Source organism: Paenibacillus sp. GM2, from assembly GCF_900069005.2.
GTDB lineage: Bacteria > Bacillota > Bacilli > Paenibacillales > Paenibacillaceae > Fontibacillus.
Window position 1 is genome coordinate 1,130,477 of record NZ_LN831279.1, and the last position, 57,671, is coordinate 1,188,147.

Annotated in this window: 47 protein-coding genes (1 of these 47 cut by a window edge); 41 read left to right on the top strand and 6 right to left on the bottom strand. The window is 48.5% G+C overall.

Annotated features, from left to right (window positions below; all coding sequences use genetic code 11):
* From BN1360_RS14890 to BN1360_RS14910, 5 genes are all read left to right on the top strand, one after another.
* A protein-coding gene (locus tag BN1360_RS14890) for a hypothetical protein (protein ID WP_068780639.1) crosses the window boundary here: on the top strand, positions 1-772 show its 3' portion. Its footprint begins 179 nt before the window's first position; 772 of the gene's 951 nt are visible here — the last part of the coding sequence; its start codon lies off the left edge, out of view; it ends in the stop codon at positions 770-772.
* Positions 773-866: 94 nt separating this feature from the next.
* Positions 867-7,691, top strand: coding sequence for a putative Ig domain-containing protein (locus BN1360_RS14895; RefSeq protein ID WP_068780640.1), 6,825 nt, complete (start codon positions 867-869; stop codon positions 7,689-7,691).
* Between the two features lie 368 nt (positions 7,692-8,059).
* Positions 8,060-10,402, top strand: coding sequence for an RNA polymerase recycling motor HelD (gene helD, locus BN1360_RS14900; protein WP_068780641.1), 2,343 nt, complete (start codon positions 8,060-8,062; stop codon positions 10,400-10,402).
* Between the two features lie 88 nt (positions 10,403-10,490).
* Entirely contained in the window at positions 10,491-11,729 is a 1,239-nt protein-coding gene (locus tag BN1360_RS14905) for a bacillibactin exporter BcbE (RefSeq protein WP_068780642.1), read from the top strand.
* A gap of 123 nt (positions 11,730-11,852) precedes the next feature.
* Entirely contained in the window at positions 11,853-12,530 is a 678-nt protein-coding gene (locus BN1360_RS14910) for a DsbA family protein (protein WP_068780643.1), read from the top strand.
* A gap of 197 nt (positions 12,531-12,727) precedes the next feature.
* Here BN1360_RS14910 and BN1360_RS14915 read toward each other — a convergent pair whose 3' ends face one another.
* Positions 12,728-12,925 (bottom strand): hypothetical protein, encoded by a 198-nt coding sequence (locus BN1360_RS14915; RefSeq protein ID WP_068780644.1) that lies wholly within the window; start codon positions 12,923-12,925, stop codon positions 12,728-12,730.
* A 147-nt stretch (positions 12,926-13,072) separates the two neighbouring features.
* Between BN1360_RS14915 and rpiA the strand changes: the two genes are divergently transcribed.
* From rpiA to BN1360_RS14935, 4 genes are all read left to right on the top strand, one after another.
* Complete coding sequence (gene rpiA, locus BN1360_RS14920; protein WP_068780645.1) at positions 13,073-13,747, top strand: ribose-5-phosphate isomerase RpiA; 675 nt, start codon at positions 13,073-13,075, stop codon at positions 13,745-13,747.
* Positions 13,748-13,763: 16 nt separating this feature from the next.
* Positions 13,764-14,201, top strand: coding sequence for a GNAT family N-acetyltransferase (locus BN1360_RS14925; RefSeq protein WP_068780646.1), 438 nt, complete (start codon positions 13,764-13,766; stop codon positions 14,199-14,201).
* A gap of 239 nt (positions 14,202-14,440) precedes the next feature.
* A complete protein-coding gene (locus BN1360_RS14930; protein ID WP_068780647.1) occupies positions 14,441-14,899 on the top strand; it encodes a MarR family winged helix-turn-helix transcriptional regulator in 459 nt (152 codons plus the stop codon).
* Entirely contained in the window at positions 14,896-18,051 is a 3,156-nt protein-coding gene (locus BN1360_RS14935) for an MMPL family transporter (protein ID WP_068780648.1), read from the top strand. Before BN1360_RS14930 ends, BN1360_RS14935 begins: the two co-directional genes overlap by 4 nt.
* Positions 18,052-18,337: 286 nt before the next feature.
* Here BN1360_RS14935 and BN1360_RS14940 read toward each other — a convergent pair whose 3' ends face one another.
* Positions 18,338-19,018 (bottom strand): tetratricopeptide repeat protein, encoded by a 681-nt coding sequence (locus tag BN1360_RS14940; RefSeq protein ID WP_068780649.1) that lies wholly within the window; start codon positions 19,016-19,018, stop codon positions 18,338-18,340.
* Positions 19,019-19,117: 99 nt separating this feature from the next.
* Between BN1360_RS14940 and BN1360_RS14945 the strand changes: the two genes are divergently transcribed.
* The 5 genes from BN1360_RS14945 to coaD all read left to right on the top strand — a co-directional run bounded on the left by BN1360_RS14945 (position 19,118) and on the right by coaD (position 24,684).
* Positions 19,118-19,711 carry an HD domain-containing protein gene (locus BN1360_RS14945; RefSeq protein ID WP_068780650.1) on the top strand — a complete coding sequence of 198 codons (594 nt, stop codon included), beginning with the start codon at positions 19,118-19,120 and terminating at the stop codon, positions 19,709-19,711.
* A gap of 61 nt (positions 19,712-19,772) precedes the next feature.
* Positions 19,773-20,522: a 2,3-diphosphoglycerate-dependent phosphoglycerate mutase gene (gpmA, locus tag BN1360_RS14950; protein WP_068780651.1), complete on the top strand. Its 750-nt coding sequence runs from the start codon at positions 19,773-19,775 to the stop codon at positions 20,520-20,522.
* A gap of 247 nt (positions 20,523-20,769) precedes the next feature.
* Positions 20,770-22,941: a 1,3-beta-galactosyl-N-acetylhexosamine phosphorylase gene (gnpA, locus tag BN1360_RS14955; protein WP_068780652.1), complete on the top strand. Its 2,172-nt coding sequence runs from the start codon at positions 20,770-20,772 to the stop codon at positions 22,939-22,941.
* Positions 22,942-23,569: 628 nt separating this feature from the next.
* The gene (gene rsmD / locus BN1360_RS14960; RefSeq protein WP_068780653.1) at positions 23,570-24,124 is read left to right on the top strand and encodes a 16S rRNA (guanine(966)-N(2))-methyltransferase RsmD; all 555 of its coding nucleotides are present in this window, start codon (positions 23,570-23,572) and stop codon (positions 24,122-24,124) included.
* 47 nt (positions 24,125-24,171) lie between these two features.
* Positions 24,172-24,684: a pantetheine-phosphate adenylyltransferase gene (gene coaD, locus BN1360_RS14965; protein ID WP_068780654.1), complete on the top strand. Its 513-nt coding sequence runs from the start codon at positions 24,172-24,174 to the stop codon at positions 24,682-24,684.
* 12 nt (positions 24,685-24,696) lie between these two features.
* Here the strand turns inward: coaD and BN1360_RS14970 are convergent, their stop codons facing one another.
* Positions 24,697-25,932, bottom strand: a complete 1,236-nt coding sequence (locus BN1360_RS14970; protein ID WP_068780655.1) for a nucleoside recognition domain-containing protein — start codon at positions 25,930-25,932, stop codon at positions 24,697-24,699.
* Positions 25,933-26,046: 114 nt separating this feature from the next.
* Here BN1360_RS14970 and BN1360_RS14975 point away from each other — a divergent pair, with 114 nt between their 5' ends.
* Positions 26,047-27,072, top strand: coding sequence for a SepM family pheromone-processing serine protease (locus tag BN1360_RS14975; protein ID WP_068780656.1), 1,026 nt, complete (start codon positions 26,047-26,049; stop codon positions 27,070-27,072).
* A gap of 276 nt (positions 27,073-27,348) precedes the next feature.
* Here the strand turns inward: BN1360_RS14975 and BN1360_RS14980 are convergent, their stop codons facing one another.
* On the bottom strand, positions 27,349-28,011 hold the full coding sequence (locus BN1360_RS14980) for a nucleotidyltransferase family protein (RefSeq protein ID WP_068780657.1): 663 nt from the start codon (positions 28,009-28,011) through the stop codon (positions 27,349-27,351).
* Between the two features lie 268 nt (positions 28,012-28,279).
* On the opposite strand from BN1360_RS14980, the gene BN1360_RS14985 reads away from it, so the two are divergent.
* The 10 genes from BN1360_RS14985 to rnc all read left to right on the top strand — a co-directional run bounded on the left by BN1360_RS14985 (position 28,280) and on the right by rnc (position 36,956).
* The gene (locus tag BN1360_RS14985; RefSeq protein WP_068780658.1) at positions 28,280-28,795 is read left to right on the top strand and encodes a YceD family protein; all 516 of its coding nucleotides are present in this window, start codon (positions 28,280-28,282) and stop codon (positions 28,793-28,795) included.
* Positions 28,796-28,937: 142 nt separating this feature from the next.
* A complete protein-coding gene (gene rpmF / locus BN1360_RS14990; RefSeq protein ID WP_018750828.1) occupies positions 28,938-29,111 on the top strand; it encodes a 50S ribosomal protein L32 in 174 nt (57 codons plus the stop codon).
* An 812-nt stretch (positions 29,112-29,923) separates the two neighbouring features.
* A complete protein-coding gene (gene fapR / locus BN1360_RS14995; protein WP_068780659.1) occupies positions 29,924-30,520 on the top strand; it encodes a transcription factor FapR in 597 nt (198 codons plus the stop codon).
* Positions 30,504-31,505 carry a phosphate acyltransferase PlsX gene (gene plsX / locus BN1360_RS15000; protein WP_068780660.1) on the top strand — a complete coding sequence of 334 codons (1,002 nt, stop codon included), beginning with the start codon at positions 30,504-30,506 and terminating at the stop codon, positions 31,503-31,505. Before fapR ends, plsX begins: the two co-directional genes overlap by 17 nt.
* Positions 31,502-32,488, top strand: a complete 987-nt coding sequence (locus BN1360_RS15005) for a beta-ketoacyl-ACP synthase III (RefSeq protein ID WP_068780661.1) — start codon at positions 31,502-31,504, stop codon at positions 32,486-32,488. The genes plsX and BN1360_RS15005 overlap by 4 nt, the downstream gene beginning before the upstream one ends.
* A 243-nt stretch (positions 32,489-32,731) precedes the next feature.
* Entirely contained in the window at positions 32,732-33,667 is a 936-nt protein-coding gene (gene fabD / locus BN1360_RS15010) for an ACP S-malonyltransferase (RefSeq protein WP_068780662.1), read from the top strand.
* Between the two features lie 169 nt (positions 33,668-33,836).
* Positions 33,837-34,586 carry a 3-oxoacyl-[acyl-carrier-protein] reductase gene (fabG, locus tag BN1360_RS15015; protein ID WP_068780663.1) on the top strand — a complete coding sequence of 250 codons (750 nt, stop codon included), beginning with the start codon at positions 33,837-33,839 and terminating at the stop codon, positions 34,584-34,586.
* Between the two features lie 67 nt (positions 34,587-34,653).
* The gene (gene acpP, locus BN1360_RS15020; protein ID WP_068780664.1) at positions 34,654-34,887 is read left to right on the top strand and encodes an acyl carrier protein; all 234 of its coding nucleotides are present in this window, start codon (positions 34,654-34,656) and stop codon (positions 34,885-34,887) included.
* A gap of 125 nt (positions 34,888-35,012) precedes the next feature.
* On the top strand, positions 35,013-36,251 hold the full coding sequence (gene fabF / locus BN1360_RS15025; RefSeq protein WP_082790078.1) for a beta-ketoacyl-ACP synthase II: 1,239 nt from the start codon (positions 35,013-35,015) through the stop codon (positions 36,249-36,251).
* Positions 36,252-36,263: 12 nt separating this feature from the next.
* A complete protein-coding gene (gene rnc, locus BN1360_RS15030; protein ID WP_068780666.1) occupies positions 36,264-36,956 on the top strand; it encodes a ribonuclease III in 693 nt (230 codons plus the stop codon).
* Positions 36,957-37,194: 238 nt separating this feature from the next.
* Here the strand turns inward: rnc and BN1360_RS15035 are convergent, their stop codons facing one another.
* Positions 37,195-38,616 carry a serine hydrolase domain-containing protein gene (locus BN1360_RS15035; protein ID WP_068780667.1) on the bottom strand — a complete coding sequence of 474 codons (1,422 nt, stop codon included), beginning with the start codon at positions 38,614-38,616 and terminating at the stop codon, positions 37,195-37,197.
* 331 nt (positions 38,617-38,947) lie between these two features.
* Between BN1360_RS15035 and smc the strand changes: the two genes are divergently transcribed.
* From smc to trmD, 9 genes are all read left to right on the top strand, one after another.
* On the top strand, positions 38,948-42,520 hold the full coding sequence (gene smc / locus BN1360_RS15040) for a chromosome segregation protein SMC (RefSeq protein WP_068780668.1): 3,573 nt from the start codon (positions 38,948-38,950) through the stop codon (positions 42,518-42,520).
* A gap of 82 nt (positions 42,521-42,602) precedes the next feature.
* Positions 42,603-43,604 carry a signal recognition particle-docking protein FtsY gene (gene ftsY, locus BN1360_RS15045; protein WP_068780669.1) on the top strand — a complete coding sequence of 334 codons (1,002 nt, stop codon included), beginning with the start codon at positions 42,603-42,605 and terminating at the stop codon, positions 43,602-43,604.
* A gap of 87 nt (positions 43,605-43,691) precedes the next feature.
* Positions 43,692-44,339, top strand: coding sequence for a PAQR family membrane homeostasis protein TrhA (gene trhA / locus BN1360_RS15050; protein ID WP_068780670.1), 648 nt, complete (start codon positions 43,692-43,694; stop codon positions 44,337-44,339).
* Between the two features lie 328 nt (positions 44,340-44,667).
* Positions 44,668-45,021 carry a putative DNA-binding protein gene (locus BN1360_RS15055; RefSeq protein WP_068780671.1) on the top strand — a complete coding sequence of 118 codons (354 nt, stop codon included), beginning with the start codon at positions 44,668-44,670 and terminating at the stop codon, positions 45,019-45,021.
* Between the two features lie 93 nt (positions 45,022-45,114).
* The gene (ffh, locus tag BN1360_RS15060) at positions 45,115-46,491 is read left to right on the top strand and encodes a signal recognition particle protein (RefSeq protein ID WP_068780672.1); all 1,377 of its coding nucleotides are present in this window, start codon (positions 45,115-45,117) and stop codon (positions 46,489-46,491) included.
* 240 nt (positions 46,492-46,731) lie between these two features.
* The gene (rpsP, locus tag BN1360_RS15065) at positions 46,732-47,004 is read left to right on the top strand and encodes a 30S ribosomal protein S16 (RefSeq protein ID WP_068780673.1); all 273 of its coding nucleotides are present in this window, start codon (positions 46,732-46,734) and stop codon (positions 47,002-47,004) included.
* Positions 47,005-47,026: 22 nt separating this feature from the next.
* The gene (locus BN1360_RS15070; RefSeq protein WP_068780674.1) at positions 47,027-47,257 is read left to right on the top strand and encodes a KH domain-containing protein; all 231 of its coding nucleotides are present in this window, start codon (positions 47,027-47,029) and stop codon (positions 47,255-47,257) included.
* A gap of 151 nt (positions 47,258-47,408) precedes the next feature.
* Positions 47,409-47,927 (top strand): ribosome maturation factor RimM, encoded by a 519-nt coding sequence (gene rimM, locus BN1360_RS15075; protein ID WP_068780675.1) that lies wholly within the window; start codon positions 47,409-47,411, stop codon positions 47,925-47,927.
* 3 nt (positions 47,928-47,930) lie between these two features.
* On the top strand, positions 47,931-48,686 hold the full coding sequence (trmD, locus tag BN1360_RS15080; protein WP_068780695.1) for a tRNA (guanosine(37)-N1)-methyltransferase TrmD: 756 nt from the start codon (positions 47,931-47,933) through the stop codon (positions 48,684-48,686).
* Positions 48,687-48,745: 59 nt separating this feature from the next.
* Here trmD and BN1360_RS15085 read toward each other — a convergent pair whose 3' ends face one another.
* Positions 48,746-49,699 (bottom strand): polysaccharide deacetylase family protein, encoded by a 954-nt coding sequence (locus BN1360_RS15085; protein ID WP_068780676.1) that lies wholly within the window; start codon positions 49,697-49,699, stop codon positions 48,746-48,748.
* Between the two features lie 851 nt (positions 49,700-50,550).
* Here BN1360_RS15085 and BN1360_RS15090 point away from each other — a divergent pair.
* The 7 genes from BN1360_RS15090 to lepB all read left to right on the top strand — a co-directional run bounded on the left by BN1360_RS15090 (position 50,551) and on the right by lepB (position 57,660).
* Complete coding sequence (locus BN1360_RS15090; RefSeq protein WP_068780678.1) at positions 50,551-52,305, top strand: cache domain-containing sensor histidine kinase; 1,755 nt, start codon at positions 50,551-50,553, stop codon at positions 52,303-52,305.
* Positions 52,302-53,087 carry a response regulator transcription factor gene (locus BN1360_RS15095; protein WP_068780679.1) on the top strand — a complete coding sequence of 262 codons (786 nt, stop codon included), beginning with the start codon at positions 52,302-52,304 and terminating at the stop codon, positions 53,085-53,087. Before BN1360_RS15090 ends, BN1360_RS15095 begins: the two co-directional genes overlap by 4 nt.
* Positions 53,088-53,245: 158 nt before the next feature.
* Positions 53,246-54,511: an ABC transporter substrate-binding protein gene (locus BN1360_RS15100; RefSeq protein WP_068780680.1), complete on the top strand. Its 1,266-nt coding sequence runs from the start codon at positions 53,246-53,248 to the stop codon at positions 54,509-54,511.
* 70 nt (positions 54,512-54,581) lie between these two features.
* Positions 54,582-55,466 carry a carbohydrate ABC transporter permease gene (locus tag BN1360_RS15105; RefSeq protein ID WP_068780681.1) on the top strand — a complete coding sequence of 295 codons (885 nt, stop codon included), beginning with the start codon at positions 54,582-54,584 and terminating at the stop codon, positions 55,464-55,466.
* 10 nt (positions 55,467-55,476) lie between these two features.
* The gene (locus BN1360_RS15110) at positions 55,477-56,289 is read left to right on the top strand and encodes a carbohydrate ABC transporter permease (RefSeq protein WP_068780682.1); all 813 of its coding nucleotides are present in this window, start codon (positions 55,477-55,479) and stop codon (positions 56,287-56,289) included.
* 310 nt (positions 56,290-56,599) lie between these two features.
* Positions 56,600-56,944, top strand: a complete 345-nt coding sequence (gene rplS, locus BN1360_RS15115; protein ID WP_068780683.1) for a 50S ribosomal protein L19 — start codon at positions 56,600-56,602, stop codon at positions 56,942-56,944.
* A gap of 110 nt (positions 56,945-57,054) precedes the next feature.
* Complete coding sequence (gene lepB, locus BN1360_RS15120) at positions 57,055-57,660, top strand: signal peptidase I (RefSeq protein ID WP_068780684.1); 606 nt, start codon at positions 57,055-57,057, stop codon at positions 57,658-57,660.
* The last annotated feature ends 11 nt before the right edge of the window (positions 57,661-57,671 follow it).

Consider the following 57,671-nt stretch of genomic DNA (forward strand, 5'->3'; position numbering starts at 1 on the left):
ACAGCGGGCAGTCACTGTGGATTATTTCTACAGAACCTATGGGGCCGAAGTAGACCAGGGCTTCTGGGAACGTCGGTACGGCGATAATAACGAAACGCCATCCGAGTATGCCAAAAAAGCTGCAATGACCGCTTTGCTAAGGGCCAAAGAGGAGCAGATTATAGCCGACGAACGGAAGATTGCCCAGTACAAAAGCTTCGCTGAGCTGAAATCTGCCATGGAAGACGAAAACAAGAAGCGGGCTGGCCTGGAAGACACAGGGGAGACCTACTACGGATTGCCTGCATTTGATCAATACCAATACATGCAATATGTAAGCAGCGCCCGCTGGCCGGATTTGGTCGAAACCCAGGTCAAAAAAACTAAAATGAGCGCTGCTGAGTTGCAAGCTGAATATGCTTCAAGGAGCGAAGAATACGTTCGCATAGCAGATGAATTAGCGGTCATGTTTGCAACGAATGGACAGGCTATGGAGCAGAAAATATTAAATCGCTGGGACATCTCCAAAGAGGATACGGAATCTCTTGATTTCTGGGAGTCATTAGCAGCGATTTCTGTCGGCGAGACGGTCACCGGCAAATATATGGGCGAGGATGCGATTGCCACTTTGCTGACCAAGCCGGAAATAACCAGGCTTACCCCAGAGGAAGTGAAAGATTCGATCATTTACGGACGGGCAGAATCCGATTTGCGAACGTTCATTGCAACCAGGGCTGAGAAAGCGAAGATCGTGTATAACGGCAATGATTTCGGAGAATTAGCGATGAGATAAAATCCTTATGTCCTTATCTTTATATAATTCTGTGTCTATTTCATAGATGCAGATTGATTATATAAATATTAATTTAAGAAAGGGAGATTGCCAAATGAGACGATCAAAATGGATGCAAAAAGCTCTATCCATCGTCACTGCAGCAGCTTTGACATTCTCTGGTCTGCCTGGCTTGGTGTCTACAGCTGAAGTTTCAGCTGCAGGGGGATCAGTAGAATCATTTGACTCTGTTGTACTGGAATTGACGCAAGCTTCAGAGCTTGCAGGCCGAGTGAACCTTACTTATAAAGGCTCGCCAGTAAGCAGTCTTGTCAAAGGACCGGTGATCGATGAGTTTAGCTATGATTCGAGCAACCCAAGCCTGCTGACCGTCGATGATAACGGAAACGTGACATTGGCTAACGGTTATACCTTTGCTGCCCCGGGGGATCCAGGCATTCCTGTAACACTCACAGCCACAGCGAGTTATTATCATGATGCTGACGTGTTATTTATGGAGGACTTCGAGAACAACAATGGTCCGCTAACGTCAACGAGCAAGCTAGGAACATCATTTTCCCTATCCGATGCTCAATCCCGCTCCGGATTGAAAGCGATTACACCGGCGAGCACAACCAATACTGAAAATGTAAACCAAGACGTAGCTTTACCGGCTGGAAGCAATTATAAAATGACGGCTTGGTATTACGACCCTTATCCGGATGAGGAACAGACAGCGACTGCCAGAACCCAATTTGGCATTCTTGATGGCAAAAATGCCACCTATGCCGGGACCTTCTATCAAAGTTCACAGGCTGATGTTATCCATAACCCAACCAAATATACTTGGGCGTATGCGCCATCATCCGCAGGATCAGCGGCGAAACGCTGGAAAGACAGCGGAGTTGAACGTTCCACAGGCTGGCATAAATTTGAGTGGCTTATTACACCCAATGGTGCGACCTTGGAAATTGACGGAAATCGAGTATCCGAATTGGCCCAGCATGATATTTATAAAGCGATGAAGAGCGGTACCACTATTCAACCTAAAATAGCTGGAGGATGGAATAACCAATCAGGCAACAATGCTTATGTTAATAACAAGCATCTAATAGATGACTTTTATGTTGTTAAAGATACTCCCACCGTTACAGGCACAAGAACGCTCACATTGAACTTAGTGCCTCCGGGCGGATTATCGGATTTGGAGATTCTGACTGGGCCCACAGCGGCAAAAGTGAACCAAGGCGAAACAGCTGTATTTAGCGTTGCGGCATCGGCGGCTGCCGCAGCATTCCAATGGTATGTATCTGATGATGAGACCGGTTTGAATGCGACGCAGGTCGCCGGAGGAAATGCTGCAGTATTAACGCTGCCAAGCGTGGACTCGGCTGCACAACAAGGCAAGTTTTATTATTGCCTGGTGTCTTCGGCCGAGGGGGTCGTGATGAAATCGCAAGCGGCACCGTTGTTAATTCATACAAATACACAGGTGAATGCGCCAATTCATCCGATACTTGACCCGAACACGGGTATTTATACCGGTGGCTCCAATTACGGTGATACCCTTGTCACGTTGTTCAAAGACGGGGAACCCGTTGGTTATTATTTATCCAAAAATGGAGGACTCGATCAGATTAACAATCATGAAAGGCATCATGTTCTGCCATATGCGAGGGCAATGGGGGCAGGCGACTACACCGTGACAGCCATTGTCATTAATGCGGAAGGAAATATCAGTGAAGAAGCTGCGGCAGCCGGCATATTGACGATCGAGAGCTTATCTGCACCGGTGAATGTCAGATGGAACGGTACCTATGCTACCTGGGATCGCGTCGCTAATGCTTCGGCGTATTCGGTTCAGCTTGTCAGTGGCGGAGCGGCTAATGGAAGCCCTGTTGCTGTAACAGGAACTGATGCGGCTCTGTCTCCAAGCCTGAATGATACGTTTAAAGTCAAGGCGATTGGCAGCGCAACGACGCGCTTCCTGGATTCTGAGGAATCAGGGGAGAGTGCGGCTTATTCAGCCAATGTTGCGTTAGTACGTCAGAATGAAACCTTGCGGGCAGGAGAGAGTGCGCGACTCATCGTCGACACGGCGGATGTTTTCGTTGCAGATCACATCAGCTTCAGTCCAGCGGATCAAGACAAAGATAAAATTGAAATTGATGATGCCGGATTTGTAACGGTTAAGGAAGGTTATGTTCCGACAGAAAACGAAGAGGTCACCGTAAATGTCAGGGTCGATTACTTCCAGAAGTCTGACATGATGTTTTACGATGGGTTTGAAGGGGATAAGAAATTTACAACCGGTGTGGGCGGATACGCTCAAAGCAGCGTGATGTCCCGTACCGGAACGCAGGCGGCGACAACGAGTGGGGCTGGCGAGGCGGCTACTGTCCCAGGCACCTATAATTATGCTCCTGCTGATGGGAAGACCACGATTGTTACCGCCTGGTACTACGATGATGGAGGAGTGGCCTCCGGTGACCACGCGGTATTTGGCTTCACTCCGTCGTCCAATGAGCATATCGTAATTAATTATGGCAATGCGGATGGCAATTGGGTGGAAAATATGACGAATTATTCCGTCAGGTTCGGGTCCAGCGGAAGATTCTATCCCGTAGACGCCAAGCGCAGCAAAGGCTGGCATAAATTCCAGTGGTTCGTCACCTCAGCGGGAACAACCTATAAAATTGATGGAAAAGAAATATACAGACAAACCGTAGAAGGCGGCCCATTCGACACAGCTGTAGTGAGCAGCATCAAAAATATTAATGGGTTGCAGCTTGCTACGAACTGGGGCAATAAAGCCGGAACGATCAAGGATATGCAGAACAAGCATTTTATCGATGATGTGTATGTCATGGATAGTGAGGTGACAGCCCGGGCAGCAACCGCATCGGTAACATTAAAGCTCTTGCCTAAAGTCTATACTCACTCAGAGGACAGCACTTATGTTATTGGTCTGGATGATTATAAAGTTACTGTAAACCCTGATTTAGCAGATCTAGCGGGCGTAAAAATCGGAGATGTGGATCTTGAACATGCCGTGGATTATACGGTCAATGGCAATGTGCTGACGATCAAAAAAGATGCATTTGCCAGAAACAACATTGTGCCTGGAAAATATATCATCCGACTTGACCTTAACCCTGCCGAAATCACATTCGAATTGACTATTACGCCTCGTGAAGTCCGTGACTTTTATATCTCCAATAACGGTGATGATCATGCCGATGGACGCACACCGGAGACAGCCTGGAAATCAATCTCCAAAATAAATGAATATGTGTTTTTACCGGGTTCTACCATTTATTTGGATGCAAACAGTATATGGAATGAACCAATCAGGCTGCGTGGCAACGGCGAAGAAGGAAATCCGATAACGCTTACTAAATATAATACGACCGACCCTAACCAACGGCCGATTATTAATGGCGGAGGAACAGCGTCAAGCTCATCAGGAATTTCTGTCAACGGAGCGATTGAGTTGTATGACGTCAATTATTGGGTGGTCAGCGGTATTGAAGTAACGAACATCGGCAATACAGCGGGTGACGGCCGTTCCGGCATCGCTGTAATGTCGCGCATTTCCAAGCTGGGACAAGGCCAGTTTAATATTCAGGATTATGCCGATGCCCGTATGCAAGGCATCGTCATTCGCGATAACTATGTCCATGATGTCAATGGCCTGCACCAAGCAAACGGAGCAAGCAAGGTATCCGGCGGCATTATTATTAATGGTTATGTCGATGTATTGGTTGAAGGCAACAAGACCCTTCGCTGCGATAATGAAGGGATTCGCAACAATGCCTATGGGCCTAGTAATCCAGGGACTAATCATACAGGCATCACTTGGAGCAACTCTAGCTATCCTTGGGCATCAAAAGCTGTGTTTAGAAACAACTGGGTTTCAAGCTCGGTTGGAGATGGCATAGTTATATCCGGCGGGAATAACTCCCTGGTGGAACGAAATGTGGTCACAGACAGCGGATACAGCTATTTGAGCGATAAGAGCGGTAATCTGGTATCGAACTGGGGACCCAATAATCATACACCAATCTACCTTGGCTCGCAGAATTATGCCGCAGCGTGGATTATGGCAAGTAAAGGAACAATCTTCCGCTATAACGAATCGGTAGATAATCCTTATCATGCAAGTAATGATGGTATGGCTTGGGATATTGATAATTACTGCCAAGATAATGTCTACGAATACAACTATAGCCGAAATAACTATGGCGGCTGGTATTTGCAGATGAATGCCGCCAAGGGCAACGTCATTCGTTATAATGTCAGCGTGAACGACGGACGCAGCCCGGATTTTAACAAAAGCTACAACAGTCTTCTATTACTTGCGGGGGGTTCTTCCACTAGCGAAGAGTCCAGCGGATTATTCTATAACAATGTCATCGTGTCCCCCTTGAAAAATAGCAGCTCGTTAGTATTTGATCCAACGGCGACGAATTTGCATATTTATTTCCAAAATAATATTTTTGCCTATACGGGGGCTAACAGCAATGTTGGCCTAAAGGGCGGAGGAACCTCTGCTCCATTTATTGCCGGACGGTTTACGAATAACATAGTTTATCCAGCAAATCTGTTTGGCAGCCTGAATGCAGGTGGCGGCGGGTATCTGGGCGCAGGTGTAACAGCAGCCGACAACCGCTATGTCACGGAAGAGGAATTAAATTCAATATTAAATGACTATAAGTCAGCACCGGAGCATTGGATTGCCAACAGCGGAACCGCTGCTGCGACGCTTGATTACAGCGCAATGAGCGGATTCCGTCTTGCTGATGGCAATAACCTGGCCTATGGTGCGGGTGTGGAAGTGGTAAGCCCCTTTGTTGATCGCGTGAATGCTTTGCCTCATATGACAGAGAGAACAGACTTCTTCGGCAATCCACTAGGCGGCAGAAGCCCGTCGATCGGTGTGCACAACCCTTATGCCGTAGCTTTTGATTCGGGCGGAGGCAGTGAAGTGGCGATGATGTTCGCTGACAGGGGCGGTACCATTACCGAGCCGAAAGCCCCGACAAAAGGTGACGCCGTGTTCGGCGGCTGGTACCGGGATGCAGAGTTAAACAACGCGTGGGATTTCGCTACTGATCTTGTAACAAGCGATACCGAATTATATGCAAAATGGATTGAAGATGAACAAGGTACTGCGCCAACGATTATGACGGATTCACTTGAAAATGGCCAAGTTGGACAAACCTATTCAGCAGCTCTGAGCGCAGCAGGTGACGCGCCAATCAAATGGACGATTACAGATGGTGAATTGCCAAAGGGCATAAGCCTGGATGAGGAGACAGGCATTATCTCTGGCTTACCGGAACAGAGGGGACAATTTACTTTCAAAGTTCAAGCGAACAATGATGCAGGCAGCGACTCAAAGACATTAAGCCTAGTAATCACTCAAGATGTACCAGAGGGCACCGCTCCAGAGATTATAACCAAGAATCTGCCAAATGGTAAAGTTGGCCAAGAGTATACGGTCACGCTGGCAGTATATGGAAGCGATCCGATGACCTGGGAGGCCCGTGGAGGTGACTTGCCACTAGGTTTGAACCTGGATAAAGCCACCGGCATGATCGCGGGTACGCCTCAAGTGGCGGGAGATTACGAGTTCACTGTTGCGGCAACGAATGATTATGGCAGCGGTGAGCAATGGCTAAGGATTGAGATTGCAGAAGAAGAGCCGGTTGGTACTGCGCCAACGATTACAACCATCACTTTGAAAAACGGCAAAATAAATCAGAATTATCAAGAGGCGCTTACAGCCAGTGGGGATGCTCCAGTTACTTGGACGGTGACCGAGGGGAGTTTACCATGGGGGCTGAATTTAGCAGAAGCTACGGGGGTTATTTCCGGTTCTCCAACGCAAGCGGGGACTTACAAATTCACTGTTACAGCCTCCAATAATATCGGCAGGGATATGAGAGATTTGACTATCGTTATTGCAGCCAACGACAATGGTGGAAATAATGGCAATGAAAACAATAACGGCAATAACAACAATAACGGTAATCATGGAAATGGCGGGAATTCAGGGAACAACGGCAGCACCACACCGGTCGTGGATCCTATTGATAACGCCATCAAAGAGCAATTGAAGCAAGGGGATTCCCTGCTGCTCACAATGTCACCTGAAACGGATGAGCTTGAGCTTCACAACGGCACGCTGGATTCGATTATAAAAGCGGATAAACCGCTAACCGTGTCAAATGGCACCATTTCAATTGAATTGTCTTCTGATTTATTGAAGCAACTGAATACAGGCAAGACGATGAAGATTGCCATTAGGCCAGTAGACGAGGGAAATGGAAGCCTGGGACGGGGATACGAGATCAAAATCTTGGTCGATGACCAGGTAATAACGGATTATACAGGACTTATTCCAGTAACCTTTGACCTGTCGCAGGAGCAGCTGCAAGCTAGCGATATCAGCAAGCTTTGCGGCATCAAACTTCTCGCAGACGACAACAAGGAACGTTTAGGCGGCAACTATGATCGCAAGTCCGGTAAATTCACTTTTCTAGCAACAGGGACAGGTTATTTCTTCGTCACAACCAAGCGCGAACCTGTTGCATTGCAACTTACCCTTGGTAAGGCGGAATATATGCTGAACGGAGTCAAATCAAGTATGAACGTGGCACCGCTCGTAGTGAAAGGCAGAACCATGGTGCCGCTGCGTTTTATCGCCGAGAGTTTAGGCGCTAATGTTGGCTGGGATAACATTACCAAAACTGTAACCATTGCTTTAGACGATCAAAGCCTATCCTTTAAAATCGGAGAACTTGCACCGGAAATGGATACAGCAGCTATGCTTGTTAACGGACGCACTATGCTTCCGCTCCGTTTCATTGCCGAGTATTTTGGTGCAGATGTAACCTTTGATAATACTACTAAAACCATTACCATCATGAAATAGTATCGGTCTGACCAATATCATTACCAGCTGCACAAGAAGCTTTCTGACATACACTGTAGTCAAGTGTTATGTTAGAAGGCTTCTTGTTTTGGATGGGGAAGAAGAGAGTCGAACAAACTAAAAAGGTCCTGTCCCTTTGCTGAACCGGCAGACGGTCAGCAAAGGGACAGGACTCCTAATTGAAAAAGAACATAAGATTGAATTTGCTACATATCAGTGTTACAATAAAGAGCGGTCCCAATCTATATTAATAGACCAAGGATTAAGCAATTTAATTTTATCACATTGAATTGTGTTTGTCAATAGATTTTTTGGGGTGTCTGGAGGAAGTTATTTTTTGGGATTAATTCACAAAAGGGGCGACTATTTTGAGTAATCATGACAAGGAGCGGCAGGCGGAACAGCGTCGGGTAGAGTATGTCGAGGATCAGATCGAAACGCGCATAACCCGCCTGGAATCAGAAGTTGGAACAATCCGTGGTGATGTCGTATCTATGCGAAAGGATTTCTGGGATGAGGTTACGGTTAACTTCAGTGAGGCGGATGATGTAGGGGAAACTTCAACCAGTTTAAGACAACAATCCGAAGTGTTGTCCGAGCGGGAGAAGCGCCACCAACTGGCTTACAATTCGCTTGTGAAGCTGAAACGGCTGCAGCAATCCCCTTATTTTGGCCGCATCGACTTTGCCGAGCAAGGAGAGCAAGGCGAAGCGATTTATCTGGGGATAGCTTCATTGCTGGAAGAAGATGATGAGACATTTCTGATTTATGACTGGCGTGCACCGATTTCGAATTTATATTATGATAGCGTCCCTGGCCCGGCCTCTTATGAGACGCCTTCCGGCACGATTGAAGGGGAGATGACGCTCAAACGGCAGTTTGTCATCCGCGGGCGCGACTTGAAGGTAATGTTCGATACCGGGGTAACAATTGGCGATGAATTGTTGCAGCAAGTGCTCGGCAGAAGCTCGGATGCGCAGATGAAGAGTATTGTGGCGACGATCCAGAAGGAGCAGAACCGCATCATCCGTAATGATACTTCACGCATGCTGATTGTTCAGGGAGCAGCAGGCAGCGGTAAAACTTCAGCTGCGCTGCAGCGTGTGGCCTATTTGCTATACAAGCATCGCGACACGCTTCGTGCTGATCAGATGATCCTGTTCTCTCCGAACCCGATGTTCAATAGCTATGTATCCACGGTATTGCCGGAGCTCGGGGAAGAGAATATGCTGCAGACGACATTCCAGGAGTATCTGGAGCGGCGTCTTGGCCGGGAATTCCAGTTGGAGGACCCGTTCGTCCAGATTGAATATGTATTATCCGGTGAAGAGGATGATGCTTATCAGGCCCGTATGAACGGGATTCGCTACAAATCCTCACTGCTGTTCTTCGAGGCGATCGGCAGATATAAAGCGCTGCTTGAGCAAAAGGGCATGAGATTCAAACCGCTGCGCTTTATGGGCCGGGAGATCGTTGGGGCCGAAGCTATCTCGCAACGCTTCTATGCTTATGACCCGGCGATTACCCTGGCCAATCGTTGTGAACTGCTCAAGGAATGGCTGCTTAAGGAGATTGCCGCCTTCGGCAAGGAGGAGGTTAACCAGCCGTGGGTGGATGAGCAAATTCAGCTTCTTGATACCGAGGACTATCAGCGTGCTTACCAGCGGATGCGCCGTCAGCAGCAGAAAAGCAATGGTCAAATCAGCGAGTATGAAGAGGAGAGAACCATCCTGGGCAGAATGGTGGTCAGCGAGCGCCTGAAGCCGCTGCGTAAATGGATCAAATCGCTGCGCTTTGTGGACGTAACGAAGCTGTATTGTCAATTATTTGAACCGTCGGAGATCGCAGAGGAGGTTCATATGGATGCTTTGCCGGAGGATTGGCCGCTCATTTGCGGACGCACCCTTTCTAAGATCAAGGCCGGAGAATTATTCTATGAGGATATTACGCCATTCCTTTATCTGAAAGAAATGATCCTGGGCTTTCACTCCAATCACGCGATCCGTCATGTCATTATTGACGAGGCTCAGGATTATTCACCATTCCAATTGTTCTTCCTGAAGCGTTTATTCCCGCGTGCGCGGATGACAGCTCTCGGTGATCTCAATCAGGCGATTTATGCGCATTCCTCTGTACTGCAGCAGTCGTCTGTGCTGACCGATTTATACGGATCGGATAACAGCGAGCAGATCGTATTGCGGCAGAGCTATCGGTCGACCCGGGAGATCGTTGAGTTTACGCGCGGTATGCTGCCGGGAGGAGAGGCGATCATTCCGTTTAATCGTGCAGGCGAGAAACCGGAAGTGGTGGTTGTACAAGGTCAGGATGATTTGTATGCACAGATCAGACAGGATGTTACGGCATTGCGGAATGAGGGTTATGAATCGATTGCTGTCATTTGCAAGACGGCGGAGGAGAGCAAAGAGGTTCACGATCATCTCGCCAAGGATCTGGAGGCCAGATTAATTAAAAAAACGACGCTTTCCTTCGAGAAGGGGGTTCACATCATCCCAGCTTATCTCGCTAAGGGAGTGGAATTTGACGCCGTGCTTATCTTCGATGGCTCGAACGATAAATATACCCGCGAGTCGGAGCGCAAGCTGTTCTATACAGCTTGTACAAGGGCTATGCATTTGCTGCATGTTTATTCGGCAGGAGAGCCAAGCCGATTTATGGCAGAGACGGATTCGCAATCTTTTGTAAGAAAATAAGGTAACAAATGCATTCGGAATATTTTACGGAATATTCTCCACACTAACCATGATTGTTGTTTACATGAATGGAAAGGGTGTCCGAATGATGGGTAACAAGAAGGGGGATCTGGCGGCGTTAGCATCCATTCCGCTGATCATGACTTTGGGCAACTCCATGCTGATCCCGATATTGCCACAGATTTCGCGAGAACTGCACATTTCTTCACTTCAGGTGAGTATGTTGATCACGGTCTATGCGGTTGTTGCCATCTTATTGATTCCGATTGCAGGTTACTTGTCGGATAAGGTCGGGCGTAAGGCCGTAATTATTCCAAGCCTCATCATAGCGGGGATTGGCGGGGGAATCTGCGGCGCAGCCCCCTGGTTTTCTAATGGAATGATGCTGTACTGGATTATTATTGGCGGCAGATTTCTGCAGGGGATCGGGGCAGCGGGGGCATTTCCGACCGTACTGCCACTTGTTGGGGATATGTTTGATGATGACAAGGAGATCAGCAAGAGCCTTGGCATTATCGAGACCTCCAACACCTTTGGCAAGGTGCTTAGCCCGATTCTGGGGGCACTGCTCGGAGCATGGATATGGTATATGCCATTCCTGGCTATCCCTGTGTTATGCTTATGCTCCTTACTCCTTGTGATCTTCCTGGTCAAGGAGCCTGAGCACAAGAGTAAACCAAAGCCATTTAAGCAGTTCTGGAAGTCGGTGAAGGGCGTATTCGCTTCGCAGGGAAGATGGTTGTACGCCATATTCATCATTGGCGGGATTTCGATGTTTCTGCTCTTTGCCGTACTTTTTTATTTGTCCGAGCAATTAGAGAAGAGGCATGGTCTGGACGGCGTCCTCAAGGGCTTTGTGCTGGCGATCCCGCTTGCATCCTTATGCCTCGCGTCTTACTTCACAGGCAAGAAGATCGGCAAGAACAAAGTGCTGATGAAATGGTGCGGTGTAGTTGGACTGCTCCTGTCTACAGGGGCGTTATTCGGGATTGGTTTTTTCAACAATATCTATTTTGTGCTCGCCTGTCTCATCGTTTGCGGCGCGGGAATCGGCATGGTCCTGCCTAGCTCGGATGCGCTTATTACCGAAGGGATCGAGAAGGAACTGCGTGGCACGATTACTTCCATTTACAGCAGTATGCGATTTATCGGGGTGTCGCTGGGGCCACCGGTGGTGTCCTTGCTCGTCAAGTCAGGTCATATGACCTTGTTCTTCGTAATTGCCGGCATTTCTCTGGTGGCCATGATTCTGCTCTTAGTCATGGTCAAACCGGAATCGAAGGAGGGCAAGGGCGGTCTGTCTGAAGCCCTGCGCCCACAGCATTAGAATACGCTTTCAAAATAATGGTAATCTGCGCCGATGAAATGTGACATTTCTCCTAGTTATTTACCTCCAAAACTCATACAATCAGCACAAAATATTACTATTTTGTGTCCTGGGAGGAAGAATATGAGAAGTAAGAAATGGGGATTGTGGGCATTAATCGGTGTAGCAGTGCTGCTAGTAGCTGTACTCGTGTTTATTCGCATCCATGAGAAGAACTCACAACAAGCCGAATTCCCGGATCTGGAGCAGGTGGAGGCGGGACAAGTCCCCGATGGCTTTGACGAAGCTAATCAGCCCTATGTGGGGAATCCAGAAGCAGCTGTGAAGATCGTGGAATTCGCGGATTACAAATGCCCGGCTTGCAAGCAATGGACACAAGAGATCTTCCCTAAGCTTAAGAGCGAATACTTGGACACAGGCAATGCCGTATATTATTATGTCGATTTCCCATTCCTGGCTCCTGATTCGAACCTGGCTGCTCTCGCTGGAGAAACTTTATTCCAACAGGATCAGCAATATTTCTGGACCTATTACGATCTCATGATGGAGAATCAGGGGAGTAAGGGGACGGCCTGGGCCAACAAAAAGTTTATTATGAATTTGGTTAAGGAGAATATCCCTGGGGTTGATCTGAAGCGATTTGAACGGGATTTGGATGATCGGACATATATCGCCAACATTAAGCGCGACCTTCTCATTGGAGAGAAGCAGGGCGTCGATGGAACGCCATTTGTATTTATCAACGGACAAGCTGTCGATGATACCTCCTGGGAAGGAATACAGGCGGCGATTGGGCAATAACGACATACGGAGAATGAGAACGGTTGGCCTATGGCTTGCAGAACGCAAAGCAAAGGCTGCCCGTTCTTTGTTTTTACAGATGTTTTGTAAGTTGTAGTAAAAGGCCGTCTTTGATTAGAAAATCGGTATCGCGGACTTAGTGTTTTTCTTATCGTTTTTTTGTTATGATATAAGCTGATTCGCCAGACAGGACAAGGTTACATATGATATTTGCCGCTCGGTTCGTTCAACACCCATTCCAGCATCATAATCCTGTCGTTCAACTGGTTAATCGTTAGCGACAATGCACTGGCTCCAGGGTCATCCGGGTTCATTGCAGAGGATATGGATTCGAATGTTTTTTTCTGTTGGGACAGTTCAATGATCTTGGCTTTGACTTGGTCTGCGGTTCTCATTACCGTCACCTCGTTTTCCGTATGAGTTTACTTCGAAGGTCAGATTTTGATTATAACATGGATAGGGATAAGGGAAGAAACCGAGTTTGGGGATGTACGTGAAAATATTGATCCAGGGCTTTATACCATTTAGGAGGGATTTACGCAATGAATGCGAAGCAAGCAGCAGGGTACCGTGCAGCAGAATGGGTGGAAGATGGAATGATCGTTGGACTGGGAACCGGATCAACGGCGTATTATGCGATAGAGAAGATCGGGCAGCGCGTAGCTCAAGGTTTGAAAATAAAGGCGATTGCCACTTCGAATGCTTCAGAGGAATTGGCGAAGAAATACAATATTCCGCTGATTCGCGCAGCGGAAGTTGAGCGCCTTGATCTGGCGATCGATGGGGCGGATGAGGTGGACAGCAACATGGCGCTGACTAAGGGCGGCGGCGGCGCTTTGCTGCGTGAGAAGCTGGTTGCTATCAACAGTGAGCGCTTCATCGTTATTGCTGATCACAGTAAAATAGTAACGCATCTTGGCAGCTTCAAGCTGCCGATTGAGATTGTCCCGTTCTGCTATGAGTGGACCTTCGGACAGCTGAAGCGGATCTACAATGTGCCGATTGAAATGCGCACCCGTGACGGAGAGCTCTACGTCACGGATAATGGCAATTACATTGCCGATGCTTCGTTTGGCGTAATCTCCGATCCAGGTCAACTCAACCGCGAGTTGAAGGCCATGACCGGGGTTATCGAGCATGGTTTGTTCGTTGATATTGCCCATACGGTTGTGGTCGGATATGAGGATGGACGCACCGAGGTCATCGAGAAGAAGTAGTGAGGGAGGACTAAGGATGCTTATTAAATTGGCAGATAGCCAATGGGATCATGAAGTTCGCGAGCTGCTGGAAGATGCGTTCTACTATGAACCTTCCGAGGTGGACAAGGTGATGGATCGGTATCGAACCTCAGGCTCACAAGAGTTGTACGTGTTTGAAGACCAGGAGGAATTCATCGGGATCATCGGCTTTACGATGGATGAGCAGAATCAACTGGTCATTACAGAGCTGGTCATTCATCCTCAGGAACGCCTGAAGGGATATGGACGCGGAATTATTTTGGAGACGATTTTGCTGAAAAATCCTCGCCTCATTATCACCGTTACAGATGAGGATGGTGCCGATTTCTTCCGCAATATCGGCTTCCGGATTACGGGCCTGCCTGCAAACGAAGAGGGTATGGAGCAATTCCGCTGTACCTATGAAGTGGAAATCGATGCCGGAGAGGAATAATTGAAATCATAGCGGGAATAAGCATAGACGACAGCAGGATCTGTCGGCTGTGCTTTTTTTGTATTCTGGTGGAGATATAGGCAGATAACGAAAATGAAGAAATATCGGAAGTTGATCTTCAAATAATTATGCGATATAGTTCTTATATCGAACAGTTTGATTATAGAACTATTAGATTTTATAATAGTTCTGATGTAGAACAGTTTTGGATATTTAGTACGTTATTTTTGGAGGATGAAATGAACGAATCGGACTATCAATTGCGGCAATTGGTTGAACGCTACATGGCAGCATACTTCGTACTGTTCAAAAAGTTGAATGTACAAATCGGAGAGGTGATTCAGGATGACGCGACGCTTGATCAATATCAAATCATCGATTACATTGCAACGCATGAGAACGGAACGTCGACAGAGCTTGCCGAGGCTTTCTCGGTCGGCAAAAGCTCGATTACAGCCATCATTACCAGGCTGGTAGACAAGGGGATTGTCGAGCGGACGAGAGACGTCCAAGATCGGCGCGTCGTCTATTTATCCCTAACGGAGCACGGCAGAATGATATATTCCAAGATGCAAGGATCGATTATGGATATGTTATCGGCTTATGTGGCTCATTTTTCGGCAGAGGAAATTGACGGCTTTATCCGACCTTTTGAGAAATTGGCTAAGCTGGTTGAGGAGGGGAAACCGACGATATGAAGTACATCTTAAAGGCGAAATGGGGGTTCCTGTTATTATGGATAGCTGTAGCAGTACTGCTCGTGATTACAGCGCCATCTATGACAGAACTTGTGCGGGAAAAAGGTGAAATAACCGTACCCAAGGGGTACTCTTCGGAAGTAGCCGCCCGCATATTAAATACGGCAGCTGAACAGGAGGGGGAAGGGGAATCAAGCAGTGTAGCCCTTGTCTTCCATCAGGATAGCGGGATTGCTGCTGATGATAAGAAAGAGATTGAGCAAGCCTTATCCAGACTGCGTTCATCCATGGATCAGCTCGGAATTAGTTCGATGATTGATCCGTTTGATACGCCAGAGGCCCAGGATAAAATGATTTCCGCTGACGGTAAGACGATTCTTGCTTCATTAAGCCTGCAAATGGATCAGCGTCCATTGGAGGAAATAGAACAGGATATTCGTAATGAGCTCTCGTCGCTTAAGGTGGATCATTACATGACCGGCGCTCAGCAAATTAATCAAGATGTAATTTTGAGCTCGGAGCAAGGTTTGAAGAAATCAGAGTATTTTACGGTGATCTTTATTCTGGTGATTCTCTTCATCGTCTTCCGTTCAGCCGTGGCTCCATTTATACCGCTGCTTACTGTCGGAATTAGTTATTTGATCTCCCAATCGATCGTAGCATTTCTTGTCGCTCATTATAACTTCCCTGTCTCTACATACACACAGATCTTTATGGTTGCGGTCATGTTCGGCATCGGTACAGACTATTGTATTCTTCTGATCAGCCGCTTTAAGGAAGAGCTTCAGTTAACAGATAAAATCCCGGAGGCGATTATCCAGACCTATCGTAAAGCAGGAAAAACCGTGTTCTTCTCGGGGCTTGCGGTATTGGTTGGGTTCACAACAATCGGCCTCTCCCAATTTGTACTCTATCGTTCGGCCGTAGCAGTTGCCGTTGGCATCGCTGTTATGCTGCTTGCACTTGTTACGATTGTACCGTTCTTTATGGCCGTGCTTGGCAAATGGCTATTCTGGCCGATGAAGGGAGCTATTGAGCATAAGGATAACAGATTCTGGGGAGCAATCGGCACTTTCTCTGTAAAGAAACCCTGGGCCTCTGCCTTGCTCGTGGCAGTCATCACAGTTCCCCTGGTCATCTCCTACAGCAACAACGTTTCTTTCAACAGTATGGAGGAGATTGGAGAGCAGTACGAATCCGTGAAGGCGTACAATTTAATTGCAGATAGCTTCGAACCCGGAGAATCCTTGCCAACGACGATCGTCATCAAGAGTGATCAGACGATGGATCATTCGGAGGATATTGTACTGGCTGAGAAAATCAGTCGCGCTGTGATGGAGGTGGACGGAGTTGCCAGTGTACGCAGCCTCAGCCGCCCAACGGGGGAGATCCAGAAGGATTTTGAAATCGCAAATCAAGTAAAGACCGTTGGCGCAGGTCTTGGAGAGGGCAATGAAGGCCTGTCTCAAATCAAAAACGGGCTGGCGGAAGCAAGCCAGGCGCTGAATGAAAATGAACCTAAGCTGGCGGAAGCGGCGGAAAGCACGGGCAAGCTTGTTGAGGGGACCGGGGAATTGAAGGAAGGAATCTCCGCTCTGTCGAACGGTCTGTCGCAGATCCAGAAGGGGATCACGGATAGCTCCAAGGGAGCTGGCAGCTTGAAGCAGGGCTTGAAGCAGCTTAAACAGAGCGCAGAAGAGCTGGCGGGGGCGAACGATAAGCTGCTGCAATCCTATCAATCAATCGCTGGAGGAATTGCTTCGCTGGGCGATGGATATCAGCAAATTCAGCAGCAATTGAGCGGGATTGCAAAGGGCTTCTCACAACTGGATGCCTCCTTCGCCAGTCTGGAGCAGAAATATCCTGAGCTGGTTGGAGATCAGGACTATTTGACCATACGCGGAACGGTTACAGCCTCCGGTCAAGGTCTGGAACAGATCGCCGGTGGTCTTGGAACGGCTACAGGTCAGCTTGAACAGGTGAAGGCAGGATTGGAACAAGCGAATTCAGGTTATGCCGAAGCCGCCAAAGGAAGTCATCAGCTGGCAGGCGGACTGGAGCAATTTATCTCCGGACTGTCGCAGCTGGAGCAGGGTCTTGATCAAGCGGGTAATGGTCAGGGGCAAATTGTGAAGAAGCTGCCTGAGATTGTAAATGGTCTGACCCAAATCCAGCAAGGTCAGGAGCAGATCCAAACCGGCTTCTCGCAATTTTCCGGACAAATCAGTCAGCTTACAGACGGGCTGGATCAGAGTGTCGAGGGATTGGGCCAAGTGTCCGGCGGGCTTGCTACTGCCAAGCAATATTTGAACGAGGTTGGCGGCAGTGATAACGGCCTGGGCGGTTATTATGTGCCGCAGGAGGCGATGAATAATCAGGCGATTGATCAGCTCTTGGATACTTATCTATCGGCAGACCGCAAGGTGATGACATTGGACGTCGTCTTCTCCAGCAACCCTTATGGGCGCGAGGCGATCGATCAGATCGGCCAGGTGCAGGCTGCAGTAGACAAGGTTGTTGCAGGTACAAAGCTTGCGAATGCGGAAATTGCGATCGGCGGCGTATCCAGTACATTTAATGACCTGAAGACGATCTCTGACGCAGACTACACGCGGACGGTTATTTTCATGCTTGCGGGCATCTTCATCGTATTGCTTCTGTTGCTTCGCTCTGTTGTGATGCCGATCTATATTATCGCTTCATTAGTATTAACCTTCTTCGCATCGGTGGGCTTAACCGAGCTCATCTTCGTTCATATTCTCGGGTACTCCGGCGTGAGCTGGGCGACGCCATTCTTTGGCTTTGTTATTCTGGTCGCTCTCGGCGTAGACTACAGCATCTTCCTGATGGACCGCTTCAATGAGCATGGCGAACTGGATGTCCGAGAGGCGATCGTGCATTCGATGCGGAAGATGGGGACTGTGATTCTGTCGGCAGCCGTTATTCTGGGCGGTACAATGGCGTCGATGTATCCGTCAGGGGTACTGTCGATGCTGCAGATTTCAACGCTCGTGCTGACAGGACTGTTCCTGTATGCGGTTGTTGTACTGCCATTCCTGATCCCGGTGTTCGTAAGAATATTCGGCCAGGCGAATTGGTGGCCTTTTATGCGGAGACGCGAGAATTCCAGCGATCATGGGATTGATGCTTAGCTACTCAATTTGCGCAGTTTCTAACGAAACTCCGGATCGCTATTTCCCGCAAAACAGCAGTAATTTAAAACTAACGAAACAACATATCGTTATAAGGGTGAAATGCAGGCATTTAGCCTCTGCTTCACATCAATAGCGATACCCCGTTCGTTACAGTTTTTAGCAGTCTTTTTAGATGCGAATAGTGATATCCAGTATCGTTAGAGGGTTGTATTTTATAAAAAAAGGACGGCCAATCCCGTGTTTTAGCGGGAAGAGGTCGTCCTTTTGCTTAGGCTAAATGAATTTAAAGGAAGTTCCGTTTTATTGCGCTTCGCAAGGCCCATCCACGTTCATGCCGCTTCTTATATTTCGGGAGCGAACGGTAAATGGAGATGGATTCCCCGAGTGCTTGTCTGGCTTCATCCTTGCGGCCCAGCGATTGGTACAGGGAACCGAGCAAATAATAAGCCTCACTGGAGGAAGATTGAATTTCACCAAATTTTGAGGCATAGTCCAGCGCTTTTTGCGGGTCCTTATCCTTGAAGGCGGTAGCCAGTTGTAGATAAGGCTGCCCGTACTTAACGCGTTCATTCAGACGAAGTGCTTGCAGCATCTGCTGTTCTCCGTCCTGGAGCTGCTGTAATCCGATGGATGCGGCGCCTAGATCACTCCAGTACTCGGCGGAATCCCCGGAAGCTTCCCTGGCCTCTTCAAGCAGTTTATGAGCCTCGGCATATTTCTTCGATTCAATCAGAAGTCTGGCTAGCTCGCGTTTGGAAGAGACATCAAACGGACTGGAGGCGAGTTGTGTCCGCAGCTTCCTAATTTTGCTGGAGCGCCGAAAAGGCTTGGCAATGCTGGGCATAACGCCGACATAACGCCGATCCAGAAAGTAAACAACAGCGAGAATAATAATGATGGCAATTAGAGGGTTTCCGGTAACCCAAGATAATAATAGGAACAGCAATATGGACAATTTACTCATTTTGTAGGCCCACCATCCGTTAATAATGATTACCAATTATATCATATTCATGATATTAATGTAGATAGGCAGAAATATAGAACGAAGAGGGGAGAACCTATGAATCAAAGTGAAAGACTTCTGAAGCAAATTGAATTTATTAAAGAAATCGATAAGCTGAAGCATATACTGCGGCGGACGGTGCTGATGGATGGATCGCGACAAGAGAATGATGCGGAGCATACCTGGCATTTGGCTATGATGGCGATGGTGCTGCTGGAGCATACGCCAGAGCCGCCGAATTTGGCAAAGGTACTGAACATGCTGCTTATTCACGATATTGTAGAAATTGATGCAGGCGACACATTTGCTTATGATGCGGCAGGGCATGAGGATAAACAGGAGCGGGAGATGAAAGCAGCTGAGCGGATATTCGGTTTACTGCCGGAGGATCAGAAGCAGGAGCTTATAGCTTTATGGCTTGAGTTTGAGCAGCGTCAAAGCCAGGAGGCAAAGTATGCCGTGGCAATTGATCGTATTCAACCGTTGTTGCATAATTATTATACAGGCGGTTTATCCTGGAGGAAGCATGGCGTTAGGAGCTCACAGGTGTTGGAGCGTATTTCCGATGTGGCAGATATTGCGCCTTCTCTATATGAGCTGGTAACCGGGCTGATCCGGGATGCGGTTCAGAAAGGTTATTTACAGGAATAGATGGTAGAACCGGACGGATCGGCGGTATCGCTGTAAGATAAGATTGGAAGGAGTGTTAACGATGTATCAACTAGTATTGGTCAGACACGGAGAAAGTGAATGGAACAAGTTCAACCTGTTTACCGGGTGGACAGATGTGGAGCTGTCTGAGAAGGGCGTACAGGAAGCGGAGGAAGCCGGAAAATTGCTCAAAGCGGCAAATTTCAAGTTTGATATCGCCTATACTTCTTACCTGAAGCGGGCGATTAAGACGCTTTATCATATTTTGGATGAGATGGAGCTGTTGTGGATTCCGGTTCATAAGACCTGGCAGTTGAATGAACGTCATTATGGGGCGCTGCAAGGCTTAAGCAAGTCGGATACGGCGGAAAAATACGGGGATGAACAGGTGCTGCTCTGGAGGAGAAGCTATGATGTGCTGCCGCCTGCGCTGACTAAGGAAGATGATCGTTATCCTCGCCATGACCCTAAATATAATGAGCTCACCGATGAGGAGCTTCCGTTAACAGAGAGTCTCAAAGAGACGGTCATTCGCGTTGAGGACTATTGGGAGCGGGAGATCAAGCCGCAGATCATTCAAGGCAAGCAAGTCGTTATAGCAGCGCACGGCAACAGTCTGCGTGCCTTGATCAAATATCTGGAACAGCTCAGCAGTGAGCAAATTGTGGATGTGAATATTCCGACGGGGACACCGCTCGTGTACACGCTGGACGAGCAATTCAAACCGATAGAGAAATATTATCTGGGCAGCCAAGGGAAGATTGAGCAAAAGATCGAAACCGTCGCTAATCCAGATACGATTATGGAGTAATTGCTTAAATAATTCGTTCAAAAGCCAAGGTCTGATGTTTAGGATCTTGGCTTTTGAGATTGAAGTTTAAATATTGCACATTTCTCGCAGCGCTGACCAACCAGCACAAAGGTAACAGCATTTATCTTCATTCGCTTGAAAGGTCAAAATTTTACTCGTGGAAGGTCATAATTCATCCTTGGTTCTCTATGGCTTGCTAAGTATGATGAAAGCAACCATCAGTTATTTTGGAAGGAGCATGTCTCATATGCACAAGCAGAATCAGAGCAAACAAAATCGAGGGCGCCTCACAATCCCTACCGACCTTGATGTCGTAGGAGAAACACTGAAAACGATGGAGCTATGGGGCGCTGATGCAGTACGCGATGCAGACGGCACAACATTCCCGCAAGAGCTAGTAGATTGTGGAGCGAAAATATACGCTACTTATTATACGACCCGTAAAGACAACCATTGGGCAAAAGCAAACCCTGATGAAGTACAGCAATGCTATATTTCTACGAGATTTGTAGCTGCTACAGATGCGACTCTCTCTATTCGGTTGTTGGAAGGGATTAGCGAAGACTTATTGCTGGTAAACAACCGTGATGATATCTACCGTTGGTGGGAAGTCATCGATCGTACCACTGGCGAGGTCGTACTGACAAATCACTGGAGCTATGATGAAGCAAGCGGCTGTGTAGTTATTAATCACACGACACCTTATCATGAGTATAGCGTTAGCTTCTTGACCTATCTGATCTGGGATCCTGTCCATATGTACAATGCGGTCGTTAATGATTGGAAGGATTTCGAACGACAAATTACGTTTGATGTACGTCAGCCTAAGACACGGGAATACTCTAAAGGCAGACTGCGTGAATTTTTGCGCGAAAAGTCCTATGTTAATGTAGTCCGCTTCACAACCTTCTTCCATCAGTTCACGCTTATCTTCGATGAGCTGCGCCGGGAGAAATACGTGGACTGGTACGGCTATTCCGCTAGCGTCAGCCCTTATATCCTCGACCAGTTCGAGCGTGAAGTAGGCTATAAGTTCCGTCCGGAATATATTATCGACGAAGGTTACTATAACAATCAGTATCGGATTCCCTCTAAACAATACTTGGACTTTATGGCCTTCCAACGTCGCGAGGTGGCGGCGCTGGCGAAAGAACTCGTGGATATTACCCATGAAGAAGGCCGCGAAGCGATGATGTTCTTAGGCGACCATTTTATTGGTACAGAGCCTTATATGGACGAGTTTAAAACGATCGGACTGGATGCAGTCGTGGGTAGCGTGGGCAATGGTTCGACACTGCGCTTAATTAGCGATATTCCTGGCGTGAAATACACAGAAGGGCGCTTTTTGCCTTACTTCTTCCCTGATACGTTCCATCCTGGCGGCAATCCGACAGCAGAAGCTCAAGACAACTGGTTAACAGCAAGACGAGCTATTTTGCGTAAGCCTGTGGATCGCATCGGTTATGGCGGCTACTTGAAGCTGGCGCTGGACTTCCCGGATTTTGTGGAATATGTAACGCAAGTGGCCGATGAATTCCGTGATTTATATGAAAAAGCTCGCACGAAGCCGCTATGCCTTGCTAAGGTTGCTGTTCTGAACTGCTGGGGGAAAATGCGCTCTTGGGGTTGCCATATGGTGCATCATGCCCTGTATCAGAAGCAGAACTACAGCTATGCGGGGATTATTGAAATTTTGAGTGGTGCTCCGTTCGATGTATCTTTCATTAGCTTTGATGATATTCGTGACCAGCCGCAGCTGTTAAATGATATCGACGTCATTATTAATATCGGTGACGCAGATACGGCACATACTGGCGGCGATAACTGGAAGGACCCGTATATCGCTGAGCAGATTCGCGGATTTATTGCTCGCGGAGGCGGTTTTATCGGGGTAGGCGAACCTTCTGCGGTTCAGCACCAAGGCCGCTTCTTCCAACTGGGCGATGCTCTTGGCGTAGAACTGGAGCGCGGCTTCACCCTCGGCTACGATAAATATAATTGGGACGTATTGTCTTCTCACTTTATTACCGCCGATATGGATGGTGATATTAATTTTGGAGAAGGCAAGAAGAACGTATATGCGACGAGCGCTGAGATTTTAGCTTGCAATGATAAAGAAGTGCAGTTTGCAGTTAACAATTACTTTGACGGTCGTTCGGTCTATATCGGCGGGCTGCCATACAGTGCGGAGAATGCTCGCTTGCTGCACCGCGCTATTTTATGGTCATGCAGTAAAGATAACGAATTGCACAATTGGTTTAGTTCAGATGCGCATACGGAGATCCATGTCTATCCGGAGACAGGCACGTATTGCGTTGTCAATAATACCGCGGAGCCACGCAACACGACAGTATATGCGAACGGCAAGAGCTTCGATTTAGAACTCAAGGGCGGCGAACTGCGTTGGTTCAACATGTAAGTTAGCCGCTGAAGCGATGACCAAGCATTAAATAGAATCCCCCTGATGTGGCAGTAAGGAGTCACTTCTCAGGGGGATTTTTAGTGTGCAAGCTTGGGGATGGAATGGATTTTTTCCTTTGAAAGGGACATGGCAGCATGGAAGAGATTCTAATTGCGTGTAAGGAGCGGAAGGCCGTCGTGGAGAGAACATTTAACATAAAAAAGTCAGGGCCCCCTTTACGAGGGCCCCAATCATGGGAGAGGAGAAACCGGACGAAGAGCTTATGGGGAAACGTAAGTCTTCTCCGCGGTTGTCTACGACATTTGGTGATGTCGATAGTTCAAGTTTGCCCGGGCCTGGGCGATTTATACATGTATATCCTTAAAAAGTAATTCGAAATTACATTTTTCATTCTATGCGGGAGTATGGTACGATATCGACAGGCATTTTGGAGCCTGAAAATTATATTATTGCTCTATTTTGATTGTGTTCAAACCGTCCAGTTTTAGTATCGAAACTTATGAAAACCTGCCATCAAGCCGCGATTGCTTATTCTTAAATGGCCTTGTTAAGGTTTTCTTATCAAAAGCGGACTTTTGAATTGACTTTTAATAGAGCGGCATTGTGCAAGGGTGTGTGAACTAGCATGAGAGTCATATCGGGCAGTGCCCGGGGCAGGACACTGAAGGCGGTTCCCGGGATGGGAACAAGGCCGACAACAGACAAAGTGAAGGAAGCTGTGTTTAGCATGATCGGGCCGTATTTTGACGGCGGTGCCGTGCTTGATCTGTTCGCGGGGACGGGCGGACTAGGCATCGAAGCGCTCAGCCGCGGTATGGACAAGGCGGTATTCGTGGACCTCGATTACAAGAGCGTCGAAGTGGTGCGTGCCAATTTGCAGACCGCCGGTTTGGCGGAACGTGCAGAGGTTTATAAGAATGATGCGGAAAGAGCACTGAAGGTGCTGGCCAAGCGCGAAGCAGCATTCGAGCTGGTGTTCCTTGATCCGCCGTATCGGCTTAAGTTTGGGGAAAAGCTGATGCAAGCGATGGACGAGCTTAAACTGCTTGAAGATCGCGCGACGGTTGTGTTGGAGTATGAATCTTCCTATGTCTATCCGAGCTGCTTCGGCAATTTTACAGAGCTGCGCAAAGCGGAGTACGGAGAAACTGCCGTATCCATATACAGGTATGAGCCGTAGAAGTTCAGACTAGGACACCCCGTCATATAAGGAGGAAAACAGTACTTATGGAACAGCAAAAAGCACCGCGAATCGCCGTATATCCGGGCAGTTTTGATCCTATTACCAATGGACATATGGACATCATCCAGCGGGCTTCCCGTCAGTTTGACAAGCTCATCGTGGCTGTGTTGAACAATCTGAGCAAGAAACCGCTCTTTACGGTTGAGGAGCGCAAAGAGCTAATCTCTACAGTAACGGGCCATTTGCCTAATGTTGAGGTAGACAGCTTCCGTGATCTGCTCGTTAATTATGTGGATTATCGCAAAGCGGACGTCATCGTTAGAGGGATCCGCTCGGTTACGGATTTTGAATATGAATTACAGCTCGCGTCCTTGAATCACCAGCTTAATCATAATGTCGAGACGATCTTTATGATGACGAACCCTAAATATTCATACCTTAGCTCAAGCGTAGTCAAGGAAATCGCCTATTTCAAAGGTGATCTTGGGGACCTGGTTCCGAATGAAATTGAACAAGCCCTAAGAAAAAAATACGAAGATATGCCAAAGCCACAATGAGCCGAGCAATGCTTACTGGCGGGTGCTTCTTCTCCATGTAAGCGAGATAGCGGCGAAGAGGATAACGAGCAAGACCAATAACCACATAGACTTATGTAACGAGCCAGCCGCTAGCTGCCAGTTCGGAAGCGCTGCTTCCATCCGGCCTGTTAGCGGGTGGTTCATTTCCTTATAGGCGGGAAGGGCGCCTGGCAGTAGAGTAACAAGGGGGCGCCAAAGTATTAAAGTCAACACAAAGGCATAGGCCCCGTGAAGAATACGCTGGAGAATAAATCTGCGACCGCCGATTCCGACAGGCTTCAATACGGCCTGGACTTGAAGGAAAGAGCATATTCCGCTCCATCCTAACGCAGCGCCAAGCAAGGCGGCCAGCATGGGTTGTGAAAGGGTAAGCTTCGTAATCGCGTGCGTCCCCAGATGGATTTCCGCTGCTCCGGCAATGAGATAGGACAGGGCGGATGTCGGGAGAAACGAGTTGACGACGTGAATAATGACGGCAAAGATCAACATATAACCGCCAATGGTCATCAAGGTCTGAACTCCATTAGCGACGGAATCTCCCAGCAGCTTGCCGAAGCTGCGGCCATCCTCTTGCCTCGCCTGCTCCATTTTCCGCAGTGCCAGTTTTAGTCCGGTCTGCGGCCTGGATGGAGCTGTTTTGTTCAAAGGGTTCTGCTGCCCGATCCGGCGTTTCTCATGGTTGCTGGGCGCGGTATTACGCCAGAATTGGTTTAGCGTAAAAGCTGCTGCCAGGCCGGAGATCCAGTGAATACAGAGCAGCAACAAGCCAAGGTCCGGGTTATTCAGATAACCGGCTCCGATGACGACCATGATGAGCATCGGGCTGGCGAAATGAGCGGTAGCGGCCATTCTTTCGGCTTCGTCTGCTGTGATTCTCCTCTGTTTATATAGGGTTGCTGCTGCGGCAGCAGACGCTGGAAAACCGGCCGTCATCCCGAGCGGGAGAATCCAGCCGAAGGAGCCCGGAAGCTTGAGGATTCTGCGTGTGAAGGGCTCCAGAATAACGCCGAGTCCCTGCGGGAATCCGCCGGCAATGAGCATTTCAGATAGAACGAGAAAAGGCAAAATTGCCGGGAATACAACTCGCCACCAGAGAGACAGACCTTGCCCGGAGGCTTGAAAGGCCGGGCCGGGGGCAGCGACAATACAGATTACAAGTAGTATAGCAATAGCAGCAAACAGTATGGTTGAAGACATCTTGCCTGCGCTTCCCTGTTCGCGTTGCATAAGCGTTCACCTTCTTCATATGTATATGGAAATGGACGGCTAGTACTATGCATATGCTGGACAAGGGAACGGAAGACCAATGAGATATCAACCATGCTTGGAGGGGGATTACAAATGCGATCCAATAAATCGGTAGTCATCAAAGTAACTCTATACTTGATAACCCTGGTCGTTCTCGTATATGTAATGGTATATATGCCGACGCCCTATATGATTAATCAGCCCGGACTTGCAGAGGAGATCAAGCCGATGGTGAGTATTCCTGCCGCTGATCCGGAAGAAAAAGGCACATTCATGCTTACGACCGTGTCTGTCAGTTATGCGAATCTGGCGATGCTGGCGACCGCGCAATTTAATCGCAACGCCGAGGTTGTACGCAAGGAGCCGGATCGTAATGAAGAGGAATATGAGACGCAGCAGAAGTATTATATGAGCAGTTCGCAATCCAGTGCTATTATGGCGGCTTATCATCTAGCAAATATCGATTATGAGATTGTTCCGGAGTATGTATTTATTGTTGGTCTTTACAAGGCAGTTGCCCCTAAGGGCGATTTCCATCCTGGGGACATTATTCGCAAGGTTGAAGGCCAGCCGATTGGCAAGTTTGAGGATTTATCGGTATTGATGGCCGGGAAGAAACCTGGCGACCGGGTGAGCATCCAGTTGGAGCGCAAGAATAAGACTTTGGACGAACAGGTAGAGCTGATTGACATATCCGAGAACAAGGATGGGAGCAAAGCGGGGCTTGGCATCTCCATCGGCGAGGTGCGCAAGGTTGACCCTGCTGTAGAGGACCAGGAGGTCAAATTCATCGATACCCGCATTGGCGGCCCTTCTGCAGGTTTAATGTTCACCTTGGAGATATATAACCAGCTTACGCCAGGAGACCTGTCCAAAGGCTATCGGGTTGCCGGTACAGGGACGATTGCCGAGGACGGCACGGTTGGGGAAATCGGGGGAGTACAGTTCAAGATCGTTGCCGCCGAGAGGCAGCATGCCGACATCTTTTTTGTGCCGGTGAACAATTACGAAGTTGCCAAAGCGAAGGTCGATCAGATCGGCAGCAAGATGAAGCTGGTCAAGGTACAGACCGCGCAAGAAGCGCTGGAGTATTTGCAGCAGCTTGATCCAAAGGCTTGATTCTGGAAGGCCCGGTTGAATTCAAGATTCGAAGTCGAGCCTTCTTCATGAAGTTGCCTCGTGATCAAAAGTGGCTTTTTTGAATTACCAAGTAAAACGAAGGTTCAATAAAGCCGGTTTTCAGCACCGAGAAGGTTGGATGAAGCCAGGGAGTGAGGAGCGGAGCGTACGTCTTTTGTACGAGAGCCCCGGAAGGCCCGGTTGAATTCAAGATTCGAAGTCGAGCCTTCTTCATGAAGTCGCCTCGTGATCAAAAGTGGCTTTTTTGAATTACCTTTAAAGTTTGATCGGGGGTTGGCGGTAGTCGCGGAACAAATCAACCCCCGTCCGCTCCGGCATAGCATTAGCATAGACGGCTGAAGCTCTAATATCGGCATCGAGCTGCGGATGAGACAGATCGGCAGCTCGAGTGATGATCGGGAGCTTGGCCGTCTTTTTCATCTTCTTCAACAGCTGCCGACCACGCTCGTTGAAGCCGAGAACTCGCAAGTAATGCGGTCCGGCGGATAAGACCTCGCGCGAACCCATTGGCCGTGTATGTCCAAGAAGTGTATGCATGAGTGTGCGCTGAAGCTTGGTATGGGTGTAGCGTTTGGTCTTTAATTGCTCTATCAGTTCGGTTACGGTTGCTTGCTCCAGCTTGGGCAAGATTTTGTGGATGCGGTGCTCCAGCCCTTCGTTCATCTCCGGATGACCGGCCAGCACCTCTGGCGTAGCCGAGAGGAGGCGGCTGAACAAGGGCTGTGAGAAGCGGTCCCAATCCATCGGACCGCGGCCTGCCGCGAATTCACGCTGCAGAATCTCCAGCGTGAAGGGCGGCAGGTAGGCGGCGGCAGCGGCGAGCGAGCCGCCGCCAGAGATGAGCNCGCGAAAATGATAGGCATGTCCGTTATGTAGTGGATTATATTCAACAATTAGTCCTACGGTATTCAAAGCCATCACCTTTTAGGTTAGAATAAGTGTTAGTCTTCTTAACTTTAAGTTTTTATTGGTTTAAATGTTATTCAATTAATAAAGAATATAACATATAGCCCCCGCAGTGTGCCTCCTTAGAGAAAGCGATGGTGAGCATTCTGTTTTTTTGCCAGTCAGAAGGTGACTCCAAGAGGGCAAGCCGCGTGAATTGAAGTTAAGGGAATACCGATTACAGTTGACAAAACTTAGCCTGGATCGGTATAATTATTTTTGTTTGTTTGGAGTGATACTCATGATTATTAATTTTCGTCAGATCTCTTCATCCGAAGCTCCGGTGGAGTTCCACCAGACATTGGATGTCGGTCATGTAGTTCAGGGACGGAAGGACATTACGGGGATTTCCCCATTGCAAGCTGAACTGCAGGCTGAGCCGGCAGGGGGCGGTGTTGTTCGCGTTACCGGGCGCTTATCGACGGAATTGGACATGTCCTGTTCCAGATGCTTGAAGCCACTCAAGCGTCGCGTGGATGTTCGATTTGAAGAAGCCTTCAAACAAAGTGACGAGGATAACGCTGAGCTGGATGAAGGAGAAGAGGATTTGGTGCTTGTATCCGTAGAACGTCTGGACCTAACACCTTATCTGGAGGAAGCGCTGCTGCTGGAACTTCCTTTTTCCGCCGTTTGTAAGGATACCTGCAAGGGATTATGTCCATCCTGCGGAAGTGATCTGAATGAACGGCAATGCGATTGCAATACGGAGCGGATTGATCCGCGGCTGGCTGCACTAGGCGACTTTTTCAAGAAGTAAGCAGGTAGAAAGTACGTCGTTAGACGTTTTTCTTATAATTTCCAGGAGAGATGATAGCCATCTCACAGGTTACCGTTTCTACTTGAAAGTGACATTATGAAAACACCGATGCAGGGTTTATTTGATAAGGAGGTGGAGAACCATGGCAGTACCTCAACGGAGAACGTCCAAGACGCGTCGCGACAAACGCCGTACGCATTTCAAATTGGCTGTGCCGGGCATGGTAAAATGTGAACAATGCGGAGAATTGAAGCTTGCTCACCACGTATGCAAAGTATGCGGAACATACAAATCGAGAGAAATTATTAACCAATAAAACTTGATTTCGTTAACGCAAAGTAGTACTTCATTTTGATGAAGTGCTACTTTTTTTGTTATTATAGAATAAACTCATGATCTGCTGAAGATCCGTTTTTAATTCTAACGAAACCTGGGATCGTTATTTGCCCGAAAATGGAGTCATAAAAATTCTAACGAAACAGGGTAACGCTATTTGCTATAAACAGTGCGTTTGGGGAAGGATTTTGCTTGAATAACGCTCCTGAGTTTCGTTAGAATCTGAAGGCTTGTATTTTCGCCATAATAAGGCTTCTGAGTTTCGTTAGAAGTTCAAGCTAAAAGAACACAAGCATTGCACAACATTACATATTTAATCCAACCTGGCAAGTGGCGGTGAAAACAACGGCTGGACCGGGCGAAATTGCCTCAGCTTGGAATTCTGCTTTCTTTTTGCGGTAAGTTGATTTATACTATTTTAGTACCAGGTTCTAAAATGGAGCGGATATTAATCTATAAGTAAGTGTTCGAAAAGACCCGGCTGAATTCAAGCTTCAAGGTTTCGAAGTTGGATCATTTCCTGTAACTTCGCTGTAGATATAGAATTTACTCGCGTAGATATAGAATTTACTCGCATAGTATTACTCGCATAGTATTTACTCGCAACAACTATTACTTATAAATTGTTATATCGCAGGAAGAACTACCGGCGAATTGCGGTTGCTCAACCTTGTATGACTTCGAACGGTTTTCTTATCAAAGGCGGGCTTTTTGAACAATCTCTATAAGTGCAAGTTTACGTACTTTATATAATTGTAGCCATTCTGCAGGGGGGGATATCCAATCGAACGTTTGCCGAAAAAAGCGAGACAGCAGCAGCTTGTTAAATTAATTGAAGAGAATCCTTTCGTTACGGATCAGGAATTGACTCGGAAGTTGAAGGTCAGCATTCAGACGATTCGCTTGGATCGGATGGAGCTGGGCATTCCTGAGCTTAGGGAACGGATGAAGCAGATGGCAGAACGCTCTTACGACCAGGTTCGTTCTTTGCCGCTGCATGAGGTGATCGGGGAAATCGTTGATTTGCAGCTGGATAAGAGCGGGATCTCCATCTTCGAGATCCGTGATGAACATGTATTCTCAAGAACCGGCATTGCGCGCGGACACCATGTGTTTGCACAAGCAAATTCTCTAGCTGTCGCGGTCATCAATGATGAGATTGCCCTGACCTTCTCGGCGGACATCCGATTTATCAGATCGGTTCATTTAGGAGAGAAATGCATTGCCAAGGCTTACGTCCGTCCCTCTTCCGGGAATAAGGCCAAAGCCAAGGTTGAAGTGTTTACCTATGTCGGTGAGGAAATGGTATTTCAAGGAAACTTCGTCATTTACCGCTCGACCGGGGATGACAATCATGAAGGGGGAAACATACATGCGGATCGCCATTGATGCTATGGGCGGCGACTTTGCACCGGATAGTACTGTGAAGGGGGCAATGGACGCGGCCCGCGAATGGAGCGACACCGAGATTATACTTGTCGGGCATCAGGATCGTCTCAGACCGTTAATGTCGGAGGCCCCGGCCAATCTTATTCTTCATCATGCGGAAGATGTTATTGAAGCGGAGGACGAGCCGGTAAGAGCGGTTCGACGTAAAAAGGATGCTTCCATGGTCGTAGCGGGACGTCTTGTGCATGATAAAGAAGCTGATGCGATGATCTCTGCGGGAAATACGGGCGCGTTGATGACGACGGGTCTGCTCGTTGTCGGCAGAATGGAAGGAATCGAGCGTCCGGCCCTTGCTCCGATTATACCAACGATGGACGGCCGCGGTGTCCTGGCGCTGGATCTGGGCGCGAATATGGATGCCAAGCCAGAGCATTTGGCCCAGTATGCTTTGATGGGCAGTATTTATCGTGAGAAGGTGGCTGGAATCGCCAAGCCGCGCGTAGGCTTGCTTAATGTTGGGACCGAAGCGAAGAAGGGCAACGAGTTAACCAAAGCAGCTTATCCGCTTTTACAAGAATTGCCGATCCACTTTATCGGTAACGTAGAGGCTCGCGATGTGTTAACTGGCGCTTGCGACGTACTGGTCTGCGACGGGTTTGCCGGAAATATCCTGCTGAAATCCCTTGAAGGAACAGCTGGAGCGATGTTCTCTGTCTTGAAGCAAGAATTCACGAAGTCCCTGAAGAACAAGCTGGCAGCCGCTGTGCTGATGCCTTCCTTGCGTGGAATGAAGCAGATGATGGACTATAAGCAGCATGGCGGTGCGCCGTTGCTTGGGTTAAGCGGACTGGTTGTAAAAAGCCATGGCTCCTCGGATAGCGAAGCGATCAAGAATGGGGTCCGGCAAGCACGGCTGGCGATTGAGAGTCGGTTAACGGAGAGCATATCACAAGAAATTAGCGGGAAGAGAGTGGAGAGTATATGAAAATGCGTTCCGTAGGCATTATTGGAACCGGCAAATATGTTCCAGAGCGAGTGTTAACGAATGCGGATTTGGAGAAAATGGTGGATACCAACGACGAATGGATCGTATCCCGTACCGGAATTCGCGAGCGCCATATTGCGGCACCGGAGCAAGCGACTTCTGATTTGGCTTATGAAGCGGCGGTACGTGCGCTGAAGTCGGCGGGAATGACCGCGGATCAGCTTGAATTGATCATCGTTGCTACTATCACGCCGGATACTTCATTTCCGTCGACAGCTTGCATTTTGCAAGACAAACTGGGTGCCAAGCATGCGGCTGCTTTTGACTTATCTGCGGCTTGTTCTGGATTCGTATACAGTATGGCGACCGCTAATGGCTTTATTCAAACGGGAATGTACAAAAATGCACTCATTATCGGGGCGGATACCCTGTCCCGGATTACGGATTATACAGACCGCAACACCTGCGTCTTGTTTGGAGACGGAGCGGGTGCGGTTATCGTCGGAGAGGTGCCTGAAGGACGTGGCTTCCTGTCGTTTGATCTTGGCGCCGAAGGGGCTGGGGGCGACCTGCTGAAGCTGGCTGCCGGGGGATCTCGCCTGCCTGCCTCCGAAGCTACCGTTGAGGGGAAGCAGCACTATATCTATATGAACGGTCGCGAAGTATTCAAATTTGCCGTTCGGGTAATGGGGACGGCAACCGAAGAAGTATTGCGCAAAGCAGGCAAGACAAAAGAAGATATCGACCTATTCGTTCCACATCAGGCGAATATCCGCATCATTCAATCTGCGATGCAGCGGCTTGATTTGCCGGAAGAAAGATGCGTTATCAACGTCGACAAGTATGCCAATACATCGGCAGCATCTATTCCGCTTGCGCTTGTAGAAGCAGCAGAAGAGGGCCGGATCAAGGAAGGCGACACAGTTCTGCTCGTCGGCTTCGGTGGCGGCTTGACCTGGGGAGCGTCCGTCCTCGTCTGGTAATTGTGCTAAACCATAAAATCGCAGACAGAGATGAATAAGAGCTTAAGTTCAAAAAGGACGATTCTCAGCATCGAGAAGGCTAGACGAGCGAGTGCGCTACGCTGATGAAATTCGATATCGTAAGAAAAGGGGTCTTTGTATCGCAGTCACTTATTTTTGAGGTGGCTTCGATCAATTTTCTTACCAAATATGGCTTTTTGAACAATCTCTAGGAGCGAATAATAAGGAGTGCGGATAAATAAAATGGGAAAAATAGCGTTTGTTTTTCCGGGACAAGGTTCCCAGAGCGTCGGCATGGGTAAGGATCTGTTCGATCAATCCCCGGATGCTAGACGATTATTTGGGCTGGCGGATGCGAAGCTTGGCTTTCCGCTTAGCGAACTGATCTTTGAAGGCCCTGAGGATGAACTGAAGCAGACAGCCAATACGCAGCCTGCCCTGCTCACGACCAGTGTCGTCATGTATGAGGCTCTTGCCGCCAGAGGAATAAAGCCGGATTTTGTAGCCGGTCACAGCTTGGGGGAATACAGTGCGCTTACAGCTGCCGGTGTATTGTCATTTGAAGATGCCGTATCTATCGTTCGTGCCCGCGGCGAATTTATGGAACAGGCTGTTCCAGGTGGACAAGGGGCAATGGCGGCCGTGCTTGGCGGAGAACGCGAGGGCTTAGAGGGGCTATGTGCCGAAATTAGCAATGGCGGTCATCCGGTTGAGCTGGCCAACGTCAATTGCCCGGGACAGATCGTCGTATCTGGCAGCAAAGAAGGTGTTGGGCAAGTTGTAGAACGTGTAAAAGAAATCGGTGCGAAAAGGGCGATCCCGCTCGAAGTAAGCGGTCCGTTCCATTCCTCTCTGATGCGGGAGGCAGCGGAGCGTCTTAGCGGTAAGCTGGATAGTGTGTCCTTTCAGGATGCTTCTGTAGCGGTTGTCGCCAACGTAACGGCACGTCCGGTTCAACAGTCTGGGGAGATCAAGCAGCTGCTTGTGCAGCAAGTGTATTCTCCTGTGCTGTGGTCGGACAGTATTGCCTGGCTGATCGAGCAAGGTGTGGACACTTTTGTTGAATTGGGGCCAGGAAGCGTTCTAACCGGCCTGATTAAGAAAATCGACAAGACGGTTGCTTTGTACAATGTGAAAGATCTGGAAACGCTGGAGAAGACGATAGAAGCGCTGGGCTAAGAGAATGTTTAGCTTTAATGATCAGGAATAATATGCATATATTATAAAAAAATATTTGATTTACAATATTTTAGTTGATTTCTGTTAATAAAGATCGTATCATTGTTTCTCGTACTACGAGGAATCGTCCTGGAATGATCTGTTTTATCCTAGGAAAGGAGATGGATGTATGAGCCAATTGCTTGAAGGACAAACTGCACTTGTTACCGGCGCATCACGCGGGATCGGGCGCAGCATCGCTCTTGCTCTTGCTGGTGCCGGCGCTAATATCGCTGTGAATTATGCGGGCAACGAGGAAGCGGCTGCTAAAGTCGTGGCTGAGATTGAAGCGCTTGGAGTTAAGGCGTATGCGGTTAGAGGCCATGTCGGCGATAGCGAACAATTCGATGCCATGGTGAAAGGCGTTGTCGAAGCCTGGGGCCGAATTGATATTCTGGTGAATAATGCTGGAATTACTAGAGATAATTTGATCATGCGCATGAAGGAAGAAGAGTTCGATGAAGTGATCGCTACGAATCTCAAGGGTGTTTTCAACGGGATTAAATCTGTAACTCGTCCGATGATGAAGCAGCGCTCAGGCCGGATTATTAATATTTCCTCCGTAGTCGGCGTTTTAGGCAATGCTGGTCAAGCGAATTATGTAGCAGCTAAGGCTGGCGTAATTGGATTGACCAAGTCGGCGGCACGCGAGCTGGCTTCGCGCAATATTACTGTGAACTGTATCGCACCGGGGTTCATTGAGACCGATATGACGGATCAATTGCCGGAAGAGGTGCGGCAGGGCATGCTGGGGAATATTCCGCTGGCGCGTCTTGGACAGCCAGAGGAGATTGCTAAGGTGGCTGTGTTCCTCGCTTCGGAGAGCGCGTCCTATATGACAGGACAGACGCTGCACGTGGATGGCGGAATGTATATGTAATTTGCTTCTTCCTTCTATGGCTTTTTAACTTAGATTCTCGTATAATACCAAAGAGGAGGTGAACCGGATGTCCGATGTATTTGATCGCGTAAAACGCATTGTAGTGGATCGCCTCGGCGCTGATGAAGCCGAAGTAACGCTTGAAGCGTCTTTCAAAGATGACTTGGGTGCTGATTCCCTTGATGTGGTTGAACTTGTTATGGAATTAGAAGATGAGTTCGATCTGGAAATTTCAGACGAAGATGCAGAGAAGATTACGACTGTAGGTGAAGTTGTTAACTACATACAATCTCATACCTAATGTCATGACAAAGTCCCGTACCTCCTTTCAAGCAGGCGGGACTTCTCCTCTTCTATTGCATTTTATGATTGTATTTGAACATGTAAATTGAATTTACACATGAAGTCTATATGAGGTGAGTGTGTTTGAAACATAGAGTAGTCATAACCGGTATGGGCTCTGTTACAGCCCTTGGCAGCGATTTGGATACGCTCTGGAATAACTTGATTCAAGGTAAATCCGGGGTGTCGCAAATTGAGTCTTTTGATGTCAGTGAATATACGACGCGAATTGCCGCTTCGGTTAAGGATTTCAATCCTGAGGATTATATGGACCGCAAGGATGCGCGCAAGATGGATCGTTTCGTCCAGTTTGCTGTTGCTGCTGCCAGCCGCGCGATGGCCGACAGTGGTCTGAACATTGCTGAAGATACGGACCCGGAACGGGTTGGTGTCATGATCGGTTCAGGGATCGGCGGCCTGGGAACCTGGGAAGATCAACATTCCATTTTGCTGGAGAAAGGTCCTAGGCGGGTTAGCCCGTTCTTCATTCCGATGATGATTGCGAACATGGCTTCCGGTCAGGTATCGATTACGTTCGGCGCGAAGGGACCTAACAGCACTGCGGTGACTGCGTGCGCGACCGGAACTCATTCCATCGGCGATTCGTACAAGCTGATCAAATATGGCGATGCTGATGTGATGATTTGCGGCGGCGCGGAAGCAACGATCCGTCCAACCGGACTTGCCGGATTCTGTTCCATGCGAGCGATGTCAACCCGTAATGATGATCCTGCGAAAGCGAGCCGCCCGTTTGATGCTGAGCGCGACGGTTTTGTTATGGGTGAAGGGTCCGGCGTATTGATCCTGGAGTCACTCGAGCATGCTCAGAAGCGCGGAGCCAAAATTTACGGCGAGGTTATCGGTTACGGCCTGAGCGGAGACGCTTACCATATGACTGAACCGAACCCGGAGGGTCCGGAGCGTTGTATGAAGATGGCGATTCGTGATGCTGATATCGATCCGAGTGAAATTGATTATATTAATGCACATGGTACTTCTACCCCTGTCGGCGACAAGTCGGAGACGATCGCTATTAAGCGAGCGCTTGGCGATCATGCTTATAAAGTGGCGATCAGCTCGACCAAATCGATGACAGGCCATCTGCTCGGTGCGGCAGGCGGCGTGGAAGCGGTAATCTGCGGATTAACGCTTCAGTATGGAATGATCGCGCCAACGATTAATTTAGAGCATCCGGATCCAGAATGCGATCTGGATTACGTCCCTAATGAAGCAAGACAGGCGGATGTTAGAATTGCTATGTCTAACTCTTTCGGATTTGGCGGCCATAATGCCACCATTATTCTGAAGAAATTCGAAGCATAAGGGGTCAGTCAGTTGAGTGGAGATTTAAAGCAATTACAGCACAAACTTCAACTGGTATTTCATAATAAGCAGTTATTACGACAGGCTTTTACCCATGCATCTTATGTGAATGAGCATCGCTTCAATCAGCACGAGGACAACGAGCGCCTGGAGTTTCTGGGCGACGCTGTCCTTGAGCTGACGGTGTCGGAACACTTATATCGCTTGTTTCCGGACCGTCCTGAAGGCGAGCTTACGAAGCTTCGGGCAGCCATTGTCTGCGAGCCGTCGTTAGTACGGTTTGCAGAACGCCTGGAGTTCGGGAAATACGTATTGCTTGGCAAAGGGGAGGAAATGACGGGCGGACGAACCCGTCCTGCTTTGCTGGCAGACGTATTTGAATCTTTTGTAGGAGCTCTGTATTTGGATCAGGGCCTGGAGGCGGTCACCGCTTTTTTGCATCGCTACATCTTCACGCAAATCGTGTTTGACGGGAAGCTTCAGACCACCGACTATAAAACGGAGCTTCAGGAATTAACCCAGCATCATAATATGGGAGCCTTGGAGTACCGGATTGTTGAAGAAAGAGGCCCGGCGCATGAACGCGAATTCGTCTCCGAAGTCTGGATGGACGGACGCAGTTTAGGGCGCGGGACCGGTAGGTCGAAGAAGGAGGCCGAGCAGCAGGCAGCGCAAGTCGCGCTGGAGCAGCTACGGCGGGTTTAACTGAAAAAAATAAGAATAAGAGTTCAAAAAGGTCGGTTTTCACATCGAAGCCTATGCTTGCGGTGTGCGTTTTTTCAAAACGCTTCAGTTGAATGAAGTTATGATTCACTTCGTGATCAAAAGCGGACTTTTTGAACTACTTCGAAGGGGCTTCCTATTACCATCTTTATGGCAACTGGAAAGCCCCTATTCTTTTGAATCTGATCTATATTTTGTCCGGCAGCATAATCTGATCTGGTTAACCCGCGATGAATTGACGAATATCTCTCATCATCGTTAGAGTATCCACACCGCCATGGTTGCTGAGCAGAATAATGGTGATTCCGCCGCCTGCTTCGCGCGATATACCGGTTGAATAGCCGGTGCCGCTGCCGTTGTGGAATACAATCTTCCGGTCCGCCGTCTGATCGATCATCCATCCGTATCCATAGTTCTTATAAGAATAGGGCGTGAACAGCTTGTTCAGCGAATCCTGATTCAATAGATCGGTTGTATTTAGAGCGGCGTCCCATTTTAATAAATCATCAACAGTGGAGTATATTCCTCCGGAGCCGGGCTGTGTATAATAGGTGCCGGCAAGCGACCACTGATCGGATTTGGATACATAACCTTTGATCACCCGCGTGTGTTGATCCGCGATTCCGCTGTCTGCCATGTGAAGAGGGCCGATGAGATGGCTTTGAATGAAATCGGCGTAGCTCATGCCTGATACGAGTTCAACAATACGACCAAGCAGCATATAGCCGCTGTTGCTGTATTTAAAATCGGCACCGGGGGCAAAGGCGAGCGGCTTGCTTTTGATGGCCTCAATGGTCTGTTCTAATGTTAAACCTGCGGTACGGGGGAAATTGGAGGTCAGGCCAGACGTATGCGATAGCAGCATATGCAGCGTGATCTCGTCTCCTTGCGGAAACCCGGGGATGTACGATTCCAGCGTATCATCCAGCTGCAGCTTGCCGTCCTCAGCCAGCTTCATAACGGCAGCGGCGGTGAAGGCTTTGGTTAAGGAAGCGATTCTGGTCTGGTCACCCGGCGTGATCAGCTTGTCAGGACCGTTAAGGCCGTAGCCTTTACGCAGCAAAACTTGTCCATGATCAGCAATGAGTGCGATACCTGAAAACTGCTGGCGCACTAAATATTCCTCGGCTTTATTCGCAGCATCCGTGATGACCGTGCTATGATCCGGAAGCAGGTTGATTTGGCGAAGCGGGTTGGAAGAGGAGGTAACCTTTGCTCCCAGCGTCTCCGCAAGGGTTCGCAGCGGAACCATCGTAGCGCCATTATGCAATAGCGAAGCGGCTGGCGCCTGTAACTGAGTATAGCCATTAATAGTGAAATAACGAGTCTCCGGACGATGGTCGACAATATCCCCGTGAATCCGTATTTCGGTGGTCCGTTTGTTCTTGTTCCACTTGACCTCTGCGCCCAATTGCTCGGCTGCTTCCCGAAGCGGGACATAGGTAGTACCTTGGTAGACGAATGGGCTGGCGCTCGTCCAGGCTAACGGACTGCCACTCAGCAGGATCTCCGGGGCTGCCGTCGCTTTTGTTATCACGCTGCTCAGGGCGTAGGCAGGAGAAGCGGCTGCGGACAGCGAACCGATAAGGAGCGAGGAGATTGCAAATGGAAGTAGAATAGCGCGTCTTATAGACTTATTCATTAGGTGTCTCCTTTGTCAAATCTAGGTTGTCTATCAGACTAGCAAACCTGCCGGAAGATTTCAAGATGAACTCAACTCTCTTAATGAATTAATATAGCTATAAAATACGTAGCGACGTTGCTGCGCTGATATTTTATTTCGTAGTTATATATCGTAGGAAGATTCATTTAACAGCGCGGTTGCTCCTCCTTGAATTAGCGGCGGTTGATTTTTTTATCATAGGCTGGACTTTTTTGAACATCCTCTGCAGAGCCTGTCCCCATGCCTTTTGTCCTTCTGTCCCAGGGGCTTTGTGTATGTTACAATAGTCGTTAGAGGTGATCGTGAACGTATGTTTTTGAAACGAATTGAATTAGCAGGTTTTAAATCATTTGCCGACAAGACGGAGATGGAATTCGTCCGCGGCATTACCGCTGTAGTAGGGCCGAATGGCAGCGGGAAGAGCAATATCTCCGACGGGATTCGCTGGGTGCTTGGAGAGCAAAGCGCCAAATCCCTGCGCGGCGGTAAGATGGAGGATATCATCTTTGCCGGCAGTGATGCGCGTAAAGCGGTGAATTATGGCGAGGTTTCCCTGACACTGGACAATGGCGATCATGCCTTGCCGCTCGATTTTAGCGAGGTTACCGTAACGCGGCGGGTCCACCGCAGTGGGGAAAGTGAATATTTGATCAATAAGCAAACCTGCCGGTTAAAGGATATCACCGAGCTGTTCATGGATACCGGGATCGGGAAGGAAGCCTATTCGATTATCGGACAAGGACGGATCGAGGAGATTCTGAGTACACGTTCTGAGGATCGCCGTGGTATCTTCGAGGAGGCCTCCGGAATTGTTAAGTATAAGAACCGCAAGCGTGATGCAAAGCGGAAATTGGATGATACCGAGCAGAACCTGCTGAGAATTCACGATCTGGTCAGTGAACTGGAGGATCAAATCGGACCGTTGAAGGAGCAATCCGAGAAGGCATTAAAATATAAACAATTACGCGATTCGCTTAAAAATATAGAAATCTCCTTATATGTACATCAAATCGAGCAGATTCATGAATCGTGGAGCGTTACAAATGATAGATTGGGTGAGCTAAAAGAGGAAGAGCTTGCCTTGTCTACAGTTGTATCGGCCCATGATGCGAAGCTTGAGAGCGATCGACTGGCGCTGCGCCAGGTTGAGGACAAGATTGAGATTTTGCAGAATCAGTTGCTTGAAAATAGTGAAAAATACGAGAAGAGTGAAGGCTTTGGCGAGGTTCTGAAAGAACGAGCCAAGAACTTGACGCAGAATCGGGAGCAGCTCGAGCAATCGCTGGCTGCAAGCGAGGAGCGCTACGCACAGCGCGAAGCTGAAATGAAGCAGTTGGCTGAGAAATTTGCCGCGGCAGAGCGGCAGTTAACCGAGCTTCGTGATGAACTGCAGTCTGAGGAAGTGAAGCTGATCGGGGTTACCGGCGGGATAAGCCAAGAGCAGGAGGAAGGCCTGAAAGGCCAGCTGCTCGAGATCATGAACCAGATGGCCGGGATGCGTAATGAAATTCGCTACAATGATCAGCAGAAGGAAGCTGTGCAGCGTAGAATGCAGCGCTCGGAAGAAGAAGGAACCAAGTGGAGCGAGCAACTGGAGCAGCTCAAAGGCAAGAAGACTCTATTGGAGAATACGCTTCAGCAATTAGGGACGGAAATCGCTGATCTGCGCGGCAAGTACATTACAGAAAGTGAACGCTGCCAGTCCCTGCATCGGCTGGTTGAGGAAAGCCAGAGCGGAATCCGTAAATGGGAGCAGAAGCGTGAAGGACTCGTCTCGCGCCGCGATACGATGAAGGAGATGGAGGATGACTTTGACGGCTTTGCCCTTGGGGTTAAGGAAGTACTTAAGGCCTCACGCAAGTCGGTGCTTCATGGGGTTCATGGTGCGGTAGCTGAATTAATCCGCGTGCCAGAGAAGCTGGAAATTGCTGTCGAGACGGCGCTCGGAGCAGCGATGCAGCATATCGTCATGGAGAATGAAGCTGTATCGCGCCAGGCCATTGCATTCCTGAAGCAGCGCCAGCTGGGCAGAGCGACATTCCTGCCGCTCGATGTTATCCGCCCAAGGCAGATCTCAGCGGCGGACAAGCGGTTAATGGAGGACGCTGAAGGGTTTGTAGGCATCGGAGCTGAATTGGTAGGTTACGATTCAGCGTATAACAATATTGTTGGCAGCCTGCTTGGCAATGTAGTATTTGCCAGTGATCTGGAGCGGGCCAATAAGATGGCAGCTCGCTGCCAGTATCGCTTCCGGATCGTTACGCTGGAGGGCGACGTCGTAAATGCAGGCGGTTCGATGACCGGGGGCAGCCAGCATCGCAAGAACAGCAACCTGCTGGGACGCAAGCGCCAGCTCGATCAGCTGGCTACCGACATTCGTGAAGCCGATGACATGCTGGACAAGCTGCGCAAAGGGCTGGCTGATGTACGTGAGCAGGTAACTGCGTCGGAGCAATCGCTAGAGAAGCTGCGTGAAGCTGGAGACCATAAACGGACTGAGGAGCAGTCCGTTGCCAGCGATATGAAGCAAATTGAGCATGAATGGAGACATGTCTCCGAGCAATTCGAGCTGTATGGCCAGGAGAAAGGCCATTATCTGAAAGAGCTCGAAGAGCTGGAGCAGGCTAAAGTTCAGGCGGAAGCGAAGCTGGTTGAGCTGGAGAAGGAAGAGCAGCGTGTGCAGCAATCGATCCAGGCGGCCGAGTATGCTCGCAAAGCCAATGAATCCGCGAAGGAAGAACTTCAGGACCGCTTGACCGGACTGAAGGTTCGTGAAGGCAAGCTGGATCAGGAATGCTTCTCTATAAGAGAGCAATTGCGGCGTTCCGAGGAAGATTGCAGCATTCTCAAGCGTGAATTGGAGCAAAATCGCAGTATTTTGCAGTCGATTGTGGCAGACTTAGAGAAGAATATACATCAGAGCTCTACGCAGCGTGAAGAGCTGAATGAGTATAAATTAAAGAAGGAACGCGCCGGAGAACAGCTTGAGCTGGAGAGAGCATCACGGGTTGTGCTCGTCAAGAAGCTGTCGGATGGCGAGAATGAGACCAAAGAACAGCGTCTGGCCTTGAAGTCGGTGGAAGAGAAGCTGCGTCAGACGGAAATTCAGGCCAATCGACTTGATGTTGAGCTGGAGAATATTCTGAACAAGCTAAGCGATGATTATGAGCTGAGCTATGAGATGGCGAAGCAGCGTTATCCAATTCCGGAGGATGTACCGGCAGCGCAGGCCGAAGCGAAGGAATTGAAGCGGCAGATCACCTTGCTTGGGGAGGTTAACCTCGGGGCGATTGAAGAATACAATCGCGTCAATGAGCGTTACCAGTTCCTCACCGAGCAGAAGAATGACCTGGTCGAAGCGAAAGCGACCTTGTATCAAGTCATTCAGGAGATGGATGAAGAGATGTCAAAGCGCTTCAAGTTGACCTTTGATGCGATCAGACGCGAGTTCAGCATCGTGTTCACGAAGCTGTTTGGCGGTGGACGTGCGGACCTGCAGCTGCTCGACCCGAGCAATCTGCTTGAGACGGGCATCGATATAGTCGCTCAGCCTCCGGGCAAGAAGCTGCAGAACCTGCAGCTCCTGTCCGGGGGAGAGCGGGCGCTTACAGCGATGGCGCTGCTGTTTGCTATTTTACAGGTTAAGCCAGTTCCGTTCTGCGTGCTTGATGAGGTTGAGGCTGCGCTGGATGAAGCTAACGTTATTCGCTTCGCACAATATTTGCGCGAATTTTCCGAGCAGACGCAGTTTATCGTCGTAACGCACCGCAAGGGGACGATGGAAGAGGCGGATGTGCTCTACGGCGTGACGATGGAGGAAGGCGGCGTATCCAAGCTTGTCTCCGTGAAGCTGGATGATGAGGATACTGTAGAAATCGCCTAACATAGGTCAACCATTTTCGTAAATCGTGAATTAGATTAATATACAAACGAACTTTTTTTGAAGAAGAATGAGGAGGCAGCATATGAGTTTCTTTAAAAAACTAAAAGAGAGCATCTCTTCAAAAACCGAATCCGTAACGAAGCAATTCAAGGACGGCCTGGAAAAGACGCGGAAAGGCTTCGTGGAGAAGGTTGCCGAGCTGGTGACCCGCCACAAGAAGATCGATGAAGAGTTCTTCGAGGAATTGGAAGAAATTTTGATCGGCGCTGATGTAGGCGTGAATACAGTAATCGATTTGATCGATGATCTGCGTGTCGAAGTGAAGAAGCGGAAGATCGAAGATGCCGCAGACCTGCAGCCGATTATGTCAGAGAAGCTGATCGGGTTGCTGCGTGGGGATGAGGATAATGAGATCAAGCTCAATCCGGATGGAATTACGGTCATCCTGTTCGTTGGTGTCAATGGGGTTGGCAAGACAACAACGATCGGCAAGCTGGCGCATTACTATAAGCAGCAAGGTAAAAGCGTGCTGATGGCCGCAGGCGATACGTTCCGCGCCGGAGCAATCGAGCAGCTGGAAGTATGGGGAGAACGCGTAGGCGTCGAGGTTATCAAGCAGAGTGCCGGTTCAGACCCGGCGGCGGTCATGTTTGATGCGGTCCAAGCAGCCAAGCAGCGCGGCGTAGATATTCTTCTCTGCGATACAGCGGGCCGTCTGCAGAACAAATCGAATCTGATGGAGGAATTAAACAAAATATTCCGCGTTATTCAACGTGAAATTCCTGGAGCTCCGCATGAGGTGCTGATGGTGCTTGATGCAACGACCGGTCAAAATGCGCTCGCTCAAGCCAAGCTGTTTGGTGAGAAGAGTGGGGTTACCGGCCTGGTGTTGACCAAGCTCGATGGCACTGCCAAAGGCGGCATCGTCATCGCCATTCGTCAGGAGTTGAGTCTGCCGGTGAAGCTGGTCGGACTGGGCGAGAAGATGGAAGATTTGCAGAAATTTGATTCCGAGCAGTTTGTTCACGGTTTGTTCGCCGGATTGATTCAAGAGGAAGAAGAGACAGCGAATATCGATCAGTAAGAAGGTCAAGGAACCTTTATGGGCTAACGCCCATATTCTAAGGGTAGAATATAGATTAGATCAAAGTTCAGATAAGGAGGTGGCAAGATGGCGAATACTCATACTTACCCGCGTCGTGAAGAAGTGGCCAATGCGATCACCCACGGCATCGGCGCGATGCTTAGCTTGGCCGGGCTTGTGCTGCTCATTGTTTTCTCAAGCTTACAAGGTACGGCCTGGCATGTCGTTAGTTTTACAATTTACGGTGTCAGCATGCTGCTGCTCTACGTTTGTTCCACTTTGGTACACAGCTTCCGGGAGGGCAAGGTCAAGGATCTGTTCGAATTTTTCGATCATTCCTCGATTTACTTGTTCATCGCCGGAACCTATACCCCATTGTTATTAATAGCTGTTCGCGGGCCGCTTGGCTGGAGTCTCTTCGGGATCGTATGGGGGATTGCTTTGCTGGGGGTTCTATTCAAGGCCTTCTTCGTGAAGCGATTCCTGTTCATGTCAACGATCTTCTATTTGATTATGGGCTGGCTGATTATTGTCGCCTGGGGACCGCTAACTGCGGCGATTCCGCAGCCGGGAATCGCGCTGATTGTAACCGGCGGCATTCTGTATACATTGGGAACGATCTTTTACGTCTGGCGTATATTTCCGTATCATCATGCGATTTGGCATCTATTCGTACTGGCCGGTAGCGTAACGCATTTCTTTGCGATTTTACTCTATCTTTTGCCGCACCATTAATTTTCGAGCTTATAAATCCGCATTGCAAAAATGCTTTGGCCGCCATCAGCAAGCTGACAGGCGGCTATTTGTATTGTTATGCGTGTTCAGAAAGGCCGGTTTTCAGCACTGCAGCTTCTTCTTCCGATGTATGCTTCTTCGAAATGATTTAGTTGAATGAGTCCCTGGACTTTGTACAAACCTCTTATAAAAGAAGTTTCAATTTGCTCCTGCCGGATCAATGTTTCAGATGTTAAGGAATTTCGCTTGACAACCTTTTGCCGATTCGTTATTATAGTGAATGTTGATGCGCTGTAAAGTGTTTTTCCTTGACGGAGGGGGTGCCCAGATGAGTCAAGAAAATAAGCTTGAGAAGACCAATCGGATCAACCTGTTGTTCGATTTCTACGAAACGCTGCTCACCGAAAAGCAGCAGACGTTTCTCAAATATTATTTTTTGGATGACTTCTCCCTTGGGGAGATCGCAAGCGAATTCGGTATTAGTCGGCAGGCGGTGTATGAGCATATCAAGCGTGCCGAAGAAGTACTTGAAGCTTACGAAGAGAAGCTTGGGCTAATGCGCAAGGATGAAGAGCGCGTCAGGATGGTAGCCGAATTGAAGCGATTGATGGAACGAAGCGAGATGTCCCCGTTACATAAAGAGACGGTCATGGATTTGCTTCAGCAAGTAGAGCGATTGTAGAATTAAAGTTAAGCTAATGAGATAGAGTTTAAATAAGACAAGACAAGATGGAACGATCTTTAGGTAATATGAAGGAATGGAGGTGACGGGACAATGGCATTTGAAGGATTGACAAGCCGATTACAGAGTGTATTCAGCAAGCTTCGCGGCAAAGGCAAGGTCTCGGAAGAGGATGTTAATGAAGCGATGCGCGAAGTTCGACTCGCTTTGCTGGAAGCGGACGTTAACTTTAAAGTCGTTAAGGAATTCATCGCCAAGGTGAAGGAAAAGGCCGTTGGTAGCGAGGTGATGGAGAGCTTCACTCCGGGGATGGTCATCATCGATATCGTTAACAAGGAATTGACGGAATTGATGGGGGGCACCCAATCGAAGCTGGCCAAGAGCAATCGCCCGCCAACCGTGATCATGATGGCAGGTTTGCAAGGGGCAGGTAAGACGACAACCTCGGCCAAGCTGGCCAAGCTATTGCTTAAGGGGAATCACCGTCCGCTGCTTGTTGCGGGGGATATTTACCGCCCGGCTGCGATCAAGCAGTTGCAAGTACTCGGCGAACAGATCAAGGTGCCGGTATTTACGCTGCCAGCTGGCAACAGTCCGGTGGAGATTGCTCGTCAGGCGTTGCAGCATGCTAAGGATAACGGCAACGATTATCTGTTGATCGATACCGCAGGTCGCCTGCATATAGACGAGGAACTGATGGAAGAGCTCCGTCAGATCCATGAGGTAACAAAGCCGGATGAAGTGCTGCTCGTTGTTGATGCAATGACCGGGCAGGACGCAGTTAACGTTGCGGAGAGCTTCAATAAGCAGTTAGAGCTGACCGGTGTCGTATTGACGAAGCTGGATGGCGACACCCGCGGGGGGGCAGCATTGTCGGTCAAGGCGGTTACCGGTTGTCCGATCAAATTTGCGGCACTGGGCGAGAAGATCGATGCGCTGGAGCCTTTCCATCCGGAACGGATGGCATCGAGAATACTCGGCATGGGCGACATGCTCTCTCTGATCGAGAAGGCGCAATCCAATATCGATGCTGAGAAAGCGAAGGAAATGGAACGGAAAATGCGCAATGCGGAATTTACGTTCGATGACTTCCTTGAACAGATGGATCAAGTGAAGAAGCTCGGTCCAATCGATCAGATCCTGGATATGATTCCGGGGATGGGCAAGATGAAGCAGATGAAGGATATCAAGGTTGACGAGAAGCAGATGGGCCGAGTAGAGGCCATCGTGCACTCGATGACTATAGAAGAGAAGCAGAATCCGGACCTCATTAATCACAGCAGACGCAAGCGGATCGCTACGGGTAGCGGTACGAGCCTGGCAGATGTGAATCGCTTGATCAAGCAGTTTGATGAGATGCGCAGAGTGATGAAGCAGTTCTCGGATATGATGGGCCCTAAGGGCAAAGGCAATAAAATGATGAAACAGCTCAACAAAGCGGGTAAAGGAATGAAATTTCCGTTCCGGTAATTTCTAACGGAACTGCAGAGCGTTATTTTGGCAAAAACAGTGCTATAAAAATTTAACGAAACACCCTATCGTTATTCAGAGGAAATCCGGTCTTTGGACCCCTAATTTGCTGCAATAACGATATCCAGTTTCGTTAGCATGGAGAATAGCCCTTTTTACTGCAAATAGCGTTAACATGTTTCGTTAGAATTGAACCCGGTTATCTATAGCAGCAGGTAATCTTTAAAGGAGGTGAAATTGGTGGCAGTTCGTATTCGTTTGAAACGCATGGGTGCTCATAAAGCTCCTTTCTACCGCATCGTGGTATCGGATTCCCGTTCCCCACGTGATGGTCGCTTTATCGAAGAGATCGGTTATTACAACCCGGTTGCACAACCGGCAGTAGTAAACATCGACGAAGAAAAAGCGTTGCAATGGTTGCAAAATGGTGCTCAAGCATCTGATACAGTTCGCAATTTGCTTAGCAATGCAGGCGTAATGAAGAAATTCCATGAGTCTAAGTTGCAAAAATAGTTGCTGATTCTGGAGGGTCCCTATGGAACAATTAGTCGGCGTTATTGCGAAGGCTCTTGTTGATCATCCGGACGATGTCCGTGTGGAGGTCGTTGAGAAGGAACACCTGATTGTATATGAATTATCCGTACATCCTGATGATGTGGGGAAAGTGATTGGCAAGCAGGGGAGAATCGCCAAGGCACTCCGCACGGTTGTGGCATCGGCAGCCGTTAAGATGGATAAACGGGTTACCGTAGATATCATGTCTTAAACATATACGAAAGCGGGTTAGGAGATCCATCCTAGCCCGCTTTCGTACATGCGGCAAACATGTATGAAACGGGCACTTCTTGATGAATATAATGCTGATCCATTCAGATCAGGCATATCAGGATATAGTATTTTGCATTTGGGAGGATGTTATGTCGGATTCTTTGTTGATGGTAGGGAAGATTGTAAACACTCACGGAATTCGCGGGGAGTTGAAAGTGCTGCCGCATACCGATTTCCCGGAGGTTAGATTTGCTCCGAAGAGCAAGCTGATGATTGTGAACCCGGATAATGGCGTGATCACGGACGTGACGGTGGCATCTGCACGTCCGGTTAAGCAGATGTATGTCATCAGGTTTGATGGCTACGACAATATCAACCTGGTTGAGAAGTACAAAGGCTGTGAGCTGAGGGTGACCAAGGAAGAATCGGTCGAATTGCCGGATAATGAATATTATTTCTACGAAATTATTGGATGTCGGGTCGTCAGTGATGAAGGCGAAGAGCTTGGGGTTATTGAAGAAATCCTCCGACCAGGTGCCAACGATGTGTGGGTTGTTCAAATGCCTTCCCGCCAGCAGCTGTTACTTCCGGTAATCGATGATGTTGTACTGGATGTCGACGTGAAATCGAAGCTGGTGAAGGTTCATTTGCTGGAAGGATTGTTGTAAATGATGAGAATGGACGTTCTGACCTTATTCCCGGAAATGTTCGAGGGGGTATTCCAGAGCAGTATTCTTGGCAAGGCCAGGGATAAAGGCCTTGTAGCGCTAAATGCGATCAATTTCCGCGAGTATGCCGGCAACAAGCACGGTACAGTAGACGATACTCCATATGGCGGAGGCGGGGGGATGGTGCTGAAGCCAGATCCTATCTTTCACGCTGTGGAGGATTTGCTGGGGAGAGAAGGAACAGATTCTACCGGTAAAGCGCCGCGCATCATTCTGATGTGTCCGCAAGGGGAGACGTTCACCCAGCGTAAAGCGGAAGAGCTTGCTCAGGAGGAACATTTGATCTTCATTTGCGGTCATTATGAAGGCTATGACGAACGTATTCGAGAGCATTTGGTAACTGACGAATTATCGATTGGTGATTATGTACTGACCGGGGGAGAAATCCCGGCGATGACGGTAATCGATAGTGTTACACGGTTATTGCCGGGAGTTCTCGGCAATGAGACAAGCGCAGTAACGGATTCTTTTAGCACCGGGCTGTTAGAGTATCCTCATTATACACGGCCTGTGGAATTCAGGGGCTGGAAGGTGCCTGACATGCTGCTCAGCGGTCATCATGCCAATATTGAACTGTGGCGCCGCAGAGAAGCATTGCGCCGCACCTGGTTGCGCAGGCCCGATCTGCTTGAGCAGCTGGAGCTATCCAAGGATGACCTGGCCTGGCTCAAGAAGCTGGAGAATGAAGCTGAACAATAAGAAGAACCCTCAAGTTCCACGTCCAGTGGGGCTTGAGGGTTTTTGTTTATTTATAGTTTTTACAATGAGTTCAGATCCATCGCTTCTTTTGGCGTAATTTTATGCTCTAACAGCTCGGGCAGATTCGTCACTGAAGTAACGGTCAGACGAGGCAGCTTCATTAACGGAGCTCCCGGTTTGACGAAGTCCTGGCGGACGGTAAAGGCCATTCTGTAGCCGTTCTGCTTCAAATAATAGAGCATTTGCGTAGATACTTCTCCATAGGGGTAGGCGAGGTACGGGGTGTCAATTCCAGCCGCCTTTATTTTTTTGATATCCTTCTGTAGAAGTGTAGTATTGAGTGCAAGCGATTTGCTCTGACCGCATTTAGGAAATCCTTTCTCATGCAAGCCAAAGGTATGGCTATGGTACTCGAATACGTCCCGAGAAGCTTCGATTTCTGCGCGAGATAAGGAGCTCTTTTTGTTCGGATCAAACAATACGGTCTGCTTCTCAATTTTGCTGCCAATCATAAAGATTACAGCATGGAAACCGTATTTTTTCAGAATCGGATACGCATAGGCATAATTGTTCTGGTAACCATCATCAAAGGTGATGACAATCGATTTCTCAGGCAGTGATATTTCGCCGAGTACGTACTTTTCGAGCTCTTGCAGTGTCGCGGTATAGTACCCTTCATCATGGAGGTACTCCATATTCTCTTCAAATGCTTCCAGATTGATCACTGATTTATTCCCTGGTTCCTTGTTATCGGCCTTAGGCGTAATATAATGATACATCAGGACAGGGACCTCTTTGGCTGTACCGGGCTTAACCTCAAATCCGGCAGGGAGCTTATTCACCTTGTACGCTTTGGATCCGCTATGGGTAAGCATGAACGATTTGTCCTTAATCATTTCCCAGGAGGTGCAGGCTTTGTGGGATAACGCGTTGCTTGGGTGGGTAACCGCAAAAGAATAAACAATAATGAGTACTACTAAAATGAGTGAGCCTACTTTTACGAATCGTGCCATATTTCTCTCCTACATCTATATTTATCTATTTTTACATTCCTAATTATAATCGACACGCTTCATGATAAAGTTACAAAATTGGAATGAGCATGTAGGAATGTATTAGGAATCGAATAAAATCAAAAAAACGGCGCAAGCTCCCGGAATGAAATCCGTTCAGCTTACGCCGTTTTTGGGTTTGAATAATCTAATTAGTTTACCGTCCGATGTGCCTGAGAGTTTCGTCTTACACTGCGAGCATCTATGACTTCCCCGAACCAGATACTACCGACAAATACCACGATAGGGATCGCAAGTATTAAAGAGGCGGTTATAAGCATGCTAAGCACCCTTTCGTTTTTTTCAATATCATATCATATATCACGCAAATGCGACAATCCTTTAACGCGTTAAGGGGCTTGTCAATTATTTCATAGGCATAACATGGGGCTTGGAGCACAAGGCACTGGCTTATAATCGGCTTATCGCAGTGGACACGCAGATATGTTATGACGGATAAGTTTTATTGATCCGAAATTTGCAATGTGCTACTATAATTTTGCTTAAAGCAAGTTAGTTATCGAATAAATATTGACAAGGGCTTGAAATGGGCTGGTCTGTACGAAGAAAGATGGGATCACGATCCATGTTATGTACAGAAGTCGTTTAGGGCCTGAGAAATGGACACGCAGAGGGCCTTGGAGAATTCTTGCCAAGACCCTTCCTTCATTTATTATAGGAATAAGGTGCTGGCCGAAAGTTTTCCACCCCTTTTTGCCGAAATTTTGCACAGCGAATCCTCTTTTCTGACGGACTACAGATCCTCCGGGACTAGATCGGATAAAAGGTATGAATTCGGGAGGTGAGTGATCGTGTCTAGCCAAAAGTTTTCTTTATTCTCGATCGCCGGCAGGTTTCAATCTACACGCAGCCAGATCATAACGAGCTTTTTTGGCATTGTCGCGATCACGATGCTGAGCGCCTCTGCGATTGCCTATCCGCTGCTGTCTCAGAACATTAAGGAAACTACAGAATCATATGTTCAGGAAAGTAATCTTCTGGCATCCAACAACCTGGATGCCAAGCTGTCTGAAATTGATGAGACCTTTCAAAGAATTACTTTGGATACCGAAGTTCAATCGCTGCTCTCCAGCGCGCTGAAGGGGAAGTACGCTTCTACCGATAGGCGTTTATCTATGCAGGATGTGCTGAATCGCCAGCTGATATTTACCGACCTTGTGAGCAGCGCTGAATTATACGATATGAAGGGACAAGCTTTATATCCTCTATATAACCAGAAGCTTGGGGAGCGGATTGGCGATGAAGTCGTGTTGAATGCAACCGTTGATCCCAACCGGACGATCTGGATTCGCCCTTGGGATGAAGAAGACGGGCTGGTTGCGGTACGCCACGTCAGGCTGCTTGAGGACTGGATGGCAGGGGGATATTTGCTCTTTCACATTAATCAGAATATATTTCAGAATCAGGCGGCAACGCAGAATCAGAATGATTTTGTATACCTGGTATACGATGAAAAGGGCGAATTGCTTAACGATACTTCCGGATTGCCAAAGGCTAAGCTTAGCGATTTCAGGGAGGAAGAACGATCAAAGTGGCAGGGTGATTTCTATTATCCGATGATTCATACTTCAGCAGAGACGGGTTGGACGATGGTTAGCCTTGTGCCTGCGGCAAAGATCGAGCGGCCGGTGCAGCTGCTCCGCAGTGTGCTGCTTGTCTCGGGAGCGATTGGCGTCGGGACGGCATTAGTCTTGTCAATTGTGCTCTCGCTGCTGATTACCCGCCCGCTTAATCATGTTCGAAGAGTGATGAAGTATTCACAGAGGGGTGAATTTCAGGCCAACGAAGTCATTTACTTCAACAGGGAGGTCAATGAGTTGAACCGGACTTACAACAAAATGGTCGACCGGATTCAATTTCTGATTAACGAGGTTTATGAAAAAGAGCGCTTAACCAATATATCGAAGATTAAGGCATTGCAGGCGCAAATCAATCCCCATTTTTTATTTAACACCTTGGAGGCGCTAAATTGGCAGCTGCGCAACAAGGACGATGATGAGTCCGCGGATCTGATCGTCTCCCTATCTGATCTGTTCCGCTATACCTCAGGCCGCTCCTTCAAGAGCGATAGCGCCTTTCTGACGGAAGAACTGCAGCATGTGGAGCGTTACCTGAAGCTGATGCAGCTGCGGCTGCAGGAACGTCTCGAATATTCCATCGAGGTGGAGACAGGGATTGGAGGATACAGAGTCCCCAGATTGCTCCTGCAACCCATCGTTGAAAATGCGGTATATCACGGGGCGGAAGTCCGGAATGAGACCAGCCGGATTTCTGTTCACGTGCGTTCTCTGGACGATATTCTGCAAATTGTCGTGTGGAATAGCGGTCCGGTGATTCCCTCCGAACGCTTGAAAGAGATCCGTGAGCACCTGGACGGTCCGGAGGCGGCAACCGAGGGCGACATCGGCATGGGCTTATCCAATGTCCATGAACGGATCAAGCTGATGTACGGGCATGAGTATGGACTTTTGCTGGACAGTGATCCAAGTAACGGTACGCAGGTTACGCTGAAGCTCCCCTATTACCGGAAGGAGGTCTCTGAATGATTCCCAAAGTGCTGATTGTTGAGGATGAGCCGCTTACAAGCAAAGGAATTTTGCGTACGCTGCAAAAATGGAATCCTCATGAATATGAATACATCACTGTTTATAATGGTCAGGAGGCTGCGGCTCTGCTGCAAACCGACGGCTATGTTCTGATCATTACCGATATTCGCATGCCGGTTATGAACGGCATTGAGCTGCTGGAGGAAGTCAAACGGGCAGAACTGAAGGTAGCGACGATCGTCCTATCCGCTCACTCTGACTTTGAATATGTGCGCTCCGCCCTGGTTCTTGGAGCCGTTGATTATGTGCTGAAGCCGATTGATCCCCGGCAATTGGTTGAAGCGGTAGAACGGGGGCTGGCCAGCCAACAGGAGAGAAAAAAAGATTTGCTGGGCCGGAGGATTGTACAGGACGAAGGGGAATGGCTGGAGAAATGGAGTTGCGGAACCAGGAACACGGTTGTCCTGAGTGCGATCGAATTCATCGAGGACCATTTGGGGGAAACGATCGGAATCCAGGATGTCGCTGCGGAGGTTCATTTAAATCCGAATTATTTCAGTTCATTATTTAAGGAAGAGACCGGGCTTACCTTCAGTGATTTTGTGACAAAGCGCCGGATTCTGGAGGGCAAGCGTATGCTGGCGCAGACAGATCTCAAGATTTATATGATCGCTGAAAAGGTTGGTTACCAGACATCCAAGTATTTTACAAAGGTGTTCCATGATTTAGAGGGGATTACTCCCAAGCAATATCGTGCGAGTATTCGTGAGGATCGCCAGTAATGGCGGTTTTTTTTTGCCCATGTAAAAGAATCCTCTCGCCGCTTTAAGCGGAAGTGAGCATTTTGGTATATTTCCTGATGGCTGCGCCTTACTTGCCCGCTGGCAGGAAATCTATAATGAGATTATGAAAGCGATAACATTTAGAGGGGGAAGACATAATGAAAAAGTTGCTGGCGCTGCTGTTATCTATGGGATTGGTTCTAACCGCTTGCGGGGGAGGACAGCAGGATACAGGGAAATCATCCGGTGGACAAGCTGCTGACAAACCGAAGGAACTGACGGTGTGGCTGTCCGATTCGGAGACAAAGCTGAGAGAGGCGATGCAGTCAAGCGTTGATGCCTTCCATGAGAGCCAGAACGAGGTCAAAGTCAAGGTAGAATACATGGATGACGAAGCGCTTAAGACAAAGATTAAGGTTGCCGGTGCAGGCGGACAAATGCCGGATGTCTTTAACTATTGGTCGGGCGAACAGTTTAACAGCATGGTAAGAGCCGGTGTCATCGCGGATATTTCGGATGAGATTTTGCGGGATCAGGCGTTTATCGACCATTTCTCGGCAGGGGCGCTGGATGCCGGTAAGGTGGACGGGAAGCTGTACAGCATTGCCGCCGGCTCGTCCAATGTTATGTTCTATTACAACAAAAAGATCTTTGCGGAAAATGATATAGCCGTTCCGGCAACCTGGGGCGAGCTTATCAGTGCCGTTGGCAAATTGCAGGATGCCGGAGTAACTCCTATCGCTGTCGGAGCTAAGGATCGTTGGCCGCTGCTGTTCTACTTCGCTTATCTTTCCAATCGCATAGGAGGGACCGAGCCGTTTATGCATGCGGTGACGAACGAGGGGGATTTTACGGACCCTTCTTTTGTGGAGGCTGGCGAGAAGCTGCGAGAATTGGCAAAAGCGGGAGCCTTTGGCGATGGTTTTCTGGGGATGGCCTCAGCGCAATCGGACGCGGCATTTCAAACTGGAAAAGCGGCGATGATCCTGATGGGCGACTGGTCCATTGGCACCTATGCGGACGCCGGAATTGATTTGGGCTACTTCCCATTCCCGGCCGTGGAGAACGGAAAGGGAGATGCCTCGCTGATGCATGGTGGATTCGGGGGGATCTATGCCGTATCGGCCTCTGCTGATCAAGATGCGGCAACAAAGTTTCTGAAGTTCATTATGACGCCTGAGCAGCGCAAAAATTATGTGATTGCGGTGGGCTCTCCTTCCTCCGTAAAAGTGAATTTGGAGGACTCGGACATTAACCCGATCGTAGCGGATTATTTGTCTAATGTCGGCAGTATAGCCTCAGGCTATTTTCCGTATTTTGACCAGGCTATCGATGCCAGACGGGCTGAGCAAATCCTGAACGCGGTCGTCTCAATTGTTGCTGGTGCTCCGGATATTGCGGCAGAGCTGGCTAAAATCAAATAAACTGTTGAAATCGGCGGTATTTCCGCAGGCCGGAAATACCGCTTCATTTCAACCTAGAGGTGAGAATAGGATGGAGAACCGCAAACAACGCTGGATCAGCCGGATCATTTTCATATCGCCGGCATTGGCTATATTTAGTATTTTTCTGCTTATTCCAATTTTATTAAGCCTATACTACAGCTTTTTCTCATGGGATGGACTGAATCCGATGGAGTTCTCGGGAATTCACAATTTTATATCCATGTTCCAGGACAGCTTGCTGATGAAAGCTGTAAAGCATTCGTTCATTTTGACATTTTGGGCGCTTATTATTCAGCTGCCGATCGGACTATTATTGGCTGTAATGCTTTCTTCGGAGAGGTTGTTTGGACGAAGATTGTTTAAGACGGTTTATTTTATGCCCGTAATTTTGTCCACATCGGTCCTTGGTGTGTTATGGGGCTTGATTTACGAGCCCAATATCGGGCTGCTTAACAATCTGCTCGATTTTTTGGGGCTGGGGAATTTGCAGCACGTTTGGCTGGGCGATGAGACGACGGCGCTTGGGGCGATTGCCCTAGTGGTTGGATGGCAGTATATCGGGTTCTATATGATCTTGTTCCTGGCCGGACTTCAAGGCGTGCCTGATGAGATCATCGAAGCTGCCGACCTGGACGGAGCGTCCAAGTTCCGTATTCTGTGGAATATTCGCATCCCCCTCATCCGGCATGTAATCTCCTTTGCGATTATCAATTGCGTTGTGGGCTCTCTTAAATACTTCGATCTGATCTATATTATGACAAGCGGCGGTCCAAACAACTCAACAGAGGTGATTGCTTCAGTTATGTTCAAGCAGGCTTTCCGCTTTTCCGATTTCGGATACGCCAGCTCCATTTCTATGCTGCTGCTGTTGATGGGATTGCTGTTTGCCTTCGCCCTGTCGAAGCTATTCAAGAGCGAGCCGGTTCAATATTAAGGAGGCCGTCATGATAAAGAAAATTCCGACTTACTTATTTTTGATCCTCATGCTGCTGTTAACCGGATATCCGTTTCTATGGATGTTCATTTCCTCTTTTAAGACGAATATCGAGTTCTTTGACAACCCGTGGGGGCTTCCGAAGACCTGGGTTGTGGAGAATTACACCAATGCTTGGGAGAACGGAATTCAGAACTATTTATTGAACAGCCTAATCGTGACATTCGTTACAGTCGTCGGGACGCTTCTCACCGCGGCTATGATTTCGTTCATTCTGGCACGGCGTCCATTTAAAGGTTCCGGCCTGCTGTTATCCTTATTTGTCACCGGAATCATTATCCCTTTTCACAGCACCTTAATTCCGTTGTTTCTGATTATGCAGAAGCTGCATTTGTTGAATACGCGCTTCTCATTGTATCTGCCGTATATAGCGTTCAGCTTGCCTGTGGCCGTCTTTTTGCTGTACGGTTTCTTTAAGCAGCTGCCAAAAGAGCTGGAGGAGGCGGCGCTTATCGACGGCTCAGGTATTTACCGCATGTTTTTTCAAATATTCCTCCCCTTGAGCCGGGCTATTCTGGCGACGGTGGCGATTTTGGCGGCAATCAATGCCTGGAATGAGTTTATGCTGGCTTTGGTATTCCTGTCGGATAACACCATTCAGACGCTTCCGATCGGTCTAATGTCTTTCCAGGGCGCGTTTACAACCGATTACGCAGGGTTGTCAGCGGCGCTTGTCATGTCCGCTCTGCCCGTCATCCTGCTGTACGTCCTGTTCCAGGAGAATGTGACCAAAGGGCTGACAGCCGGTGCTGTGAAAGGATAAAATCGCAAGGCACCGTTTACAGGAGCCGGGATTGTTCATACAGCAGGGAAGGATGCTGTCTAGGGAGAGCAGAATGATTATTGCTGCTCCGCTGGCTCGACTTCGGCCAGTCTGGGGGATCATGGAAAACAGGGAGGACGGCGGTGGCCTAATTGTCAAAGCAAAGTAAGCAATAACTTCTTGCGATGCCTAGTTATCTGTGATATTATTATGTTTGTTGTGAAATCGGTGGTCCGCTGCGGATGATGAAGGAAAACAAGAGAGTTTCCGGAAGAGGCATGAACACCTGAGTGGAAGGAGGGAGTCATAGATGAATATCGTACAAGCGATTACGCAAGAACAACTTCGCAAGGATATTCCGAGCTTTCGTCCTGGTGACACTTTAAAAGTGTTCGTTAAGGTTATCGAGGGATCTCGTGAACGTATCCAGTTGTTTGAAGGTGTTGTAATTAAGCGCCGTGGTGGTGGAATCAGCGAAACTTTTACAGTTCGTAAAATTTCGAATGGTGTAGGTGTGGAAAGAACTTTCCCGCTTCATTCCCCAAAACTCGATAGAATCGAAGTGGCTCGCCGTGGTAAAGTGCGTCGTGCGAAGCTGTACTATCTTCGTGAACTTCGCGGTAAAGCAGCGAGAATTAAAGAAATACGTCGTTAATTGGGTTAACGATAAGGGGGGGCTTGTGTGTTTACTCAAGCTCCCTTTCTATATTTATAAAAGGCTATATAGTGCTGCATACTATATATGACAAGGAGAGATTGCGATCCATGGAACAGCATATTCATGCGGAGGATTCCCAAAAGCCGCCCCAAGAACATAAGAGCGAGGCAATGGAGTGGATCAAGGCCATCGTGATCGCTGTCGTATTAGTATTATTGATCCGATGGCTGTTGTTTGCTCCATTTATTGTCGACGGCCCTTCAATGCATCCGAATTTCTATACTGGCGAGAGAATTATCGTCAACAAGATCGTATATGATTTCCGTGCGCCGAAGCACAGTGAGGTTGTCGTCTTCCATGTTCCATCGGAGGGACGTGATTTCATTAAGCGCGTAATCGGTGTGCCGGGCGATACCGTCAAGGTTGATGGGGATACCATTACGGTCAACGGTAAAGCGATCGAGGAGCCTTATATTCAGGAAGCGCTGGATGAGAAGCATAAAAATAACCAACTCTACAATATTGAAAAAAACTTCCCTAATGAGCAATTTCCGGACGGAAAAGTTCCGGAGGGCTATGTGTTTGTACTTGGCGACAATCGCTCGAATAGTACGGATAGCCGTTCGATCGGGTTTATACCGTTCAAAGATATTATCGGCCGGGCGGATCTTGTATTCTGGCCTGTAAAAGATATCAAAATGATCGGTCACTAATTTCGAAAGTA

Bases quoted from the DNA above. Each gene is read 5' to 3' on its own strand.
- BN1360_RS14895 (WP_068780640.1), top strand. From the start codon at position 867: ATGAGACGATCAAAATGGATGCAAAAAGCTCTATCCATCGTCACTGCA.
- BN1360_RS14905 (WP_068780642.1), top strand. From the start codon at position 10,491: ATGGGTAACAAGAAGGGGGATCTGGCGGCGTTAGCATCCATTCCGCTG.
- BN1360_RS14910 (WP_068780643.1), top strand. From the start codon at position 11,853: ATGAGAAGTAAGAAATGGGGATTGTGGGCATTAATCGGTGTAGCAGTG.
- BN1360_RS14915 (WP_068780644.1), bottom strand. From the start codon at position 12,925: ATGAGAACCGCAGACCAAGTCAAAGCCAAGATCATTGAACTGTCCCAA.
- rpiA (WP_068780645.1), top strand. From the start codon at position 13,073: ATGAATGCGAAGCAAGCAGCAGGGTACCGTGCAGCAGAATGGGTGGAA.
- BN1360_RS14925 (WP_068780646.1), top strand. From the start codon at position 13,764: ATGCTTATTAAATTGGCAGATAGCCAATGGGATCATGAAGTTCGCGAG.
- BN1360_RS14930 (WP_068780647.1), top strand. From the start codon at position 14,441: ATGAACGAATCGGACTATCAATTGCGGCAATTGGTTGAACGCTACATG.
- BN1360_RS14935 (WP_068780648.1), top strand. From the start codon at position 14,896: ATGAAGTACATCTTAAAGGCGAAATGGGGGTTCCTGTTATTATGGATA.
- BN1360_RS14940 (WP_068780649.1), bottom strand. From the start codon at position 19,018: ATGAGTAAATTGTCCATATTGCTGTTCCTATTATTATCTTGGGTTACC.
- BN1360_RS14945 (WP_068780650.1), top strand. From the start codon at position 19,118: ATGAATCAAAGTGAAAGACTTCTGAAGCAAATTGAATTTATTAAAGAA.
- gpmA (WP_068780651.1), top strand. From the start codon at position 19,773: ATGTATCAACTAGTATTGGTCAGACACGGAGAAAGTGAATGGAACAAG.
- gnpA (WP_068780652.1), top strand. From the start codon at position 20,770: ATGCACAAGCAGAATCAGAGCAAACAAAATCGAGGGCGCCTCACAATC.
- rsmD (WP_068780653.1), top strand. From the start codon at position 23,570: ATGAGAGTCATATCGGGCAGTGCCCGGGGCAGGACACTGAAGGCGGTT.
- coaD (WP_068780654.1), top strand. From the start codon at position 24,172: ATGGAACAGCAAAAAGCACCGCGAATCGCCGTATATCCGGGCAGTTTT.
- BN1360_RS14970 (WP_068780655.1), bottom strand. From the start codon at position 25,932: ATGCAACGCGAACAGGGAAGCGCAGGCAAGATGTCTTCAACCATACTG.
- BN1360_RS14975 (WP_068780656.1), top strand. From the start codon at position 26,047: ATGCGATCCAATAAATCGGTAGTCATCAAAGTAACTCTATACTTGATA.
- BN1360_RS14985 (WP_068780658.1), top strand. From the start codon at position 28,280: ATGATTATTAATTTTCGTCAGATCTCTTCATCCGAAGCTCCGGTGGAG.
- rpmF (WP_018750828.1), top strand. From the start codon at position 28,938: ATGGCAGTACCTCAACGGAGAACGTCCAAGACGCGTCGCGACAAACGC.
- plsX (WP_068780660.1), top strand. From the start codon at position 30,504: ATGCGGATCGCCATTGATGCTATGGGCGGCGACTTTGCACCGGATAGT.
- BN1360_RS15005 (WP_068780661.1), top strand. From the start codon at position 31,502: ATGAAAATGCGTTCCGTAGGCATTATTGGAACCGGCAAATATGTTCCA.
- fabD (WP_068780662.1), top strand. From the start codon at position 32,732: ATGGGAAAAATAGCGTTTGTTTTTCCGGGACAAGGTTCCCAGAGCGTC.
- fabG (WP_068780663.1), top strand. From the start codon at position 33,837: ATGAGCCAATTGCTTGAAGGACAAACTGCACTTGTTACCGGCGCATCA.
- acpP (WP_068780664.1), top strand. From the start codon at position 34,654: ATGTCCGATGTATTTGATCGCGTAAAACGCATTGTAGTGGATCGCCTC.
- BN1360_RS15035 (WP_068780667.1), bottom strand. From the start codon at position 38,616: ATGAATAAGTCTATAAGACGCGCTATTCTACTTCCATTTGCAATCTCC.
- smc (WP_068780668.1), top strand. From the start codon at position 38,948: ATGTTTTTGAAACGAATTGAATTAGCAGGTTTTAAATCATTTGCCGAC.
- ftsY (WP_068780669.1), top strand. From the start codon at position 42,603: ATGAGTTTCTTTAAAAAACTAAAAGAGAGCATCTCTTCAAAAACCGAA.
- trhA (WP_068780670.1), top strand. From the start codon at position 43,692: ATGGCGAATACTCATACTTACCCGCGTCGTGAAGAAGTGGCCAATGCG.
- BN1360_RS15055 (WP_068780671.1), top strand. From the start codon at position 44,668: ATGAGTCAAGAAAATAAGCTTGAGAAGACCAATCGGATCAACCTGTTG.
- ffh (WP_068780672.1), top strand. From the start codon at position 45,115: ATGGCATTTGAAGGATTGACAAGCCGATTACAGAGTGTATTCAGCAAG.
- BN1360_RS15070 (WP_068780674.1), top strand. From the start codon at position 47,027: ATGGAACAATTAGTCGGCGTTATTGCGAAGGCTCTTGTTGATCATCCG.
- rimM (WP_068780675.1), top strand. From the start codon at position 47,409: ATGTCGGATTCTTTGTTGATGGTAGGGAAGATTGTAAACACTCACGGA.
- trmD (WP_068780695.1), top strand. From the start codon at position 47,931: ATGAGAATGGACGTTCTGACCTTATTCCCGGAAATGTTCGAGGGGGTA.
- BN1360_RS15085 (WP_068780676.1), bottom strand. From the start codon at position 49,699: ATGGCACGATTCGTAAAAGTAGGCTCACTCATTTTAGTAGTACTCATT.
- BN1360_RS15095 (WP_068780679.1), top strand. From the start codon at position 52,302: ATGATTCCCAAAGTGCTGATTGTTGAGGATGAGCCGCTTACAAGCAAA.
- BN1360_RS15100 (WP_068780680.1), top strand. From the start codon at position 53,246: ATGAAAAAGTTGCTGGCGCTGCTGTTATCTATGGGATTGGTTCTAACC.
- BN1360_RS15105 (WP_068780681.1), top strand. From the start codon at position 54,582: ATGGAGAACCGCAAACAACGCTGGATCAGCCGGATCATTTTCATATCG.
- BN1360_RS15110 (WP_068780682.1), top strand. From the start codon at position 55,477: ATGATAAAGAAAATTCCGACTTACTTATTTTTGATCCTCATGCTGCTG.
- rplS (WP_068780683.1), top strand. From the start codon at position 56,600: ATGAATATCGTACAAGCGATTACGCAAGAACAACTTCGCAAGGATATT.
- lepB (WP_068780684.1), top strand. From the start codon at position 57,055: ATGGAACAGCATATTCATGCGGAGGATTCCCAAAAGCCGCCCCAAGAA.